The sequence below is a fragment of the Pseudomonas sp. FG29 genome (assembly GCF_057809355.1).
The window spans coordinates 115,344-162,460 of record NZ_JBMDJU010000011.1; the positions used below are offsets into that span (position 1 = coordinate 115,344).

General features: G+C 56.8%; 38 protein-coding genes and 1 tRNA gene (1 of these 39 only partly in view). 33 read left to right on the top strand and 6 right to left on the bottom strand.

Annotated features, from left to right (window positions below; genetic code table 11):
• A protein-coding gene (locus tag ACODS1_RS13610) for a TRZ/ATZ family hydrolase (RefSeq protein ID WP_489086069.1) crosses the window boundary here: on the bottom strand, positions 1–272 show its 5' portion. Its footprint begins 1,072 nt before the window's first position; the window shows 272 of its 1,344 coding nt (coding positions 1–272); the start codon lies at positions 270–272; its stop codon lies off the left edge, out of view.
• A 159-nt stretch (positions 273–431) separates the two neighbouring features.
• Between ACODS1_RS13610 and mtnA the strand changes: the two genes are divergently transcribed.
• From mtnA to rpsA, 9 genes are all read left to right on the top strand, one after another.
• Positions 432–1,508 (top strand): S-methyl-5-thioribose-1-phosphate isomerase, encoded by a 1,077-nt coding sequence (mtnA, locus tag ACODS1_RS13615; protein WP_489086070.1) that lies wholly within the window; start codon positions 432–434, stop codon positions 1,506–1,508.
• Positions 1,509–1,779: 271 nt separating this feature from the next.
• Complete coding sequence (gyrA, locus tag ACODS1_RS13620) at positions 1,780–4,548, top strand: DNA gyrase subunit A (RefSeq protein ID WP_489086071.1); 2,769 nt, start codon at positions 1,780–1,782, stop codon at positions 4,546–4,548.
• A 124-nt stretch (positions 4,549–4,672) separates the two neighbouring features.
• On the top strand, positions 4,673–5,758 hold the full coding sequence (gene serC / locus ACODS1_RS13625) for a 3-phosphoserine/phosphohydroxythreonine transaminase (RefSeq protein WP_489086072.1): 1,086 nt from the start codon (positions 4,673–4,675) through the stop codon (positions 5,756–5,758).
• A 1-nt stretch (position 5,759) separates the two neighbouring features.
• Positions 5,760–6,854 carry a prephenate dehydratase gene (gene pheA / locus ACODS1_RS13630; protein ID WP_489086073.1) on the top strand — a complete coding sequence of 365 codons (1,095 nt, stop codon included), beginning with the start codon at positions 5,760–5,762 and terminating at the stop codon, positions 6,852–6,854.
• An 18-nt stretch (positions 6,855–6,872) separates the two neighbouring features.
• Positions 6,873–7,451 carry an adenylyl-sulfate kinase gene (cysC, locus tag ACODS1_RS13635; protein WP_489086074.1) on the top strand — a complete coding sequence of 193 codons (579 nt, stop codon included), beginning with the start codon at positions 6,873–6,875 and terminating at the stop codon, positions 7,449–7,451.
• A gap of 72 nt (positions 7,452–7,523) precedes the next feature.
• Positions 7,524–8,633: a histidinol-phosphate transaminase gene (gene hisC / locus ACODS1_RS13640; protein ID WP_489086075.1), complete on the top strand. Its 1,110-nt coding sequence runs from the start codon at positions 7,524–7,526 to the stop codon at positions 8,631–8,633.
• The gene (locus tag ACODS1_RS13645; RefSeq protein WP_489086076.1) at positions 8,630–10,876 is read left to right on the top strand and encodes a bifunctional prephenate dehydrogenase/3-phosphoshikimate 1-carboxyvinyltransferase; all 2,247 of its coding nucleotides are present in this window, start codon (positions 8,630–8,632) and stop codon (positions 10,874–10,876) included. The genes hisC and ACODS1_RS13645 overlap by 4 nt, the downstream gene beginning before the upstream one ends.
• Complete coding sequence (gene cmk / locus ACODS1_RS13650; RefSeq protein WP_489086077.1) at positions 10,873–11,538, top strand: (d)CMP kinase; 666 nt, start codon at positions 10,873–10,875, stop codon at positions 11,536–11,538. The genes ACODS1_RS13645 and cmk overlap by 4 nt, the downstream gene beginning before the upstream one ends.
• Positions 11,539–11,687: 149 nt before the next feature.
• Positions 11,688–13,370 carry a 30S ribosomal protein S1 gene (rpsA, locus tag ACODS1_RS13655; protein WP_322981966.1) on the top strand — a complete coding sequence of 561 codons (1,683 nt, stop codon included), beginning with the start codon at positions 11,688–11,690 and terminating at the stop codon, positions 13,368–13,370.
• Between the two features lie 152 nt (positions 13,371–13,522).
• On the opposite strand, the gene ACODS1_RS13660 is transcribed toward rpsA, so the two are convergent.
• On the bottom strand, positions 13,523–13,966 hold the full coding sequence (locus ACODS1_RS13660; protein ID WP_489086078.1) for an REP-associated tyrosine transposase: 444 nt from the start codon (positions 13,964–13,966) through the stop codon (positions 13,523–13,525).
• A 448-nt stretch (positions 13,967–14,414) separates the two neighbouring features.
• Here ACODS1_RS13660 and ihfB point away from each other — a divergent pair, with 448 nt between their 5' ends.
• The 21 genes from ihfB to ACODS1_RS13765 all read left to right on the top strand — a co-directional run bounded on the left by ihfB (position 14,415) and on the right by ACODS1_RS13765 (position 37,166).
• Positions 14,415–14,699, top strand: a complete 285-nt coding sequence (gene ihfB / locus ACODS1_RS13665) for an integration host factor subunit beta (protein WP_003243558.1) — start codon at positions 14,415–14,417, stop codon at positions 14,697–14,699.
• A gap of 180 nt (positions 14,700–14,879) precedes the next feature.
• The gene (locus ACODS1_RS13670) at positions 14,880–16,331 is read left to right on the top strand and encodes an MBL fold metallo-hydrolase RNA specificity domain-containing protein (protein WP_489086079.1); all 1,452 of its coding nucleotides are present in this window, start codon (positions 14,880–14,882) and stop codon (positions 16,329–16,331) included.
• A gap of 87 nt (positions 16,332–16,418) precedes the next feature.
• Positions 16,419–17,690 (top strand): Wzz/FepE/Etk N-terminal domain-containing protein, encoded by a 1,272-nt coding sequence (locus ACODS1_RS13675; RefSeq protein WP_489086080.1) that lies wholly within the window; start codon positions 16,419–16,421, stop codon positions 17,688–17,690.
• A 70-nt stretch (positions 17,691–17,760) separates the two neighbouring features.
• Positions 17,761–18,657 carry a phytanoyl-CoA dioxygenase family protein gene (locus tag ACODS1_RS13680; RefSeq protein ID WP_159972146.1) on the top strand — a complete coding sequence of 299 codons (897 nt, stop codon included), beginning with the start codon at positions 17,761–17,763 and terminating at the stop codon, positions 18,655–18,657.
• On the top strand, positions 18,650–19,813 hold the full coding sequence (locus ACODS1_RS13685; protein WP_489086081.1) for a hypothetical protein: 1,164 nt from the start codon (positions 18,650–18,652) through the stop codon (positions 19,811–19,813). Before ACODS1_RS13680 ends, ACODS1_RS13685 begins: the two co-directional genes overlap by 8 nt.
• Before the next feature lie 94 nt (positions 19,814–19,907).
• Positions 19,908–20,438, top strand: coding sequence for an acyltransferase (locus ACODS1_RS13690; protein ID WP_489086082.1), 531 nt, complete (start codon positions 19,908–19,910; stop codon positions 20,436–20,438).
• On the top strand, positions 20,428–21,426 hold the full coding sequence (gene pseB, locus ACODS1_RS13695) for a UDP-N-acetylglucosamine 4,6-dehydratase (inverting) (protein WP_159972143.1): 999 nt from the start codon (positions 20,428–20,430) through the stop codon (positions 21,424–21,426). The genes ACODS1_RS13690 and pseB overlap by 11 nt, the downstream gene beginning before the upstream one ends.
• Before the next feature lie 3 nt (positions 21,427–21,429).
• Positions 21,430–22,587, top strand: coding sequence for a UDP-4-amino-4,6-dideoxy-N-acetyl-beta-L-altrosamine transaminase (gene pseC / locus ACODS1_RS13700; protein WP_159972142.1), 1,158 nt, complete (start codon positions 21,430–21,432; stop codon positions 22,585–22,587).
• Entirely contained in the window at positions 22,584–24,212 is a 1,629-nt protein-coding gene (locus ACODS1_RS13705) for an aldo/keto reductase (RefSeq protein WP_159972141.1), read from the top strand. The genes pseC and ACODS1_RS13705 overlap by 4 nt, the downstream gene beginning before the upstream one ends.
• The gene (locus tag ACODS1_RS13710) at positions 24,209–25,009 is read left to right on the top strand and encodes an SDR family NAD(P)-dependent oxidoreductase (RefSeq protein WP_489086083.1); all 801 of its coding nucleotides are present in this window, start codon (positions 24,209–24,211) and stop codon (positions 25,007–25,009) included. Before ACODS1_RS13705 ends, ACODS1_RS13710 begins: the two co-directional genes overlap by 4 nt.
• Positions 25,006–26,097, top strand: coding sequence for a UDP-2,4-diacetamido-2,4,6-trideoxy-beta-L-altropyranose hydrolase (gene pseG, locus ACODS1_RS13715; RefSeq protein WP_489086084.1), 1,092 nt, complete (start codon positions 25,006–25,008; stop codon positions 26,095–26,097). Before ACODS1_RS13710 ends, pseG begins: the two co-directional genes overlap by 4 nt.
• Positions 26,094–26,603 carry a UDP-4-amino-4,6-dideoxy-N-acetyl-beta-L-altrosamine N-acetyltransferase gene (gene pseH, locus ACODS1_RS13720; RefSeq protein ID WP_489086085.1) on the top strand — a complete coding sequence of 170 codons (510 nt, stop codon included), beginning with the start codon at positions 26,094–26,096 and terminating at the stop codon, positions 26,601–26,603. Before pseG ends, pseH begins: the two co-directional genes overlap by 4 nt.
• A gap of 4 nt (positions 26,604–26,607) precedes the next feature.
• On the top strand, positions 26,608–27,669 hold the full coding sequence (gene pseI / locus ACODS1_RS13725; RefSeq protein WP_489086086.1) for a pseudaminic acid synthase: 1,062 nt from the start codon (positions 26,608–26,610) through the stop codon (positions 27,667–27,669).
• Positions 27,656–28,972 carry a hypothetical protein gene (locus ACODS1_RS13730; RefSeq protein ID WP_159972137.1) on the top strand — a complete coding sequence of 439 codons (1,317 nt, stop codon included), beginning with the start codon at positions 27,656–27,658 and terminating at the stop codon, positions 28,970–28,972. The genes pseI and ACODS1_RS13730 overlap by 14 nt, the downstream gene beginning before the upstream one ends.
• Entirely contained in the window at positions 28,969–30,525 is a 1,557-nt protein-coding gene (locus tag ACODS1_RS13735; RefSeq protein ID WP_489086087.1) for a capsule biosynthesis protein, read from the top strand. Before ACODS1_RS13730 ends, ACODS1_RS13735 begins: the two co-directional genes overlap by 4 nt.
• The gene (locus ACODS1_RS13740; RefSeq protein WP_489086088.1) at positions 30,522–31,316 is read left to right on the top strand and encodes a glycosyltransferase family 2 protein; all 795 of its coding nucleotides are present in this window, start codon (positions 30,522–30,524) and stop codon (positions 31,314–31,316) included. The genes ACODS1_RS13735 and ACODS1_RS13740 overlap by 4 nt, the downstream gene beginning before the upstream one ends.
• Positions 31,313–32,263, top strand: a complete 951-nt coding sequence (locus ACODS1_RS13745) for a UDP-glucuronic acid decarboxylase family protein (RefSeq protein ID WP_159972134.1) — start codon at positions 31,313–31,315, stop codon at positions 32,261–32,263. Before ACODS1_RS13740 ends, ACODS1_RS13745 begins: the two co-directional genes overlap by 4 nt.
• An 8-nt stretch (positions 32,264–32,271) precedes the next feature.
• The gene (locus ACODS1_RS13750) at positions 32,272–33,603 is read left to right on the top strand and encodes a UDP-glucose dehydrogenase family protein (RefSeq protein ID WP_489086100.1); all 1,332 of its coding nucleotides are present in this window, start codon (positions 32,272–32,274) and stop codon (positions 33,601–33,603) included.
• Complete coding sequence (locus tag ACODS1_RS13755) at positions 33,600–34,535, top strand: UDP-glucose 4-epimerase family protein (protein WP_489086089.1); 936 nt, start codon at positions 33,600–33,602, stop codon at positions 34,533–34,535. The genes ACODS1_RS13750 and ACODS1_RS13755 overlap by 4 nt, the downstream gene beginning before the upstream one ends.
• Positions 34,519–35,076 (top strand): sugar transferase, encoded by a 558-nt coding sequence (locus tag ACODS1_RS13760; protein WP_489086090.1) that lies wholly within the window; start codon positions 34,519–34,521, stop codon positions 35,074–35,076. Before ACODS1_RS13755 ends, ACODS1_RS13760 begins: the two co-directional genes overlap by 17 nt.
• Before the next feature lie 83 nt (positions 35,077–35,159).
• Positions 35,160–37,166, top strand: coding sequence for a polysaccharide biosynthesis protein (locus ACODS1_RS13765; protein ID WP_489086091.1), 2,007 nt, complete (start codon positions 35,160–35,162; stop codon positions 37,164–37,166).
• Positions 37,167–37,647: 481 nt separating this feature from the next.
• Here ACODS1_RS13765 and ACODS1_RS13770 read toward each other — a convergent pair.
• A tRNA-Asn gene (locus ACODS1_RS13770) sits at positions 37,648–37,723 on the bottom strand.
• Positions 37,724–38,035: 312 nt separating this feature from the next.
• A complete protein-coding gene (locus ACODS1_RS13775; protein WP_489086092.1) occupies positions 38,036–39,232 on the bottom strand; it encodes an amino acid aminotransferase in 1,197 nt (398 codons plus the stop codon).
• Between the two features lie 246 nt (positions 39,233–39,478).
• Between ACODS1_RS13775 and uvrB the strand changes: the two genes are divergently transcribed.
• Positions 39,479–41,494, top strand: a complete 2,016-nt coding sequence (gene uvrB / locus ACODS1_RS13780; protein ID WP_489086093.1) for an excinuclease ABC subunit UvrB — start codon at positions 39,479–39,481, stop codon at positions 41,492–41,494.
• A gap of 288 nt (positions 41,495–41,782) precedes the next feature.
• Here the strand turns inward: uvrB and ACODS1_RS13785 are convergent, their stop codons facing one another.
• Positions 41,783–43,336: an MDR family MFS transporter gene (locus ACODS1_RS13785; protein WP_489086094.1), complete on the bottom strand. Its 1,554-nt coding sequence runs from the start codon at positions 43,334–43,336 to the stop codon at positions 41,783–41,785.
• Positions 43,326–44,375 carry an HlyD family secretion protein gene (locus tag ACODS1_RS13790; protein ID WP_489086095.1) on the bottom strand — a complete coding sequence of 350 codons (1,050 nt, stop codon included), beginning with the start codon at positions 44,373–44,375 and terminating at the stop codon, positions 43,326–43,328. The genes ACODS1_RS13785 and ACODS1_RS13790 overlap by 11 nt, the downstream gene beginning before the upstream one ends.
• A gap of 107 nt (positions 44,376–44,482) precedes the next feature.
• Here ACODS1_RS13790 and ACODS1_RS13795 point away from each other — a divergent pair, with 107 nt between their 5' ends.
• The gene (locus tag ACODS1_RS13795) at positions 44,483–45,403 is read left to right on the top strand and encodes a LysR family transcriptional regulator (RefSeq protein WP_489086096.1); all 921 of its coding nucleotides are present in this window, start codon (positions 44,483–44,485) and stop codon (positions 45,401–45,403) included.
• A gap of 34 nt (positions 45,404–45,437) precedes the next feature.
• Positions 45,438–46,919 carry a glutamate--tRNA ligase gene (gene gltX / locus ACODS1_RS13800; protein WP_489086097.1) on the top strand — a complete coding sequence of 494 codons (1,482 nt, stop codon included), beginning with the start codon at positions 45,438–45,440 and terminating at the stop codon, positions 46,917–46,919.
• Positions 46,920–47,117 lie beyond the last annotated feature (198 nt).

The following is a 47,117-nucleotide window of genomic DNA, read 5'->3' on the forward strand; positions in this document are numbered from 1 at the left end:
AGCCAGGTCATCAGCGGCAGGTCGTCGGCGATGCCGCGCAGCAGCGTCATGGCGGCATGGCCGTGAGCATTGACCAGGCCGGGCGCCAGCAGGCAATCCGCCAGTTCGCGGACTTCTCGCGCCTTGTGGCGCAGTGCTTCGGCGCGTGGCGTGATCAGCACGATCTGGCCGTCACGGATGCCCAGGCCGTGGTCGCGCAGCACCACACCTGCCGGCTCCACGGGAACCAGCCAGGTGGGCAGAAGCAGCAGATCGAGTTCGGTGGTGGGCATGTAGTGAGACGTCCGTGGGCGATTAGGGCATGGCAGCGGGCCGTCAGTTTATAGAGGAACGACCGGTGCTTGAAGCGCGGCCTGGATACCGGCGCTGCCAGAGTCGCGGTCAGGCTGGGTATACTCGGCGGTTTTCGGTTGCCAAGAGTGAGGTAGGGCATGCGCGAGCAATTGCTGGCGGCAGAGAAGATTCAGGCAATCGATTGGCGTGAGGGCGCGCTCTATCTGCTGGATCAGCGCCTGTTGCCTCATGAGCAGGTGTGGTTGCGGATGGAGTCGGCAGATGCAGTCGCTGCGGCGATTCGCGACATGGTGGTGCGCGGTGCGCCTGCCATTGGGATCGCTGCCGCTTTTGGCGTGGTGTTGGGGGCGCGGCAGCGCCTGGCTGCCGGCGGTGACTGGCGCGCGGCACTGGAAGCGGACTTCGAGCAACTGGCGGCTTCGCGGCCGACGGCGGTCAATCTGTTCTGGGCGCTGCAGCGCATGCGTGAGCGCCTGCAACGCCTGAAAAGCGACGCTACGGTGTTGGTGCAGCTGGAGGCTGAGGCCGTTGGCATTCATGCCAGTGACCGCGAAGCCAATCTGACCATGGCGCAGTTGGGCATGGAGCTGATTCGCAAGCACCAGGGCAATGAGCAGGTGCTGATGACTCATTGCAATGCCGGGGCGCTGGCGACCGGCGGCTTTGGTACCGCGCTTGGGGTGATCCGTGCGGCGCATCTTGAGGGGTTGGTCGAACAGGTCTATGTCGACGAAACGCGGCCCTGGCTGCAGGGCGCGCGGCTGACGGCCTGGGAGCTGGCGGCCGACGGCGTGCCGGTGAGCCTCAATGTGGATTCTGCTGCGGCGCACCTGATGAAGGTCAAGGGCATTTCCTGGGTGATAGTCGGCGCTGATCGCATTACTGCCAATGGTGACGTGGCCAACAAGATCGGCACCTACCAGCTCGCCGTCAACGCCATGCATCATGGCGTGCGCTTCATGGTGGTGGCGCCCAGCTCGACCATCGACATGGCCCTGGAAAGCGGTGAGGACATTCTGCTCGAGGAGCGTGGTGGCGATGAGCTGCGTGTCGTGGCCGGGCAGCGTGTCGCTGCGGATGTGCCGGTGACCAACCCGGTATTCGACGTGACGCCTGCGGATCTGATCGACTACATCGTCACCGAAAAGGGCGTGGTCGAGCGGCCGGACATGGAAAAGATGGCGCAACTGATGTGTCGCAAGCGTTTGCATTGATTCACAGGGGCGTCAGCGGTTGCGCATTCGGCCATCACCGGGCCTTCCTGCGCTGGCGCACAGCTGGCTGCGGGGTAGGTGTGTAGCACGCTTTGTGGTAATCTCCGGCAGTTTTCACGGGGCCTGCCTGCAGTGGCCTTCGGCGCCTCCTGATGTGGCATAACCCGTTGATTTATCGTGAGTCGTCATGGCCAGTCGCCAGGGCGACGAACTCCGTAGCGTTCAGGAAGAATAGCGCGGAGTTTCACCAGAAAAAGGAACCAGGCTTCTCATGGGCGAACTGGCCAAAGAAATCCTCCCGGTCAATATCGAAGACGAGCTGAAACAGTCCTACCTCGACTACGCAATGAGCGTGATCGTCGGGCGTGCGCTGCCGGATGCGCGCGATGGCTTGAAGCCGGTCCACCGTCGTGTGCTCTACGCCATGAGCGAGCTGGGCAACGACTGGAACAAGCCCTACAAGAAATCCGCCCGTGTGGTCGGTGACGTGATCGGTAAATATCACCCGCACGGCGACACGGCGGTGTACGACACCATCGTACGTATGGCGCAGGACTTCTCCCTGCGCTACCTGCTGGTCGACGGCCAGGGCAACTTCGGTTCGGTGGACGGCGACAACGCCGCAGCCATGCGATACACCGAAGTGCGCATGACCAAGCTGGCCCACGAGCTGCTGGCCGACCTGGAAAAGGAAACCGTCGACTGGGTGCCCAACTACGACGGCACCGAGCAGATCCCGGCGGTCATGCCGACCAAGGTGCCGAACCTGTTGGTCAACGGTTCTTCCGGTATCGCCGTGGGCATGGCGACCAACATTCCGCCGCACAACCTCACCGAAGTGATCGATGGCTGTCTGGCGCTGATGGACAACGCCGAGCTGACCGTCGATGAGCTGATGCAGTACATCCCTGGTCCGGACTTCCCCACTGCGGGCATCATCAATGGCCGTGCCGGCATCATCGAGGCCTATCGCACCGGCCGTGGGCGCATCTATGTGCGCGCCCGGGTCGAGGTCGAGGACATCGACAAGGTTGGCGGTCGCCAGCAACTGGTGGTGACCGAGCTGCCGTACCAGCTGAACAAGGCGCGTCTGATCGAGAAGATCGCCGAGCTGGTCAAAGAGAAGAAGATCGAGGGCATCACCGAGCTGCGTGACGAATCCGACAAGGACGGCATGCGCGTGGTGATCGAGCTGCGCCGTGGCGAGGTGCCGGAGGTCGTGCTCAACAACCTCTACGCCCAGACCCAGATGCAGAGCGTGTTCGGCATCAACGTCGTGGCGCTGGTCGACGGTCAGCCGAAGACCATGAACCTCAAGGACATGCTCGAGGTGTTCATCCGTCACCGCCGCGAAGTGGTGACCCGCCGTACCGTCTACGAGCTGCGCAAGGCGCGCGAGCGTGGTCACATCCTCGAAGGCCAGGCGGTTGCGCTGTCCAACATCGACCCGGTGATCGAGCTGATCAAGGCTTCGCCGACCCCGGCCGAGGCCAAGGAGCGTCTGCTCGCCACTGCCTGGGAATCCAGCGCGGTGGAAGCCATGGTCGAGCGCGCCGGTGCCGACTCCTGCCGTCCGGACGGGCTGGATGAGCAATACGGCCTGCGCGACGGCAAGTACTACCTGTCGCCGGAACAGGCTCAGGCCATCCTCGAGTTGCGCCTGCACCGCCTGACCGGCCTGGAGCACGAGAAACTGCTGGCCGAATACCAGGAAATTCTCACGCTGATCGGCGAGCTGATCCGCATCCTGACCAACCCCGAGCGCCTGATGGAAGTCATCCGTGAGGAGCTGGAGAAGGTCAAGGCCGAGTTCGGTGACAAGCGCCGTACCGAGATCATCGCCTCGCGTCAGGATCTGACCATCGCCGACCTGATTACCGAGGAAGAGCGTGTCGTCACCATCTCCCATGGTGGCTATGCCAAGAGCCAGCCGCTGGCCGCCTATGAGGCGCAGCGTCGCGGCGGCAAGGGCAAGTCCGCCACCGGTGTGAAGGACGAGGACTACGTCGAGCACCTGCTGGTGGCCAACAGCCATGCGACCCTGCTGCTGTTCTCCAGCAAGGGCAAGGTGTACTGGCTGCGTACGTTCGAAATTCCCGAGGCTTCGCGTGCTGCCCGTGGTCGCCCACTGGTCAACCTGTTGCCGCTGGACGAAGGCGAGCGCATCACCGCGATGCTGCAGATCGACCTCGAAGCGCTGCAGCAGAGCGCTGGTGCCGACGAAGACCTGGATGACGAAGGCGTGGTGATCGAGGGCGAAGCCGTCGAAGTGGTCGAAGCCGAGGAAGTCGAAGAAGTCGAGGGTGAAACCCCCGAGTTGGTCGCCGAGCCGACCGGTGCCTTCATCTTCATGGCCACCGCTTTCGGTACCGTGAAGAAAACCCCGCTGGTGCAGTTCAGCCGTCCGCGTAGCGCCGGTCTGATCGCCCTGAAGCTGGAAGAGGGTGACACCTTGATTGCCGCCGCCATCACCGATGGCGCCAAGGAAGTCATGTTGTTCTCCGACGCCGGCAAGGTGCTGCGCTTCGCCGAGAGCAAGGTGCGCACCATGGGCCGTACCGCGCGCGGTGTGCGTGGCATGCGTCTGGGCAAGGATCAGCAGCTGATCTCCATGCTGATCCCGGAGTCCGGCGCGCAGATCCTCACGGCTTCCGAGCGCGGCTTCGGCAAGCGCACCGGTCTGGGCAAGTTCCCGCGTCGCGGTCGTGGCGGCCAGGGCGTGATCGCCATGGTCACCAGCGAGCGTAACGGCAAGCTGGTCGGTGCCATCCAGGTGCAGGACGGTGAGGAGATCATGCTGATTTCCGATCAGGGCACCCTGGTGCGTACTCGTGTCGATGAAGTCTCCAGCTCCGGCCGTAACACCCAGGGCGTGACCCTGATCAAGCTGGCCAAGGACGAGACCCTGGTCGGCCTGGAGCGTGTGCAGGAGCCGACCCCGGTGGAAGAGGACGAGCTGGTCGAAGGCGAAGAGGGCGCTGAAGTCGCCGAAAGCGCCGACGCACCGATCGCCGACGCCGAGGAAGGCAGCGAGGAATAAAGTCGGGCTTTGTGGGGCGCTTTAGCGGCGACAGTCGCCGCTAAAGCCTCTCCCACGGCACGGCAGACAGTTTGGACATGCCATCGCCTGGTGGTGGCGTTCTGTGAATCTGAGAGAGACAGACGTGAGCAAGCGAGCTTTTAACTTCTGCGCCGGCCCGGCCGCGCTGCCGACCGCTGTACTGCAACGTGCCCAGGCCGAGATGCTCGACTGGCAAGGCAAGGGCCTCTCGGTGATGGAGATGAGCCATCGCAGCGATGAGTACGTGGCCATCGCCAGCCAGGCCGAGCAGGATCTGCGCGATCTGCTCGCTGTGCCCAATGACTACAAGGTGCTGTTCCTGCAGGGCGGTGCCAGCCAGCAGTTCGCCGAGATTCCGCTGAACCTGCTGCCGGATGACGGCGTCGCCGACTATGTCGAGACCGGCATCTGGTCGAAGAAAGCCATCGAAGAAGCGCGTCGCTATGGCGCCATCAATGTGGCTGCCAGTGCCAAGGCGCACGACTACTTCGCCATTCCCGGGCAGAACGACTGGCAGCTGTCGAAGAACGCCGCTTACGTGCACTACTGCAGCAACGAGACCATCGGCGGTCTGCAGTTCGACTGGGTGCCGCAGACCGGCGATACCCCGCTGGTGGTGGACATGTCCTCGGACATCCTCTCGCGCCCCATCGACGTGTCGCAGTTCGGCCTGATCTACGCCGGCGCGCAGAAGAACATCGGCCCCAGCGGCCTGGTGGTGGTGATCGTCCGCGAAGATCTGCTCGGTCGCGCCCGCAGCGCCTGCCCGACCATGCTCGACTACAAGATCTCCGCCGATAACGGCTCGATGTACAACACCCCGGCGACCTATTCCTGGTACCTCTCCGGCCTGGTCTTCCAGTGGCTGAAGGAGCAGGGCGGCGTCGAGGCGATGGAGCGTATCAACCGCGCCAAGAAGGATCTGCTGTACAAGGCCATCGACGACAGCGACTTTTACAGCAACCCCATTGCTCACAATGCGCGCTCCTGGATGAACGTGCCGTTCCGCCTGGCCGACGAGAAGCTGGACAAGGCTTTCCTGGCCGGTGCCGACGAGCGCGGCCTGCTCAATCTTAAGGGCCATCGCTCGGTAGGTGGCATGCGTGCTTCCATCTACAACGCCGTTGGCCTGGATGCCGTCGAGGCGCTGGTGGCCTATATGGCCGAGTTCGAGAAGGAGCACGCCTGATATGTCCGAGCAGGAACTGCAAGCGCTGCGCGTACGTATCGACAACCTCGACGAGCGCATTCTCGAGCTGATCAGCGACCGCGCGCGCTGCGCCGAAGAAGTCGCCCGCGTGAAGATGAAGGAGCTGAAGGAAGGCGAGTCGCCGGTCTTCTATCGCCCCGAACGCGAGGCTCAGGTGCTCAAGCGCGTGATGGAGCGTAATCAGGGCCCGCTGGACAACGAGGAAATGGCGCGGCTGTTCCGTGAAATCATGTCCTCTTGCCTGGCCCTGGAAAATCCGCTCAAGGTGGCCTATCTCGGCCCTGAAGGCACCTTCAGTCAGGCGGCGGCGATGAAGCACTTTGGTCACGCCGTGATCAGCGTGCCGATGGCCGCCATCGACGAAGTGTTCCGTGAAGTGGCAGCTGGTGCGGTGAATTTCGGCGTGGTGCCGGTGGAGAACTCCACCGAAGGCGCGATCAACCACACGCTGGACAGCTTCCTCGAGCACGACATGGTCATCTGTGGTGAGGTGGAGCTGCGTATTCACCACCATCTGCTGGTCGGCGAGACCACTCAGACCGACAAGATCACCCGCATCTACTCCCATGCCCAGTCGCTGGCCCAGTGCCGCAAGTGGCTGGATGCGCACTACCCGAACGTCGAGCGCGTAGCGGTCTCCAGTAACGCCGATGCGGCCAAGCGGGTGAAGAGCGAGTGGAACAGTGCGGCCATCGCCGGCGACATGGCAGCCAACCTTTACGGCCTGACCAAGCTGGCCGAGAAGATCGAGGATCGCCCGGACAACTCCACGCGCTTTCTCATCATCGGCAACCAGGAAGTGCCGCCGACCGGCGACGACAAGACCTCGATCATCGTCTCCATGCGCAACAAGCCGGGGGCGTTGCACGAGTTGCTGGTGCCGTTCCACAACAACGGTATCGACCTGACCCGTATCGAAACCCGTCCGTCACGCAGTGGCAAATGGACTTACGTGTTCTTCATCGACTTCGTCGGCCATCATCGCGATCCGCTTATCAAGGACGTGCTGGAGAAGCTGGCGCAGGAAGCCGTGGCGCTTAAGGTGCTGGGCTCCTATCCCAAGGCGGTGCTTTGAGTGGAGCCTGATCGGCAGATGGCGCCTGGCGAAGGTCGCGTCGATCGCGGCCAGCGTGCCTCGATCAAGTGCCAGGAGCCTTGTGTCATTTGGTTCACCGGGCTCAGTGGCGCTGGCAAGTCGACTCTGGCTGAAGCGCTGGAGCGCAGTCTGCTTGCTGCTGGCCGGCATACCTATCTGCTCGACGGCGATTGCCTGCGCCAGGGGCTCAACCGCGATCTGGGTTTTTCCGGGGCGGCTCGGCAGGAAAATATCCGTCGCGCGGGCGAGGTCGCTGCGCTGATGCTCGATGCCGGCCTGATCGTCATCGCCGCTTTCATTTCCCCGTTTCGTACCGACCGTGATGCCGTACGTGCGCGGGTGCCTGGGCGATTCATCGAGGTGTTCGTCGACACGCCCCTGGCGGTCTGCGAACAGCGCGACCCTAAGGGCCTTTATCGTCGTGCACGCGCCGGGCTGATTCCTGATTTCACCGGGATCGATTCGCCATTCGAGGCGCCGCAGGCTGCAGAGCTGCGTATCGACACCAGTCAGTGTGCGGTCGAGGCGGCCGTGCTGCAGATTCTCGATTACCTCAGGAGCCACCATGCCTTGTAGAGTGGCGCCTGCATCACCGGTTGCCGCCGGTGCTTTCGTCAACCGAGTTGCTTCAGAGATGAGTCTCCGTTCATGAGTTGCGATTTCCTTGCCCTGGCTCAGCCGGGCGTGCAGAAACTGTCCCCTTACGTACCCGGCAAACCGGTCGACGAGCTGGCTCGTGAACTCGGGCTCGATCCAGCCGGTATCGTCAAGCTGGCCAGTAACGAGAACCCTCTGGGCCCGGGCGACAAGGCGCTGGCCGCCGTTCGTGCCGAGCTGGATGAGCTGACCCGCTATCCCGATGGCAACGGCTTCGTGCTCAAGGCGGCGCTGGCCGAGCGCTATGGTGTGAATACCGCGCAAGTGACTCTGGGTAACGGTTCCAACGATATCCTCGATCTGGTTGCGCGCGCCTATCTGGCGCCGGGTCTCAACGCGGTATTCAGCGAATACGCATTCGCCGTCTATCCCATCGCTACCCAGGCTGTCGGGGCTCGCGGCAAGGTCGTGCCGGCCAAGGAATATGGCCATGATCTGCCGGCCATGCTGGCGGCCATCGATGACGACACGCGTGTCGTGTTCATCGCCAACCCCAACAACCCGACCGGTACCTGGTTCGGCCCGGATGCACTGGAGGCCTTCCTCGCCAAGGTTCCTGAGCGCGTGCTGGTGGTGCTCGACGAGGCCTATATCGAATACGCCGAGGGTGACGAGCTACCCGATGGCATGGACTACCTGGCGCGCTTCCCCAATCTGCTGGTCTCGCGCACCTTCTCCAAGGCCTATGGCCTGGCAGCGTTGCGCGTCGGCTATGCGATCAGCTCGCCGGCCATCGCTGACGTTCTCAACCGTGTCCGCCAGCCCTTCAACGTCAATAGCCTGGCCCTGGCTGCTGCCTGCGCAGCGCTGGGCGATGCCGACTACCTGGCCGAAAGTCGTCGCCTGAACGATGCCGGCATGCAGCAGTTGCAGGATGGTTTGCGTACGCTGGGCTTAAGTTGGATTGCCTCCAAGGGCAACTTCATTGCCGTGGACTTTGGTCGTGATACCGCTGCGATCAACCAGGCGCTGCTGCGTGAGGGCGTCATCGTTCGTCCGGTAGCGGGCTATGGCATGCCCAACTTCCTGCGTGTGTCGATTGGCTTGCCGCGTGAGAATGCGCGCTTCCTCGAGGCGCTGGCCAAGGTGCTGTCGGCGTGACGGCGACTGTAACGGCAGTGCAATCGAATGCCCCTAAGATCGGCCGCCTGGTGGTGGTCGGCCTGGGTTTGATCGGTGGCTCCTTTGCCAAGGGGCTGCGCGAGCGAGGGCTGTTCGAGGAGGTGGTTGGGGTCGATCTGGATCCACAGTCGTGTCATCTGGCTGTCGAGCTGGGCGTCGTCGATCGCTGTGAGAGCGATCTGGCGCTTGCCTGTCAGGGCGCTGACGTGATTCAGCTGGCGGTGCCGATTCTGGCGATGGAGAAGCTGCTGGCCGAGCTGGCCAAGCTGGAACTGGGGCAAGCGATTCTCACCGATGTCGGCAGCGCCAAGGGCAATGTCGTGCGGGCGGCACGCAAGGCCTTCTTCGGGCGGCCTGTGCGCTTCGTACCGGGACATCCGATTGCCGGCTCCGAGCAAAGTGGGGTTGAGGCCGCCAATGCCGAGCTGTTCCGCCGCCACAAGGTCATCCTCACTCCTTGCGAGCACAGCGATGAAGCCGCCGTGGCGCGGGTGGAAGGCCTGTGGCGTGAGCTCGGTGCGGATGTCGAGTCGATGGAGGTGGAGCATCATGACCAGGTGCTTGCAGCCACCAGTCACTTGCCGCATCTGCTGGCCTTCACCCTGGTCGACTCGCTGGCCAAACGCAGCGAGAATCTGGAGATATTCCGTTATGCCGCTGGCGGCTTCCGTGATTTCACACGGATCGCCGGCAGCGATCCGGTGATGTGGCACGATATCTTCCTTGCCAACCGCGAGGCCGTGCTGCGCACGCTCGACGTTTTTCGCGATGACCTCGACGCCCTGCGCGACGCGGTCGACGCTGGGGATGGGCACCAATTGCTCGGGGTATTCACCCGAGCGAGGGTAGCTCGCGAACATTTCAGCAAAATTCTGGCCCGCAGGGCCTATGTGGACGCTATGCATTCGACCGATCTGATTTTCCTGGCCAATCCCGGTGGTAGCCTGAGCGGGCGTATTCGCGTACCGGGCGACAAGTCCATTTCGCACCGTTCGATCATGCTGGGCTCGCTGGCCAACGGCACCACCGAAGTCGAAGGTTTCCTCGAAGGCGAAGACGCGCTGGCGACCATTCAGGCGTTCCGTGACATGGGTGTGGTCATCGAAGGCCCGCACCATGGCCGCGTAACCGTGCATGGTGTCGGCCTGCACGGCCTCAAGGCGCCGGCTGGCCCGCTGTACATGGGTAATTCGGGCACCTCCATGCGCCTGTTGTCCGGCCTGCTGGCTGCGCAGCCGTTCGACACCACGCTGACCGGCGATGCCTCGCTGTCAAAGCGCCCGATGAATCGCGTGGCCAAGCCGCTGCGTGAAATGGGTGCGGTGATCGAGACCGGCCCTGAAGGTCGTCCGCCGCTGAACATCAAAGGCGGCCAGCGCCTGACCGGCATGAGCTATGAAATGCCCATGGCCAGCGCCCAGGTCAAATCCTGCCTGCTGCTGGCTGGTCTGTACGCTGCTGGCAAAACCTCGGTGACCGAGCCTGCGCCGACCCGCGACCACACCGAGCGCATGCTGCGCGGCTTCGGCTACCCGGTAAACGTCGAAGGCAGCACCGCCAGCGTCGAATCCGGTCATGCGCTCAGCGCCACGCGCATCGAGGTGCCGGCCGACATCTCCTCGGCGGCTTTCTTCCTCGTCGCCGCCAGCATCGCCGAAGGCTCCGAGCTGGTGCTGGAGCATGTAGGCATCAACCCGACCCGTACGGGTGTGATCGACATCCTCAAGCTGATGGGGGGCGATATCACCCTGGAAAACCAGCGCGAAGTGGGTGGCGAGCCGGTGGCTGACATTCGCGTGCGTGCAGCCAAGCTCAAGGGCATCGAAATCCCCGAGAATCTGGTGCCGCTGGCCATCGACGAGTTCCCGGTGCTGTTCGTCGCCGCTGCCTGTGCAGAGGGGCGTACCGTGCTGCGTGGCGCCGAGGAGCTGCGAGTCAAGGAGTCCGATCGTATCCAGGTCATGGCCGATGGCCTGCAGACGCTCGGCGTCAAGGCCGAGCCGACTCCCGACGGTATCGTCATCGAAGGCGGTGCGATGGGCGGGGGCGAGGTCTGGGCCCATGGTGATCACCGTATCGCCATGTCCTTCAGTGTCGCCTCGCTGCGTGCCGGCGCGCCGATCCGCATCCATGATTGCGCCAATGTCGCCACCTCCTTCCCCAACTTCCTCGGCCTGGCTGCTCAGGTGGGCATCCGCGTGGCGGAAGAGGGCAAGGCATGAGTGCGCCAGTCATCACCGTCGACGGGCCGAGCGGATCCGGCAAGGGCACCATTTGTGCGTTGCTGGCCAAGCAGTTGGGCTGGAACCTGCTCGACTCCGGTGCCCTGTATCGTCTGCTGGCGTTCGCCGCCGGCAATCACGGCATCGACCTGACCAACGAAGAAGCGCTCAAGCAACTGGCGGCCCATCTGGACGTACAGTTCGTCGACAAGCGCATCATCCTCGAAGGTGAAGAGGTGACCGACGCCATTCGCAATGAGCAGGTGGGGGCGGGCGCGTCGATGGTGGCTTCGCTGCCGGCGGTGCGTGAGGCGCTGCTGCAGCGCCAGCGCGCTTTTCAGGAAATGCCCGGCCTGGTGGCCGATGGCCGGGACATGGGTACCGTGGTGTTCGTCGATGCGCCGCTCAAGGTATTCCTTACCGCCAGCGCCGACGAACGAGCTCGTCGGCGTTACCTGCAGTTGAAGGCCAAGGGCGATGATGTTAATCTCGCGAGTCTTCTCGACGAGATACGGGCGCGCGACGAGCGCGATACCCAGCGCGCGGTGGCTCCGCTGAAGCCGGCAGCCGACGCAATCGTGCTGGATTCCACCGAGCTTTCCATCGAGCAGGTGCTTGAACGAATTCTGAGCGAGGTCGCTGATCGCGATCTCGCCGGCTAAGGACTTTCGGTTGCTCTAAATCGAAAAGTCCGCAAGGAGGCATGCGGGAGACCAGTCCTTGTCCCGTAGGCCTCTTTTTACATGAACGAACCCACATGGTCTGGAATGTGGTTTGGGCGAATCCCCGCCCTTGATCAACAGGAATCAACATGAGCGAAAGCTTTGCAGAACTTTTTGAAGAAAGCCTGAAATCCCTCGACATGCAGCCGGGCGCCATCATCACCGGTATCGTGGTCGACATCGACGGTGACTGGGTTACCGTACACGCCGGCCTGAAGTCCGAGGGCGTCATCCCGCTCGACCAGTTCTTCAACGAACAAGGCGAGCTGACCATCAAGGTCGGTGACGAAGTCCACGTCGCGCTGGACGCGGTTGAAGATGGCTTCGGTGAAACCAAGCTGTCCCGCGAGAAAGCCAAGCGCGCTGAATCCTGGCTGGTTCTGGAAGCTGCGTTCAACGCTGAAGAAGTGGTCAAGGGCGTTATCAACGGTAAGGTCAAAGGCGGCTTCACCGTTGACGTCAACGGCATCCGCGCGTTCCTGCCGGGTTCCCTGGTTGACGTCCGTCCGGTGCGTGATACCACTCACCTGGAAGGCAAAGAGCTGGAATTCAAGGTCATCAAGCTCGATCAGAAGCGCAACAACGTTGTCGTTTCCCGTCGCAGCGTCCTGGAAGCCGAGAACAGCGCCGAGCGCGAAGCTCTGCTGGAATCCCTGCAGGAAGGCCAGCAAGTCAAAGGTATCGTCAAGAACCTCACCGACTACGGTGCGTTCGTTGACCTGGGCGGCGTAGATGGCCTGCTGCACATCACCGACATGGCTTGGAAGCGCATCAAGCACCCGTCCGAGATCGTCAACGTTGGCGACGAGATCGACGTCAAGGTTCTGAAGTACGATCGCGAGCGTAACCGCGTATCGCTGGGCCTGAAGCAACTGGGCGAAGATCCGTGGGTTGCCATCAAGGCTCGTTACCCGGAAAACACCCGCGTCATGGCGCGCGTCACCAACCTGACCGACTACGGCTGCTTCGCTGAGCTGGAAGAAGGCGTTGAAGGTCTGGTGCACGTTTCCGAAATGGACTGGACCAACAAGAACATCCACCCGTCGAAAGTCGTTAACGTCGGCGACGAAGTGGAAGTCATGGTTCTGGACATCGACGAAGAGCGTCGTCGTATCTCCCTGGGTATCAAGCAGTGCAAGACCAACCCGTGGGAAGACTTCTCCGGTCAGTTCAACAAGGGTGACAAGATCTCCGGCACCATCAAGTCGATCACCGATTTCGGTATCTTCATTGGTCTGGACGGCGGCATCGACGGTCTGGTTCACCTGTCCGACATCTCCTGGAACGAAGCCGGCGAAGAAGCCGTGCGTCGCTTCAAGAAGGGCGACGAGCTGGAAACCGTCATCCTGTCGGTTGACCCGGAGCGCGAGCGCATCTCCCTGGGCATCAAGCAACTGGAAGATGATCCGTTCAGCAACTACGTGTCCCTGAACGACAAAGGCAGCATCGTGCGCGGCACCGTTAAGGAAGTCGACGCCAAAGGCGCCATTATCGACCTGGGCAACGATATCGAAGCGACTCTGAAAGCCTCCGAAATCAGCCGTGACCGCGTTGAAGACGCGCGCAACGTGCTGAAAGAAGGCGACGAAGTAGAAGCCAAGATCATCAGCGTCGACCGCAAGTCCCGCGTTATCAGCCTGTCCATCAAGTCGAAAGACGTCGAGGACGAGAAAGACGCGATGAAGGAACTGCGTAACAAGCAAGACGTTGAAAGCACCGGCCCGACCACCATTGGTGATCTGATCCGTGCTCAGATGGAAAACCAGAACTAAGTTCGGGGAATTCATCAAAAAAGGCGACCTTCGGGTCGCCTTTTTTATTTCCGCATCCCCCCATGACACCGTCCTTGTAGGAGCGGCGCCCCGCCGCGAACGGCAGTCATCTCGCAATGCCATCTTGACCCATGCCGCGATGCTCGTTGTGCTTAAATCCACAGCGCATCCCAGTGCGAATAATCGCCGACCCGCTCCACAAGTCCGGCTCTTATGGGATTTGCCACCACATAACGGGCTACATTTCGAACTTCCTCTTCCCGACGCAGTGCATGGTCATGAAATCCTTTCTGCCATATCGGCTGTCCCAGATGTTTGGCGGATATTGATTTAACTCTGCCCACCAGTCGGGGCAAGGTTTCATCCTGTAATTGCAGCAGCCAATGCAAGTGATCTGGCATTACGACAAAGCACAGGGTTTGGTGGGAGCCTAGCAATTCATCTTTGCGGATGACTTGTATGAGCGAACGCGCCGCTGAGAAATCAGCAAAGACCGGTATGCGGTTCTTGGTTACGGCAGTGACAAGATAGATTTGCCCGCTGCATGACCAGCGTCCTTTTCGAAGCCTGTCTGAGGCATAGCGCTTCTCTGTCATCGGATTCCCTTCCGCAAGAGCGTGTCAGCCCAGCATAGACGAGTCTGGGCCTGGCAAAAGCTTCGCCCCGAGGCGGAGCTCCTACACGAATGCACCAAGCGAAGCAGTCCTATGTAGGAGCGGCGCCCCGCCGCGAATGGCAGCCATCCTGCAATACCAAACACAGCCCCAAAAGCTTCGCCCCGAGGCGGGGCTCCTACACGAATGCACCAAGCGAAGCAGTTCTATGTAGGAGCGGCGCCCCGCCGCGAAAAGCGGTCATCCCTTAACCCCGTGCTTGAGTCCTGAAAAGCCTTGTCTCAGGGCTAGCCTCCCATTCAAAGCTCCCGTCGTCACAACTAACCTCAAAACTCGCTAACACCTTGTTTTTTAGGCTGTTCAAAACCTGATCAGCGTGCTAAAACCAATCCGTCGAGTCTTCTAGCCGCTTGAAAAAGAAGGGAAAACCATGACCAAGTCGGAGTTGATCGAAAGAATCGTCACTCACCAGGGTCAGCTCTCCTCAAAGGATGTCGAGCTGGCCATCAAGACCATGCTGGAGCAAATGTCCCAGGCATTAGCCACTGGGGATCGTATCGAGATTCGCGGCTTCGGCAGCTTCTCGCTGCACTACCGCGCCCCTCGCGTAGGGCGTAACCCAAAAACCGGTCAGTCGGTACGTCTGGATGGCAAGTTCGTGCCGCATTTCAAACCGGGCAAGGAGTTGCGCGATCGGGTCAATGAGGACGAGTAATATCCCCGAATCGCTGGCGCCACCCAACTGACGGGCTTGCCTCTCAAGGCCTATGGCATGCAAAATGTGCGGCCTATCTAATTTTTGTATCGCAACTGTCGATGAGTTCGCTGTGCGATAACGTTGTAATTTATTCTCAGGGCTGAGCCCCTTAGGTTTGTAGCGCAAAGGGACTAGCTCGTGCCATACCCCGATATCCTTCATCACGGCGCCATATCGGGCGTAACCGGCTCATGCCATCAACTGCTGGTGGCGCCGGAGCTGAGCTTTCTCATCGACTGTGGCCTCTTTCAGGGTGCCGAGACCTCTGCAGATGGTCGTGTAGGGGCAGGACGCCTGGCCATCGATTTTCCTCTGGCGGGCATTAAGGCACTGATCGCCACTCACGTGCACATTGATCACATTGGGCGTATTCCCTATCTACTCGCAGCTGGCTTCCAGGGGCCGATCCTCTGTAGCGAGCCTTCGGCAAAACTGTTGCCCATTGTCCTCGAAGATGCCTTCAAGCTGGGCGTAAGTCGGGATCAGAAGCAGGTCGAGCGCTACCTCAAGCTGGTCGAGCAGCGTATCGTCGCGTTGCCATACAAGACCTGGTTTACCCTGGCCGAGACACCCCAGGTGCAGGTCAGGGTTCGTTTGCAGCGTGCCGGCCATATCTTGGGCTCTGCCTATGTAGAGTTCGACGTGAAATACCGTGCGGGCGAGAACAAGCGCATTATCTTCTCTGGGGATCTAGGGGCGCCCCATGCGCCTATCCTCCCCGCGCCACGCTCGCCTTACAAAGCTGATGTTCTGGTCATCGAGAGCACCTACGGTGATCGACTGCATGAAGACCGTCGTACTCGAAGACAGCGTCTCGAGCGGGTCTTACAGCATGCCCTGAGTAACCAAGGCAGCGTATTGATACCTGCCTTCAGCATCGGGCGTACCCAGGAGCTGCTCTACGAGCTGGAGGACATCATCCATCGTCGAGTCGCCGCAGCCCTTAAACCTACTCGCGCCGGCAAGGTTAAGAATGCGGCGCTTGACTGGTCGAACCTGCCCATCATTCTGGATTCACCTCTTGCCAGTCGCTTTACCCAGGTTTATCGCGAGCTGGATCGATTTTGGGATGCAGAGGCTCAGGCGCGGCTGAAAAACGGGCGTAACCCCCTGAGCTTCCGCAATCTGCTCACGGTCGACTCGCACAAGGCGCATCTGGCCATGGTCAACCGCCTCGCTCAGACCGCTCAGCCGGCAATTGTCATTGCGGGTAACGGTATGTGTTCCAGTGGGCGTATCGTCAACTACCTCAAGGCGATGCTCGCCGATCCAAGGCACGACATTCTGTTTGTCGGTTACCAGGCCGAAGGTACTCCGGGTCGCCAGATTCAGCGCTTCGGCCCGCGGGGCGGTTACGTGGAATTTGATGGTCAGCGTTATGACATGCGTGCTCAGGTACATAGCATGGGCGGCTATTCGGCTCATGCAGACCAGGCTGGCCTGCTTAGTTTTATAAAGGGGATGCGTCGGTTGCCTGAAGAAATACGCATCGTGCATGGAGAGGCCGAGGCCAAGCGTGAGCTATGTCTCACCCTCAAGGCCCAATGTGCTGCATTAGGGCATGAAGTAGATGTGAAAATTCCCTCGTGATCACCCGGCTTGGTCATGGAAAGCGTCACGCAGCGATAATGTCGCGCGTGGTCAAGATTTAGAGCAGAAAAAGACTTTGGAGTATTTGTGAGCGCCTTTCCCGTAGTCCCCCAAGAGGCTAGGTCGGACGAAATCGATCTGGTGGAACTCTTCCAGAAGCTGTGGCAGCAGAAGTGGTTGATTGTCTGCTGTACCCTTGCCGTCACAATCTGTGCTGCGACCTATGCCTTTATTGCCACGCCTTACTACCAGGTGCAGAGCGTCCTGCGGCCAGCGCCGTTGAAGGAGCTCGATGAGCTCAACAGCACGGGGGTGTATGAGCTGAGCCCTGAGGACGCTCTGAAGCGGGTTGGCGCAGCGCTGGATTCCTACAGCACGCGAGCCGAGTTCTTTCGCGGCAATCCCGAGCTGTTCGCCAATCTGAAGGGCATCAACAAAAGTCTGGAACAACGTTTCGAGACCTTCAATGCGGAAAGCTTCACCTTGTTGCAGCCGGATCCTAAGCGGGCGGACAACCTGAGTGCTTACGTTGGGTTGAAACTGGTCTATCCCGAAACCCTGGATGGTGTTGAAATTCTCAATGGTATGGTGCAGCAAGCCATCATCGATGAGCGCCAGCGCGTGGCACTGGATATGGAAGGTGTGATTCAGAACCGTCTGAACAAGATCGAGCGACAAATGGCGGCAGCGCGTGCGAGCTATGAGGCGCAGAAAGAGGCCGCAATCGCCAAGCTCAAGGAAGATGACAAACTGCAGCGTGCCATCCTGCAGGATGAACTCAAGGCACTGAGAACCGAGCTGCGGACTCGTCGGCAGAATCGTATAGCCCAGCTGGATGAAGCCATCACCATTGCCAAGGCGTTGGGTATCACCAAGCCAACTAACCCGACATCGCTAGGTGATGCTGATAATGCAGCAGGGCAGGGCAACGTATTTCGTACCGAGGTGATCAATCAGCAATTCCCTCTGCATTTCATGGGCACGGAAGCACTCGAGGCCGAACGTGCCGCGCTGCTCAAGCGCAAGTCGGATGACTACACCGAGCCGAAGATTGCCCTGATTCAAAACAAGCTGCAGATGCTTGAGCACAACCGGCAGGTCGAGATGATGCAGAGCCGGGATAACGAGGATCTATTTCTGGCTAAACTCTCCGAAATGCGAGAGGAGGCCGCGCGTTTACGCAGTATCAATCTGAACCTCAATCAATTGAATCTGGTGAGAATTGATCGGCCGGCGGTTAAGCCTCTAAATCCAATCAAACCTAAAAAGCTACTCATCGTAGGCTTGTCTATGGTGATGGGTTTTATGTTGGGTGTGTGTGTTGCTTTCTTACGAGTTGTTTTTCAGCGTAAAAATTGACTTGTAGCATCTCTGTATTTTGAGAGAGGGGTATCATCTCCTCGTGGCTTCACATCTTTGAGGGCGGGGTATGATTTCAAAATATCGAATGATGCGAGGGCTCCTGAAGCGCAAGGTCGTTAGGGACTTTCTGTGGCGTTTAATATGGTTAAAAAATCTTGGTAAAGTTCAAGCTTACCGAAAATCTCTTAAACCATCTCAGACTGTGTTGAGCGGGGCGCTTGAGAGTGAGTATTATCTGAGTCGTCTTCGCTCTGATGGTGCGACGCTGGGCCCCTCTCTTTCTGTTGATAAAGTTGCTTATTTAAGACGGCTTGCTGATCGCTTGCCGTGTTTTGCAGATAGAAACCCAGAGCTGGGGTTTTATTTGAAGGACTTGTGTGCGATGGAGGCGCATTTGGGTAAGCGCCTTTTGTTGGCTCAGTATTTGAATATTCAGGATGATCCGGTGGTGAAGCAGTTGTCTCGCGATGACTTTATTCTGGATCTTGCGGCGGCCTACTTGGGGGCTACTCCGAAATTGATGAGTGCTAATATGTGGTGGACATTTCCTGTGGATGCAAGTCCTGAGGATCGGTCAAAGCACGCTCATGTATTTCATTATGATTTGGACGATATCAAGTTCGTGAAGTTCTTTTTTTATCTTACGGACGTGGATAGTGAAAGTGGGCCTCATGTGTATGTAAGGACATCTAATCACGATATACGCTATAAAAATAGCGTGTTCAAGGCTAAGCGCTTTACTGATGAAGAGGTCCTTGCGGCCTACGGTGAAAATAATATTGTCGAGGTGTGCGGGGGGGCGGGATCCTGCTTGATTGAAGACACCATAACATTGCATAAAGGCGTGACACCATTGCGTCGCCCGCGATTGCTGCTGCAGTTTGAGTTTTCGATTAATACCTATCCAGAAATGAGTTGCGTTGTGGATCCTTCTCGCCAGCGTATTGTGCTTCAAAATGCGTGAGTGGTCTTATCTAATTTTTGCCGCTGCAGGTGTCGGGGTTGCTGCGCTGAAAGGATTTTTATATGCACATGTGCTTGGTGAGATAGAGTATGCGGCGATTGGATATTATTTACTGGCTTTGGGAGTTGGCGGGCTGCTTGTCGGCAGTGGCGTAATTCTGAGGGCTCATTCTGAGCTTCCCTCAATGGAGCTAGCGCAGCGCTTTTTATTCGTTGCGCAGGGGCGAACGGTTGGGTTCGCTTTTTGGTTGTTATTAAGTCTCCCAAGTGTAATTGCGGGATCTTTGCTTTGGGACTTTAGCCTGACTTTGCTCACGCAGGTCCAGGTTTTGGTCATGTTTTTGTTTACCTTGGATGTTGTGGCGCGGAAAAGCGACGGGGACTTTTTTGGTTATGCGCGCGCGGTGTTCTTGCGTAACTTGTTATTGTTGTTTGGTGGGCTGGCTGCCGCTTACTTGACGGGGTCTGCTTGGTTTTCAATTTTGGCTGAGGTTGTTCTTGGTTTTTTTGCTTGTGGCACCACGGTCGTTAACTGGGTCTTGAACTTTAGGCTTCCTGATGTTGACTATGTGCGACGTTGCTTTAGTTTTATTCCCGTTAGTCTCCTAGGTGGGCTAGGTCAGTATGTTGATCGTCTGTGTGCTTCGTTTTTTTTACCGGCGGTGGTTTTTTCGGCATACTCTTACCTTTCTCTGCTGATGGTCGGTGCTCTGGCAATTCAGCAAATAGTAAACACTAAAGTGATAACCTTGCTTGCAGTACGTTGTAAAGAATCGCCGCGTGATGCGTTTGCTTATTTGCTGAAGGTCTCAGGTGGCGTGTTTTTAATTGCCTTGCTGCTAATGGCGTGCGCAGCGTATGTTCTGTTTTTTAGTTGGTTCTCTGCCTCTTGGGTTAGCGTGGATATTATAGTGGTTGTCTTGTTTGTTTTAGGCGTGTCCTGTAGGGCGGCGGAGTTTTTTTCTAGTTTTCTTATCGTGATGCACAAGAAAAAGTTATTGGCTGGGATTCAGTTCGTTGGCCTGTTTGTATATGCAATTCTTTCTGTTGTTTCGTATTCTTCGGGTTTTGTACCTTTCGTTGTTTCAATGGTGAGTGGAATGATATTTTTCACAGCGGTGTTGGCGCTTGCTTCTTGGAGGGTGTCCTATGCTTAGGCGTCTTTGGGATGTGATATGGATGCGGCTTTACGCTGTCTGGGTATGTGGAGTCGGCCTCTTTCGAGGCTATCGTTGCCATCCATTTTCTCGAATGAAAGGACATGCGCTTACCATTGAACCAGGTTGTTCTGTTCGACGGGGGGGGTTGGATAGTAGCTTTGGTAATATCCGCTTGAGCTCAGGCTGTTGGCTCAATGATGGTGTGGAAATTTCAGCAATTAGCGAAGTTCGTATTGGGCGCGGTACGACATTGCAGCGGAATGTGACCATCAATGGGCAGGTGGGTCTAGGAGAGGGGTGTTTATTGGCGCCTAATGTGTTTATTTCTTCTACCTCTCATGTTCATGATCGGTTTCCAGGGATGCCAATTCGAGAGCAAGAGGGCGCGTTGCCTCGGGATGAGTTTCTGCGGCTCTATAATCGGCCTATTTTGATTGGGGATGATGTTTGGATTGGTGTTAATGCCGTGTTGATGCCAGGCGTGCAAATTGGTGCTCATGCCATTATTGGTGCTAATGCCGTGGTAACAAAAAATGTGCCTGAAGGGGCTATTGTTGCAGGTGTGCCTGCAAAAATATTGGATTATCGTTTAGGCTTTGAGGAAAAAAATTGTGCTGAGTAATAAAACTATCCTTATTACTGGTGGGACTGGTTCGTTCGGCAATACTTTTGTCCCTATGACGCTCGCCAAGTACAACCCCAAAAAAATCATCATCTTCTCCCGAGATGAGATGAAACAGTGGGATATGGCCAAGAAGTTCGAGGGTGATCCACGCGTTCGTTTCTTCATCGGTGACGTACGTGACAAGGATCGCCTATACCGTGCTCTCGATGGCGTGGATTACGTGGTACATGCCGCCGCCACCAAGATTGTACCGACCGCTGAATACAACCCGTTCGAGTGCATCAAAACCAACATCAACGGCGCCATGAACCTGATTGATGCTTGCATCGATAAGGGCGTCAAGCGCGTTGTTGCACTGTCCACCGATAAGGCCAGTAGCCCGATCAACCTCTACGGCGCTACCAAACTCGCCTCCGACAAACTCTTCGTCTCCGGTAACTCCTATGCCGGTGGGCATGACACCCGCATGGCTGTCGTGCGTTACGGCAATGTCATGGGGTCACGTGGCTCAGTGATTCCGTTCTTCATGTCGATCAAGGACAAAGGCGAACTACCAATTACTGACGAGCGCATGACGCGCTTCATGATCTCCTTGGAAGAGGGCGTCGAGTTGGTTTGGCACGCGTTCGATGATATGGAAGGCGGTGAGATCTATGTGAAAAAGATCCCCTCCATGAAAGTGACTGACCTGGCCCGTGTCGTTGCTCCCGAAGCATCGCAGAAGATCGTTGGCATTCGTCCGGGTGAAAAACTGCACGAGCAGATGATCAGTGCTGAAGATTCCTATACGACCTACGAGTATCCTGAACACTTCAAAATTCTTCCGGTGATTCATGACTGGGCGAACTGCCCCAAGCGCATAAAGGATGGGAAGAAAGTGCCAGAAGGCTTCGTGTACTCCAGTGACAACAATGCAGAATGGATGAGTGACGAGGCGCTTTGCGCCTGGATCGAACAAAACCGCGAAAAAATCGGGAGTATCTGAGTCGTGATCCCCTATGGTCGCCAGGACATTACGCAAGCTGACATTGATGCGGTTGTCGAGGTTCTGCAGTCTGATTTTCTCACCCAAGGCCCGATGGTGCCTCGCTTCGAGCAAAGTGTTGCGCGCCATGTCGGAGCAGCGCATGCGTTGGCGGTCAACAGCGCCACTTCGGCGCTGCATATCGCATGCCTAGCTTTGGGTTTGGGAGAAGGCGACCGCCTGTGGACATCACCTATCACTTTCGTGGCTTCTGCCAACTGCGCGCTGTACTGTGGGGCGCAGGTGGATTTCGTCGATATTGACCCGCGTACCTATAACCTTTGTCCCGAAGCTCTTGAGCGCAAGTTGCAGGTGGCCGAGCGCGAGGGAACCTTGCCCAAGGTGCTCGTTGCCGTGCATCTCTGTGGCCAGCCTTGTGACATGCAAGCTATTTCGGTACTGGCCAAGCGCTATGGATTTAAGGTCATCGAAGATGCCTCCCATGCTATTGGTGGCAAGTACCAGGGTGAATTCATCGGCAACTGTCGTCACAGCGATATCACTGTGTTCAGCTTTCATCCAGTGAAGATCATTACCACCGCAGAGGGGGGGATGGCTCTTACCAATAGCGCCGAGCTGGCAGAAAAAATGGCTTTGCTACGCAGTCACGGTATCACCCGTGACCTGAAGCAAATGACCCACGCTGCCGATGGTCCCTGGTATTACCAGCAGATCGACCTGGGCTTCAACTACCGCATGACCGAATTGCAGGCCGCGCTCGGATTCAGTCAGTTGCAGCGTCTCGATCAATTCGTGGCGCGTCGCCATGAGTTGGCCGCCCGCTATGACCAACTATTGGCGGCATTGCCAGTGACAACGCCCTGGCAGCATCCCGACAGCTACTCCGGCCTGCACCTATACGTCGTGCGCCTGAAGCTGGTGCAGATCGGTAAAAGCCATCGTCAGGTCTTTGAGTCGATGCGTGAGCAGGGTATTGGCGTGAACCTGCACTACATCCCTGTACACACCCAGCCTTACTATCAGCGCATGGGTTTCATGCTTGGGGATTTCCCCGAGGCTGAGCGTTATTACGCCGAAGCCATCAGTTTGCCGATGTTTCAGACCATGACTTATGCCCAGCAGGATCGAGTTATTGAGGTGTTGCGCGAGGTGCTTTGTTGAAAAGTGTAGCTGTTCTTCAGGCGAGAACATCTTCGTCTCGGCTTCCTGGAAAGGCTCTACTCCCTATCAACGGGATTCCAGTTGCCATACTTGCAGCTAAAAGAGCGGCGAACACTGGTCGTGATGTCGTCATTGCTACATCTGATGAATGGAGCGACGACAAGCTGGCTGATGTCGCCTTGGCTTATGGCGTAAAATGTTTTAGGGGGAGTTTGAATAATACGCTTAGTCGCGTCGTTGAAGCCCTGACTGTATACACTGACGACACCGTTGTTTTTCGTTTGACTGGGGATAATGTATTTCCAGATGGTGCACTATTGGATGAGATAGAAGAAGATTTTCTGTCCACGGGTGCAGCATATATGTCCTGTAATGGCGTTTTGTCAGGGCTTCCTTATGGCGTCAGTGCTGAGGTGACTTATCTGAAGCACTTGCGAGAGGCTTGGGCTAATACTGATGCCCCTTACGATATTGAGCATGTTACGCCGTATGTTGCAAGAACCTATGGTCGTAGGGTTTTCGAAAAGTATTCATCAATGTTGAAGGGCAACTACCGTTGTACCATTGACTGTTTAGATGATTACCTGGTCGTTCAAGACGTTTTTTCTGGGATTGAAGACCCTCTGTCGGTATCAGTGTTTGAGTTGATAGCGCGCCTTGATGGAAAGCGCTATCAGCCGATTGCAAAGAGCCCTGCTAGTAAATTCGTTCTGGGTACTGCGCAGCTAGGCTTAGATTATGGGATTGCCAACAATACAGGGCGCCCTAGTTCGGCGGTGAGCGGTGAAATTGTAAAGCTTGCGATCTCTAATGGAGTTTCTCTGATAGATACGGCTCGTGCATATGGCGAGTCGGAGAGGGTCGTTGCTCAGTCTTTGCAGAATGGTTGGCAAGGGCGTGCACAAGTTATTACGAAACTTTCGCCTTTGGATGATTGCCCGGCAGATGCTCTGGATCATGTTGTAAATGCTTTTGTTGATGCAAGCGTTCATTTATCACGTGCAAATTTAAGGCAGCAAAGAATTGATGTACTCATGCTGCATCGGGCTAGCCACCTTTATGCATGGGGTGGCGCTGTGTGGCGTCGATTGCTTGAGCTTAAAGCGCTTGGTTTTATTGGCGAATTGGGTGTCTCGGTTCAGTCGCCAAATGAGTTAATGGATGCTCTTGCGAGCGAGAGTGTGTCCCATATTCAGTTGCCAATGAATATTTTCGACTGGCGCTGGAAAGATGCTGTTCCTAAAATCCGAGAGACAAAATTATCGAGACGCTTGAATGTTCATGTTCGGAGCGCTTATTTGCAAGGGGTTCTTCTTAGTCAAGAAGTTGCGGTATGGCATGCTGCGAATGTAGACAAAGCACTCGACTGTATTGAATGGCTGAATGACACTGCCAGCAAATTAGGGCGACGCAGTGTTGCAGATTTGTGTGTTGGATACCTCAGCTCTCTTGATTGGGTTGACGGAGTTGTTGTAGGTGTGGAGACGATTGAGCAACTGGAATCAAATATTGAACTGTTTGGTTTGCAAGGTTTGACGGCTGAACAAGTTCGAGTGATAGACAGGGAACGGCCCGTATTGTCTGAGAGCAGCTTAAACCCAGCCCGCTGGAGCAGTCACAGATGAGTCTGGGTGTCGATATATTTTCTCTTCGTGGTAAAACCGCATTGGTAACTGGTGCTACGGGCTATCTTGGCTCGGCGATGGCTTTTGCTTTGGCTGAAGCAGGGGCGATGGTGCTGGTCAATTCTCGTTCTCGCTCTCGTAGTGAGGCACTGGTAGAAAGTATTCGTCGCTCTGGCTTTTCAGCGTCTCCGGCAGTTTTTGATGTTGCCGATGAAGAGGCCGTTAAAAGCTTTTTTGAGCAAAATGCTGGGCTCGAACTGAATGTGTTGGTCAACAATGCTTATGCCGGGGGTGGGGGCACGATCGAAATTTCCGATTCGCGCTCTTATATCAAAAGCTACGAAGTTACATTGGTTGCAGCGCACAATATGTTGCGTCACGCGTTACCTTGTTTACGTCAAGCTGTAGAAGTATCTGGTTATGCAAGTGTTATTAATATTGCATCAATGTATGGATTGGTGAGCCCGGATCATGCTGTATACAGCTCTCCGCAATCTGTAAACCCGCCGTTCTATGGTGCTGCAAAGGCCGGTTTGATTCAGTGGTCACGTTATGCTGCCTGTGAATTTGGCCGTGAGAACATTCGTGTAAATAGTATTTCTCCTGGGCCATTTCCTTCTAAGTCTGTGCAGATAGACAATCCTTCGTTCGTTGAGTCGCTGTCTAAAAAGGTGCCGCTTGGTCGCATAGGGGACTCAGATGAAATCAAAGGGCCTGTACTATTTCTGGCTTCTTCTGCTTCTTCGTTCGTCAATGGCGCCAACATTAGCGTCGATGGCGGCTGGACGTCGTGGTGAGTAGCAAAATGCGGATTGCTATACGCGCAGACGCTTCACTGCAAATAGGCACAGGGCACATCATGCGTTGCTTGACGCTTGCTCGTGCGCTGCGTGAGCGCGGGCACGATTGCCTATTCATCTCGCGCGAGCATCCGGGCAATCTTCTCAAGCTGATCAGCGAAGATGGTTTTGCAGTGCATGCTCTGCCTGTCGGCAATGAGCTTGATAGCGAACTGGCGCACGCACAGTGGCTGGGTGCGTCTCAGGCCGAAGATGCATTGTCTTGCAAGGGACTACTGGCATCCTGGTCTCCTGACTGGCTAGTGGTCGACCACTATGCGCTGGATTATCGATGGGAAGTCAGCGTGCGCCCTGTGGGTTGCCGTGTGTTGGTAATCGATGATCTTGCAGATAGGCAACATAGTTGTGAGCTGCTGTTGGATCAGAACCTGGGGCGCTCTCACCTCGATTATCAGGACTTGTTACCGCAAGATTGCACAGTCCTGGCGGGCCCTCATTACGCTCTTCTGCGCGCGGAGTTTGCTGCAGTACGAGCTGATTCGCTGGCACGTCGTGAAGAGGGACTATTGAGTAGGGTGCTTATCGCGCTAGGCGGTGTGGACCAGCATAATTACACCAGCAAAATATTGAAGGCTTTGCAGGGTTGCAAATTAGCTGATGGCATTCGGTTTACTGTCGTTTTAGGGGCTACAGCACCTCATTTTCAAAGCGTTCGCGAGTTAGCTAAGCAATGTCCTTGGCCTGTAGAAGTACTATCCGGCATCAACAACATGGCACAGCGCATGGCTGATGCTGACCTCGCGATTGGTGCGGCGGGCGGTAGCTCATGGGAGAGGTGCTGCCTTGGGGTGCCTACGTTGTTAGTAATATTGGCCGATAATCAAAAAGATGGTGGGCTTGTGTTGGCAGAGCGAGGTGCGGCCCTGCTCATTGATACTTCCGTATCATTGAAGCTTCAACTTCAGGCTGCATTGGTCATGATGAGTGAGCCCCAGGCGTTGCAGCAGTTCAGCACTGCGGCCGGTCATATTACCGATGGGCTGGGATGTGCGCGTGTGCTGGAAACCATGGAGGCGCGGCGATGAGTGACATGGTAAGGAATATGCGGGAAGAAGACCTTGCGCGTGTCCTTGAATGGCGCAACCATCCAGATGTACGCAAGTTTATGTATACCCAGCATGAGATAACGACTCAGGAACACCGTAGCTGGTTTGAAAACAGCCAGCGTAATCCTGCCCGCCATTTGTTGATTTTTGAAAGCGAGTCAGTACCCCTAGGGTTCATAAATATTAACCAGACGGTACCAGGTCATGTAGCCGATTGGGGGTTTTATCTCGCCCCGTTGGCACCACGCGGAATGGGGTATCGACTGGGCGTCGCGTCATTGGCGTTTGCGTTTACAATACTCGGCCTGCATAAAGTCTGTGGTCAGGCCCTGGCTTTCAATGAGCGATCAATCAGGTTTCACTTGCGGTTGGGTTTTAAGTGTGAAGGTGAACTGCGCGACCAGCATTACGATGGTGAAAATTATCACGCAGTCATGCATTTCGGTTTGCTGAGCAGCGAATGGCAATCCCATTATGAGAGTTAAAGTTATGAATAATCCCTATATCAGCATCGCGGGTCGCCGTATTGGCATGGGTGAATTGCCCTACATTATTGCTGAGCTTTCCGCGAATCATAATGGTAGGCTCGAAACTGCGCTCAGAATTATTGAGGAAGCAAAGAGCGCTGGTGCTGATGCTATTAAGCTGCAGACTTATACGGCAGATACTATTACGCTCAATAGCGATGCTGACGAGTTTCAGATTCGTGGCGGGCTATGGGATGGTAAATCGCTCTATCAGTTATACCAAGAAGCACACATGCCTTGGGAGTGGCATAAGCCGCTGTTCGAGCATGCGCGCAAGTTGGGTATCACTATTTTCAGCTCGCCATTTGATTCGACGGCTGTTGATCTTTTGGAGAGCCTTAATGCGCCAGCCTACAAGATTGCCTCTTTCGAGGCTGTAGACTTGCCGTTGATCAAATACGTTGCCAGTACCGGGAAACCGATGATCATTTCCACCGGTATGGCCGACGCTGAGGAAATTGCTGAGGCCATTGAAGCTGCTCGTGAAGGTGGGTGCAAGGAGCTGGCCATATTGCATTGCGTTAGCGGTTACCCGGCGCCGGCTGAAGATTACAATTTGCGTACAATCCCGGACATGATCGCTCGGCACGGCTTAGTAACTGGATTGTCCGATCATACGTTGGATAACACTACGGCAATCACGAGCGTCGCTTTGGGTGCTTCCATTATCGAAAAGCACTTCACTCTAGACCGATCCGGTGGCGGCCCTGATGACAGTTTTTCTCTTGAACCCCACGAGCTCGTTGCGCTTTGCCGTGATACCAAGACAGCTTGGCAGGCGTTGGGGCAAGTGGACTATGGACGCAAATCAAGCGAACAGGGTAATGTCAAATTTAGGCGGTCACTGTATTTTGTAAAGAATTTGAACGCGGGAGATGTTGTAACGCCAGACGCGATTCGTAGCGTACGGCCAGGGTTTGGAGTTCCGCCTAAGTTTGCAAATAACATTGTCGGATGTCGTGTAAATGCCGATGTTGCTGCCGCCTCAGCAGTCACGTGGGGAGTATTAAGTGACAAGGCTTAGTTTTGTCGTTTCAAAAAAAGATTTGCGGGCAACAATCGGTAGTGCTGCTATTGTTATTGTTGGAGCTGTTTTTTTGCTTGTTTTAGATGTTCTGATGCCGTTCACGTCTGCCTACGCAGATGTGATTCCGGCATATTTTATTTACACCTCTTTTTTTTGTGTGTTTGTTTTATTTTATTCATTGTTCTCGCTGTGTTTTATGAGCGTGCCGGTCTCAGGTGGGGGGCAGAGAAGGCTGCCGGTCGGTCTGTCGCAGGCAATGAATCTCTCGTTATTTCTGTCTGTGTTGGCTATTTTTTCTCTGTTTGTAGATAGGGCTTTCTATAGAGGGGTCGACTTTGCCAGTAATAATTTTGTTGAAATGCGTGCGGCTTTAAACTCTAGCGCTACGGGTTCGATATCTTCTGTGTTTAGTTTTTTTGGTAATCTTTTTCAGTTTTCATATTTTTTTACGTTGCTTGCTGCCGTTTTTTATAGGGAGTTTATATCTGCTCAAAGATTTTTGGTCTATGTGTTTTTTATTTGTGCGTGTGTTTTATTAGGCTCTTATTTGCTTGGGGGGCGGGCGATTATTGCTGTTGTGTTTTTGAGTGTTTTGGCGGGGTTTGTTGCGCGGGTTGTCGTAGGGGCTTCGTCTTTTGGTGCTTTTTTTAAAGGTAAGAATTTACTTTTGTTTTTTTTCATGTCGATCATGTTTTTGTTTGTAGTTATTTATGTTTTTTATATGCGGTCTTCTGTTGGGGGGACAAGTTCGGTTGAATATTTGAATAATTTTTTATTTCATTTGCATGGTGTTTCCCTGTTGCCGTTAGGGCAGTGTGGGGTGGATTTTATTTGTGATATAAAGAATTACTTTTATCTTTCTCTTTTGTACTTTACTCACGTTTTCTGGGTCCTTGCTGAAAATGTCGACTCTCCATTTATGAGTTCGGGAGGGGATCCTTTGTTTGGTGCTGTGCTGAGTGTTTTTTCTCGTTGGCTGCAGTTTGATTCTGGTAGTTATGAGTTTGCAGGTTTGTTTAACTCCATGCCGGGGTCTCTCTATTACAAATGGGGGGGGTGGGGGGTTGCAGTTGGTGCTGGCCTTGTCGGTTTTCTCTTGGCGCTGGCTATGTTTTGTTTGCGTTTCTATAAGGGGGTGTTGTCGCTGGTGTTTTTTTATCTGCTCTATATGTTGCTGTTGGTTTCTCCAGTGTTATCTATTTTTAATGTAATATCCTTTGTTTTTGTGATATTTTGCTTGTTCTTTTATTTCCTTGTGTTCCATTTTTTTGGTTTTGTTTTGAGAAGGATGCGGCTGTGAGAATTGGGTTTGCTAATATTTTTTCATTTCGGCCTCATGTTGAGCAACTCCATTACTTAGCAACGCTGTTAGAGCAGGCTGGGCATGAAACATTCTTTTTGACCTGCGATTCTGCCGTTAGCAACTGCTACCCACGCGCAATCAAAGGCACTGGCAAGCTCAAAGAGTGTGCTAAATGCATGGTTGGCGGTGTCCGAAGCTATACAGGGGAGGACGTTACTGCGATTCGACGGGGTTCTGTGAGTGAGTTGCCTGAGTCCATTCTGGACGAGCTCGCATTATCCAGCTCATGCACATTGACGCGCACCGAGTCAGAAGCAGAATGGATGGAGCCGGAAGTGGTGCGTGTACGGCAGTCGCTCTACGAGCCCATTGCCAGCACTTATTCGAGTACGCGGCGCTGGATTGAAGACAACGATATTGAAGGTGTCATCTGTTTCAATGGGCGGATGGACTTGACGCGTGCAGTGACGTTCGCGTGCGAACAAGCAGGAGTTCCTTTTATTACCCACGAGCGTCCCTGGTTCAGCCAAGGACTCAACTTGACGCCGAATGCGAATTGCCTGTCGCTCAAGGCAGTGAGTGATATGGTGGCCGAATTTGATGAGCGGCCACTGACTTTGGCGCAGGCTAGAATTGCAGGTAGGCATATCGGCGAGCGCTTCCTCCAGCGCAATTCCCTGGAGTGGCGCCTTTACAATACGAATCCGGAGCCAGCACCTTGGCCTCTCCAGTCAGATGGCTTGCGTGTCTTGATACTGCCCAGTAGCAAAAATGAGTTTGCCGGTCATGCTGAGTGGAAAACGCCTTGGATTGACAATACTCAGGCCCTTGACGATTTTTTCGAGGCATTTTCCATAAAGCCAGAGCAGGTTGTGCTGCGTTGCCATCCAAACTGGGCCGAGAAAATCGGACAAGTGGGTGGTGATCGGTCACTGACACTCTATAAGAAGTGGGCTCACCTGCGTGGTGTTCATTGTGTGTCCAGTGAACAAAAGGCCAATACATACGACCTTATCCAGCAGGCTGACATTGTCGTGCTCAATGGGGGGAGTTCCGCCGTCGAAGCGGGGGCCTGCGGTAAGCAAGTCATTTGCCTCGGCCCCTCAAGCTACGCGCGGGCAGGCTTTGTGAGAGCCTTTCCTAATAAGGCAAGTCTGTATGAGCCTCATGCACGTAGAGATCTCGACCCCGACCAAGTAATGCGCAAAACGCTGCGGTTTATCTATGTGCGCTCCCACCGTCATCCTCAGTTCGTTGATTACGTTCGCCCCATTGAAACCACGCGTTATCAATATTTTCAAGGGGCGGATGCCGGTCGGATAATCGATATGTTTAAAACAGGTGTTCTGTCCGCGGACGATCCTGTCTATGGCGCATCTGATAGCGAAGAAAATCCCATCCTTGAGTTGCTCAAGGCGAAAAAATGGGGAGAGCTTGCGGATTACGACGTGCCGAGTCGCATGCTGCCGATAATGGAAATCAAGCGTCGCCTAGCTTTGCGTTGGGTCGATGACTTCAGGGCTATGTTGCCCAGGGGAGATAGAGGTTGAATCAAGTAGTTATCCCAGCGGTTACTATCGTTACGCCGTCTTACAATGCGGAAAAGCTGATTGGGCGAACTATAGAGTCCGTTCTCGCGCAAACTTTCCAACATTGGGAATTGCTCGTTATTGACGATTGTTCCAAAGACTCTACGCGGGAAGTCGTTGCTGCCTATGCCGCGCGCGATGAAAGGATTCGCCTGATCGCTCTTGAGAAAAACAATGGTGCTCCAGCCGCGCCCCGTAATATTGGGGTGCGTGAGGCGAGGGGGCATTGGATTGCATTCCTTGATGCTGATGATATTTGGCATCCGGCTAAGCTCAGCATGCAGTTGGAAGCGGCCGTGGCGAAGTCTGCGGTGTTCGTTAGCTCACAGATGAAAGATTTCTGGGATGAGTCTGAATTGACTTTTCCTGCCGTGACGGGGGCTGAACTGGAAGCGGTAACCTTCACTCGGCAGCGCCTTAAAGGACGGATTCCTACTTCAAGTGTGCTTGTCACGCGTGAGCTGATGATCGCATTCCCGTTCAATGAGGATATTCGTTACAAGGCTGTGGAGGACTACCACTGCTGGTTAAGGATCCTTAACAGTGGAGTTGTGAATTGGAAAGTCAAGTATCCGCTGCTTAGTTATCGTCGTATCGCAGGTCAGATTTCCGGTTCCAAGCGTTACATGCTGGAACGAATGTATATGCTGCATCGGGAGTTTCCTAATACTCGAATTTCAGCGGCGGCGCTATTTACGCTTACCCATGCGCTGGGTGGTTTTTATTACCGTATTTTAAGGAAAGGTCTATGAAACGGATCATGGTGACCGGCGGGGCCGGCTTTCTTGGCTCGCATCTGTGTGAGCGGTTATTGTCCGAAGGTAACGAAGTATTGTGCGTGGACAACTTCTTTACAGGAGCCAAGCGCAATATTGCCCATTTGCTGAGCAATCCTTACTTTGAGTTGATCCGCCATGATGTGACCTTTCCGCTGTATGTAGAGGTCGATGAAATCTATAACCTCGCTTGTCCGGCATCGCCTGTGCATTATCAGTTTGACCCTGTGCAGACGCTCAAGACCAGTGTGCATGGTGCTATCAACGTACTGGGGCTTGCCAAACGCACCAAGGCGAAGATTTTTCAGGCATCGACTAGTGAGGTGTATGGCGATCCAGAGATTCATCCTCAACCTGAATCCTATTGGGGGCGTGTGAATCCTATTGGTATTCGTTCATGTTATGACGAGGGCAAGCGTTGTGCTGAAACACTTTTCTCCGATTACCACAGGCAGCACGGTGTAAGAATCAAGATTGCCCGGATCTTCAACACCTATGGCCCACGGATGCACCCCAATGATGGGCGCGTCGTGAGTAACTTCATCGTTCAGGCTTTGCGTGGCGAGGACATCACTATCTACGGAGAGGGCCAGCAAACCCGTAGCTTCTGTTACGTTGATGACTTGGTCGAGGGCTTTGTGCGCCTGATGGGGACGTCCGATGAAGTGACCGGGCCGATCAACTTAGGCAACCCTGGCGAGTTCACCATGCTGCAGTTAGCTGAGCGTGTGTTGGCGCTTACTGGGTCGTCTTCGAAGCTGGTGTTCCGCCCTTTACCTCAAGATGATCCGAAGCAACGCCAGCCCGATATTACTCAGGCAAAAGCCGTTCTCGATTGGCAACCGACCATCGTGCTTGATCAGGGTTTAGCAAAGACCATTAGCTATTTTGATGCTTTGCTAAAAGAGGAGCCTCTGGTTTGAGTTCGCTGATGAAAATTACGGTTTTTGGTAGCGGCTACGTCGGTTTAGTCACTGGGGCTTGTTTGGCGGACGTTGGGCATTCGGTCATGTGCATCGATGTCGACCAAGGCAAGATTGACGGCCTTAATCGCGGGGTCATTCCTATTTACGAGCCAGGCCTTGAGGAAATGATCCTCAAGAACTGCAAAGCAGGTCGTTTGAGTTTTTCGACAGACGCGGTTGCTGGCGTCGATCATGGCTATTTGCAGTTTATTGCTGTTGGGACTCCGCCTGATGAGGATGGCAAGGCTGATCTGAAATACGTTCTGGCTGTGGCGGCTACTATCGGCCGTCACATGACGAACAAGAAAGTTGTTATCGATAAGTCAACTGTGCCAGTGGGTACGGCAGACAAGGTTCGTGACCGTATCGATTCGATATTGGTCGAGCGCGGTGTACAGGTCGAGTTCGAGGTGTGTTCGAATCCGGAGTTCTTGAAAGAGGGCGCTGCAATCGAGGACTTCACCAAAGGTGCACGTATTGTTGTTGGAACAGATTCGCTTGAGGTGCGTGATGCTATGCGTCACTGCTATGCGCCTTACAATCGTAATCACGATAAATTGATGTTTATGGATGTGCGCTCGGCAGAACTGACTAAGTATGCAGCTAACGCAATTTTAGCAACTAAGATCAGTTTCATGAACGAGATGGCCACATTAGCTGAGCGCTTGGGTGCAGATATTGAGCAAGTGCGTCTTGGTATCGGTTCTGATCCTCGGATTGGCTATCACTTCATTTATCCCGGCTGTGGTTACGGTGGCTCATGTTTCCCCAAGGATGTGCAAGCGCTTGCGCGCACAGCCATGGAGGTCGGAGTCGAGCCTGATTTGCTAATGGCTGTTGAGCGGGTTAACCATCGTCAGAAACAGGTGTTGTTTGACAAGCTCTCGCGTGCTTTCGATGGCCAGCTCGCTGGAAAGAAAGTTGCCTTGTGGGGGCTTGCCTTCAAGCCAAATACCGATGACATGCGTGATGCCCCTAGTCGGGTGTTGATGGAAGCTCTTTGGCAGGCAGGCGTCTGCGTGCAGGCATTCGATCCTGAGGCGATGCAAGAGTGTCGTCGTATCTATGGCGAGCGCTCTGATCTGGTGTTATGCGAGTCTCGTGAGGCCGCTCTTAAAGGCGCCGATGCGCTCGTCATTTGTACGGAGTGGAAGGCTTTTCGCACGATTGATCCATCTTTGCTCAAAGCGAGTCTGCGTTTTCCAGTTGTAGTAGATGGGAGAAACCTATTCGATCCGGTTGAGATGGCCAACGCAGGTTTGCTGTATCACGCTATTGGTCGTGGGTTGAGTCAATGACGATCCTTATTACAGGGGCTTCTGGTTTTGTGGGTGGAGCCCTTGCTAAGTGTCTATTTGAGCAGGGGCGCACTATTCGCACTTTAGGTCGTACGCGACCTAAAGTGGCTGTTGAGTTTGTCCAAGGCTCTATAGATGATCGACTGGTTTCAAGGGGGGCTCTCGAAGGTGTCGACTGTGTTGTGCATTTGGCTGGAAGAGCGCACCAACTCAAGGACGCCAGCGAGGATCCGCTAGAAAGCTTCAGGGTTGCCAACTGCAAGCTTTCCGAGGCGCTGGCAGCTCAAGCAATTGATGCTGGTGTTAGACGTTTCGTTTTTATTAGTTCAATTGGTGTGAACGGTGCCGTCACAAAAGATGGCCAGGCTTTTACCGCGCTCAGTGAGCCGGAGCCCCACTCACCTTATGCGCGCTCCAAGTATGAGGCTGAAGTGGCGCTCCAGGCGTTGTGTCGTGAGAGCAGTATGGAGCTCGTTGTCATACGCCCGCCGTTGGTTTACGGCCCAGGTGCGCCAGGCAATTTCGCTAGCCTGATGCGTTGGGTCGGTCGTGGCGTTCCATTGCCACTTGGCGCGATTCACAACAAGCGCTCGCTGGTTGGTGTCGATAATCTCGTTGATCTAATCATTCGTTGCATCGACCATCCTGCAGCCGCTAACCAGGTGTTCTTGGCGGGCGATGGCGAAGATTTGTCTACGACGGAGTTGCTACGAGAGGTAGCTGAAGCGATGTCGTGCTCAGGGCTTATGGTGCCAGTGCCTGCAGCTTTATTGCGACTGGCTGCAAATATTTTGGGTAAGAAGACGCTCGCGCAAAGTTTATTGGATTCACTGCAGGTGGATATCAGCAAGGCGCGAGAGTTGCTGGGCTGGGAACCTCCCATTTCCGTCAAAGAAGGTTTGAGAAGGTGTGTTCGTGATTCGTCTGTTTGATGTTCTGTTTGCTTCGCTAGGGTTGGTGTTCGGTTTTCCCGTACTGCTGTTGATCTATGTGCTGGGGCTTTTCGATACCGGATCGCCGCTGTTCCGTCAGGAGCGTGTAGGGCGCCATCAGAGGCCTTTCATTCTGGTCAAGTTTCGTACCATGACGGTCGATACCGCCTCGGTGGCGAGTCATTTAGCTTCCAGTTCTTCCATCACGCGTCTTGGTGCGTTTCTTCGCAGAACCAAGCTCGATGAGCTGCCGCAGTTGTGGAATGTGCTCAGGGGGGAGATGAGTCTTGTTGGGCCCCGTCCAGGGTTGTTCAATCAGCAGGAGTTGACGGTAGAGCGCGCCAATCGTGGTGTATTCGATGTGCGACCGGGTATCACAGGTTTGGCGCAGGTCAGCGATATCGATATGTCTACGCCGCAGTTGCTGGCGGAAACTGACCAGCGGATGATCCGTGAGCTTACGCTGGTGCATTATTTCAAGTACATCTTGATGACGGTGCTCGGCAAGGGGGCTGGTGATCGAGTGCGTTCTTCGTCTTGAATGTGACTGTCAGTTCTGAGATGTGGTGGGGCAATTGCACGTGATGTGCGTGTTCAAGGGATATGAAAAGTTGAGAGGTTTTGATGTTAAGGGCAGCTGATCGCCTGCGTGAGCGCTTGATTGGGTTGTCGAGACGCTCCAAGCGCATGCTCCAAGTCATGACGGATGTCGTGCTGGTCTGGTGTGCGCTCTGGCTGGCTTTCGTGGTGCGCTTGGGTGAGCTGGATGCCGCCCATCCTTTTGGTCATCACGCGTGGCTTTTTGTTCTGGCACCTTTGATCTCTGTGCCCATTTTCATCCGTATGGGGATGTATCGGGCGGTGATGCGTTACTTTGGCAATGATGCGCTGAAGAGTATTTTCAAAGCCGTTTCACTTTCTGCCTTGTTACTGGCTTTGGCGGTTTACTGGTACCGCGATGCGCCGGCCGTGATACCTCGTTCAATGGTGCTCAATTATTGGTGGTTGAGTCTGATGATGATCGGCGGGCTGCGATTGCTGATGCGTCAGTACTTCATGGGTGACTGGTTTTCTGCTGATCACCCCAATCGACTGCAGATACGTGATCAGGGCTTACCGCGAGTGGCCATCTACGGTGCTGGCGCAGCCGGTAACCAGTTGCTGGCGGCGCTGCGCATGGGGCGTACGCTTACGCCTGTGGCTTTCATCGATGATGATTCGTCGATCGCCAAGCGCGTGATTGCAGGACTAAGGGTTTACAAGCCCAAGCATATCCAGCAGATGATCGAGGAAACCGGAGCCCAGGAAATTCTGCTTGCGGTGCCTTCTGCCTCGCGGGCGCGCCGGCGAGAAATTCTCGAGTTGCTTGGGCAATACACTCTGCATGTGCGCAGTGTGCCTGGGTTCATGGATCTGGCCAGTGGGCGGGTCAAAGTGGATGACGTACAGGAGGTCGATATTGCTGACTTACTGGGGCGTGATGCAGTACCGCCACAGAAAGCGCTATTCGAGCGCTGCATTCGTAGTCAGGTGGTTCTGGTCACGGGGGCAGGTGGGTCAATTGGTTCGGAGCTTTGCCGGCAGATTCTTTCGAGCGCTCCGAAGACTCTGCTGTTGTTCGAGCACAGCGAGTTCAATCTCTACAGTATCCACTCTGAGTTGCTGCGTCGTATCAAGCGTGAATCGTTAGCCGTTCAGTTGATTCCAATCCTTGGCTCCATTCGTAATTCGGAGCGGCTGGAGGAGGTGATGTCGAGTTGGGCGGTGGACACGGTTTATCACGCGGCAGCTTACAAGCATGTACCGATGGTGGAGCACAATATCGCCGAGGGTGTGCTGAACAACGTATTTGGCACTCTTTTTACTGCTCAGGCTGCTATCAAGGCGGGTGTTGCCCATTTCGTCTTGATCTCCACGGACAAGGCCGTACGGCCTACCAATGTGATGGGGAGTACCAAGCGCTTGGCCGAGATGGTGCTGCAGGCGCTGAGTGACGAGCAGGCACCAGTGTTCTGGGGGCGCGATGAAAAAGTACATCGCGTGAACAAGACTCGGTTCACTATGGTGCGCTTCGGTAATGTGCTCGGTTCTTCTGGTTCGGTAATCCCTTTATTTCATGCACAGATTCGCCGTGGTGGTCCGGTAACGGTGACTCATCCGAATATCACTCGCTACTTCATGACCATCCCCGAGGCGGCGCAGTTGGTGATTCAAGCTGGATCGATGGGCGAGGGAGGGGATGTCTTCGTTCTCGATATGGGGCGGCCGGTGAAGATTGCTGACTTGGCCGAGAAGATGATCCAGCTGAGTGGATTGAGCGTGCGTTCAGCCGAGAACCCGCACGGTGATATTGCCATCGAGTTTTCAGGGTTGCGCCCAGGCGAAAAGCTCTATGAAGAGTTGTTGATTGGTGACAATGTCAGCCCCACTGAGCACTCGATGATCATGCGGGCTAATGAAGAAATGTTGCCTTGGAATGAGTATCGACAAGTACTTCAGGCACTTCATGAGGCTGTGACACATGAGGACTACGAGCGAGTGCGGCAACTTTTGCGTGAGGTGGTTTCAGGTTATCGCCCCGAGGGGGAGATAGTCGACTGGCTTTACTTGCAAAAGCGTACGGAGAGTTGATAGGCCTTCATCTGTGTCTTTGTTTATATTGTGCGAGGCTGGGTGCCCGCTCATCGATGAACGTGTGTAAGGGTGCCTACCATGAAGAGGGTTGGCCGCAGTTCAAGGGCGCTGTAATTTCGCTTCGATCGATGAGTCGCTGAAGGTGCAGGGAGTACCCGGTATTGGAGAGGAATTGGGCCAATTAAAGCCTTTAGGTGTTTCTATTGGGGCCGGTCTTTGACCGGCCTTTTTCGTGCGGAGGGGCTTCGCGAAGGAGATAATCTGGGGCGCAGTCCTTGCTGAGAGTCCGCCGAAAACGAAAAAGCCCCGGTATGTACCGAGGCTTTGAATTTGGCTACGCGACCTGGACTCGACAGCGTAGCTGAACGCGCTTCAGCGCGGCCCCGGAGGGGTGAGCGAAGCGAATAACCTGGGACGTAGTCCCTGGTGAGAGTCCGTAGGCAATAAAAAACCCAGCACTGGGCTGGGTTCTTGAATTTGGCTCCGCGACCTGGACTCGAACCAGGGACCCAATGATTAACAGTCATTTGCTCTACCGACTGAGCTATCGCGGAACAACGGCGCGTATGTTACTGATTAAAAAAGAGAAGTCAACACTTTGTGGTGATTTTGCAATGGCAGTGATTCAGCATGTCCAGCGTCTAAGTTGTGGTAGGGGCTTTAGTCGTGACAGCGGCAGTTCGCGGCGGGGGCCGCTCCTACAATGCTGGGGGCGCAGTATTGGTGTAGTAGCCCCGCTTCGGGGCGAGGCTGTTGGTTTTGCGGTGTTCTGGAGGATGCTTCGCGGCGCGGCCCCGCTCCTACAGCTATTTGATGCATACAAAAACGCCGGCTCATGAGCCGGCGTTTTTGTTTATCACCAAGGCTTACAGTACGGCGTGGATGGCGCGGGTGACGCTGTCCAGGTTGCCGTTGTTCAGCGCAGCCACACAGATGCGGCCGGTGCCGACGGCGTAGATGCCGAATTCTTCCTTGAGGCGCTCGACCTGCTCCACGGTGAGCCCGGAGTAGGAGAACATGCCGCGCTGCTCGGCGACGAAGCCGAAGTCACGCTTGGCACCCAGTGCCGCCAGTTGCTCGACCATGGCCAGGCGCATGCTGCGAATGCGGTCGCGCATTTCACCCAGTTCGGCTTCCCACATGGCGCGCAGCTCAGGGCTGTTGAGTACGCTGGCGACCACGGTGGCGCCGTGGGTCGGCGGGTTGGAGTAGTTGGTGCGGATCACGCGCTTGAGTTGCGACAGCACGCGAGTCGATTCTTCGCGGCTGCTGGTGACCAGCGACAGAGCGCCGACGCGCTCGCCGTACAGCGAGAACGACTTGGAGAAGGAGCTGGAGACGAAGAACTCCAGGCCCGACTCGGCGAACAGGCGCACGGCTTCGGCGTCCTGTTCGATGCCGTCACCGAAGCCCTGGTAGGCGATGTCGAGGAAGGGCACGTGCTCGCGCTCGCGCAGTACGTCCAGCACGGCTTTCCAGTCTTCCAGTTGCAGGTCGACGCCAGTCGGGTTGTGGCAGCAGGCGTGCAACACAACGACGGAACGGGCTGGCAGGTTGCGCAGGTCTTCGAGCATGCCGCCACGGTTCACGCCGTTGCTGAACGGGTCGTAGTAGCGGTAGTTCTGCACCGGGAAACCGGCGGCCTCGAACAGGGCGCGGTGGTTTTCCCAGCTCGGGTCGCTGATGGCGACGGTGGCGTCCGGCAGCAGGCGTTTGATGAAGTCGGCACCGATCTTCAGGGCGCCAGTACCGCCCAGGGCTTGAGTGGTGATCACACGGCCTTCTTCGATCAGGGCTGCGCCCTTGCCGAACAGCAGTTCCTGTACGGCTTTGTCATAGGCGGCGATACCCTCGATTGGCAGGTAGCCACGTGGCGCGTGCGCCTCGATGCGTGCCTTTTCGGCGGCTGCTACGGCGCGCAGCAGCGGAATTCGCCCTTCCTCGTTGTAGTAGACGCCCACGCCAAGATTGACCTTGGTGGTGCGGGTGTCGGCGTTGAATGCTTCGTTGAGGCCCAGGATGGGATCGCGCGGAGCCATTTCGACGGCAGAGAAGAGACTCATGATGGGTGCGGCAGCTCGAGGTGAGGGGTGGGAGGCCAGGCGTCCCCGACAAAAGCGCTAGGGGGCGCGTAAACGGGGCGTTAGTATAACGACCCTGAATCCAGGGGGCGACAGCGCAAAGCCCTGAATTAAGGCCTTTTGCCAGGTAATTCGACTCTACTTGGCGTGATCGCCAGATCGCCCCGCAATTCATGGCTTTTGACGCAGTCCGAAGGGATGCGTCACAGCCATTTGTCGAGGTGCTGCATGTCCGAGTTTCAGTTGGTGACCCGCTTCAAACCTGCCGGCGATCAGCCCGAGGCGATCCGGCAGATGATCGAGGGGTTGGAGGCGGGGCTTTCGCACCAGACCCTGCTCGGCGTGACGGGCTCGGGCAAGACCTTTTCCATCGCCAACGTGATCGCTCAGGTGCAGCGTCCGACGTTGGTGCTGGCACCGAACAAGACCCTGGCGGCGCAGCTTTACGGCGAGTTCAAGTCGTTCTTCCCGAACAATGCGGTGGAGTATTTCGTCTCCTACTACGACTACTACCAGCCGGAAGCCTATGTGCCGTCGTCCGACACCTTCATCGAGAAGGACGCCTCGATCAACGATCACATCGAGCAGATGCGTCTGTCGGCGACCAAGGCGCTGATCGAGCGCAAGGATGTCATCGTGGTCTGTACCGTGTCCTCGATCTACGGTTTGGGGAGCCCCGAGGAGTACCTGAAAATGGTGCTGCACCTCGACAGGGGCGACAAGATGGATCAGCGCGCGCTGCTGCGCCGCCTGGCCGAGTTGCAGTACACGCGCAATGACATGGATTTCGCCCGTGCCACCTTCCGCGTGCGTGGTGATGTGATCGACGTTTTTCCGGCGGAATCGGATCTCGAAGCCATCCGTGTCGAGCTGTTCGACGACGAGGTGGAGAGCATCAGCGCCTTCGACCCGCTGACCGGCGAGGTGATCCAGAAGCTGCCGCGCTTCACCTTCTATCCTAAGAGCCACTACGTCACGCCGCGTGAAACCTTGCTGGAGGCGGTCGAGCACATCAAGGTCGAGCTGCAGCAGCGCCTGGAATACCTGCGCGGCGCCAACAAGCTGGTGGAAGCACAGCGCCTGGAGCAGCGTACGCGCTTCGATCTGGAGATGATCCTCGAGCTGGGCTACTGCAACGGCATCGAGAACTACTCGCGCTACCTGTCGGGCCGCCCGGCTGGCGCGCCGCCGCCCACCCTGTACGACTATCTGCCGGACGAAGCGCTGCTGGTGATCGACGAGTCCCACGTCTCGGTGCCGCAGGTCGGCGCCATGTACAAGGGCGATCGTTCGCGCAAGGAAACCCTGGTGGAATATGGCTTCCGCCTGCCGTCGGCGCTGGACAACCGACCGATGCGTTTCGAGGAGTGGGAGTCAGCCTGCCCGCAGACCATTTTCGTTTCCGCCACGCCCGGGCCTTACGAGGGTGAGCACGCCGGGCGCGTGGTGGAGCAGGTGGTGCGGCCCACCGGTCTGGTCGATCCGGAAATCGAGGTGCGCCCGGCGCGCACGCAGGTCGACGATCTGCTCTCGGAGATCCGCTTGCGCGTGGCCACGGGCGATCGGGTGCTGGTCACCACGCTGACCAAGCGCATGGCCGAGGATTTGACCGATTATCTGGGCGACCATGATGTCAAGGTGCGCTACCTGCACTCGGATATCGATACCGTGGAGCGGGTAGAGATCATCCGTGATCTGCGCCTCGGCGCCTTCGACGTGCTGGTGGGCATCAACCTGCTGCGTGAGGGGCTGGACATGCCCGAGGTGTCGCTGGTGGCGATTCTCGATGCAGACAAGGAGGGCTTCCTGCGCAGCGAGCGCTCGCTGATCCAGACCATCGGCCGGGCGGCGCGTAACCTCAATGGCAAGGCAATCCTTTACGCCGACAACATGACCGGCTCGATGCAGCGTGCCATTGGCGAGACCGAGCGACGCCGTGACAAGCAGATCGCTTTCAACGAGGCCAACGGCATCGTGCCCAAGGGCGTGCAGAAGGACGTCAAGGACATCCTCGAAGGCGCCGTGGTGCCGGGGGCGCGCAGCAACAAGCGGAAGGGCATGGCCAAGGCGGCGGAGGAGAGCGCGCGTTACGAGAACGAGCTGCGCTCGCCGAGCGAGATCACCAAGCGTATTCGTCAGTTGGAAGAGAAGATGTACGCCCTGGCGCGCGATCTGGAGTTCGAGGCTGCGGCGCAGTTGCGTGACGAGATCCAGAAGCTGAGGGATAGGTTGTTGCAGGTGTGATGCGTCAAGGAATGTGGTCGTAGCGGCGACAGTCGCGGCTGAAGCCCCTCCCACAGCTCTGGTGGCGCCTGTTGCATCTGTGTAGGAGCCCCGCCTCGGGGCGAAGCCTTTGGCTTTGCGGTGTTCTGGTGAATGCTTCGCGGCGGGGCGCCGCTCCTACAGGGTGGTGGAGCCTGCGGGGTTTGTGTAGGAGCCCCGCCTCGGGGCGAAGCTTTTGGCTTTGTGGTGTTCTGGCGAATGCTTCGTGGCGGGGCGCCGCTTCTACAGGGTGGGCGGGGTTGGCGGACATTAATGCGCCGCGCCACCGCCGGCCATGTTCTGCGGCAATGTCCGCGTCAGCAGAATCGCCAGCATGCTCACGCCCAGGGCGATGCCAATGAAATGGAAGGCATCGTTGTAGGCCATGATGATCGCCTGCTGGTGGACGATTTCGCTGAGCTTGGCCAGCGCCGCCTGTTCGCTACCCAGAGTCTGGGTAAGCAACTGCAGGCGTTCATCGACCTGCGGATTGGTCGGCACGATGGATTCGCGCAGGTAGTCGAAATAGACCTTGGCGCGGGCATCCAGCAGGGTGGCGAGCAGGGCGATACCGATGGCGCCACCCAGGTTGCGCAGGATGTTGAACAGGCTGGAGGCCGAGCCGGCATCCTGCGGCAGGATGTAGGCCGTGGCGATCAGCGACAAGGTGACCATCACCAGTGGCTGGCCGAGCGCGCGGACGATCTGGATATGGTTGAACTGCGGGCCGGCGAAGTCCGGGTTGAGCACGCCGGAGAAGAAGCTCGCCGCACCGAACAGCGCGAAGCCCAGGGCGCACAGCCATTTCGGCGAAATGATCTTCATCAGCTTGGGCACCAGTGGAATCAGGAACAGCTGCGGCACGCCCATCCACATGATCACTTCGCCGATCTGCATGGCGTTGTAGCCCTGGATCTGTGCCAGGTACAGCGGCAGCACGTAGATCGAACCGTACAGGCCGACGCCAAGCCCCAGGCTGGAAATGCTGGCGAGGCCAAAGTTGCGTTCGCGCAGCACGCCCAGGTTGATCAGTGGATTGGGGCGGGAGATTTGCAGGATGACGAACAGGATTAGGCTCACCAGCGCAACGCTGCCCAGGCTGACGATCAGTTGCGACTCCAGCCAGTCCTTGCGGTGGCCTTCCTCGAGGAACACCTGCAGGCAGCCCAGGCCGAGGCCCAGGGTGACGATGCCGGCGTAGTCGGTGGTCTTCAGCAGTTCCCAGTGCGGCGCCTTTTTCTCCAGGCCGTAGAGCAGGCCGGCGATCATCAATAGGCCGGGCGGCACGTTGATGTAGAAGATGTACTCCCAGCCCCAGTTCTCGGTCAGCCAGCCGCCCAGCGTCGGCCCGATGGAAGGGGCGAAGGTGGCGGTGATGGCGAACAGGGCCATGCCCTTGGCGCGGTGATGCTCGGGTAGCTTGATCAGCGTCATGGTGAACGCCAGCGGGATCAGCGCGCCGCCGGTGAAGCCCTGCAGGGCGCGGAACACGATCATGCTCTCCAGGCTCCAGGCCATGGAGCACAGCAGCGAGGCGATCAGGAAACCCACCGAGACCCAAACCGCCAGGCGCCGCGCCGAGAGCAACTGCACCAGCCAGGCGGTCAGCGGGATCATGATGATCTCGGCCACCAGGTAGGACGTGGAAATCCACGAGCCTTCCTCCAGCGTGGCGGACAGCGCGCCCTGGATGTCCTTGAGCGAGGAGTTGGTGATCTGGATATCCAGCACTGCCATGAAGGCGCCGAGCATGGCGCTCATCACGGCGATCCAGTCGCGGCGGCTGGGTTCCGCCGTCGCGCGGATCAGCGCATCACCCGCCATGGCTGTCGTCGCCGCGCAGATCGACGGTGACTTCCACTGACATGCCGGGGCGGATCAGGCCGCGGAGCGGGTTGTCGGCGGCGAAGGTCAGTTTGACCGGAATGCGCTGCACCACCTTGGTGAAGTTGCCGGTGGCGTTGTCCGGCGGCAGCAGGCTGAACTGCGCGCCGGAAGCGGCGAACAGGCTGTCGATGCGGCCTTCGATGGGTGTATCGGGGTAGCTGTCGAACAGCAGTTCGGCCTTCTGCCCAGGACGCATGCGGCCGATCTGGGTTTCCTTGAAGTTGGCCTGAATCCAGATGTCCTGATCGGGCACCACTGACAAAAGGTATGCGCCGCTCTGTACCACCTGGCCTTCGCGGGCCGAGCGCTGGCCGACCATGCCGCTGATTGGCGCGTGGATCTGCGTGCGCGAGAGGTTGAGGTCGGCCTGATCCAGATCGGCCTGGGCCGAGAGGATCTGGGCGTCGAGGCGCTTGATTTCGGCTTCGAGACTGGCGACCTGTTGCCGCTGTGCCTGCAGATCGGCATGGGCCTTGGCCAATTGAGAGCGGGCGACGCGGTTATCGGCAGCCAGTGTCGTGACGCGCTCCTCGGAGACATACCCTGGCTTGCGTAGGGTCTGGGCGCGGCCCAGGTCTATCTGAGCGCGCTCCAGTGTGGCCTGGCTGGCGTTGACATCGGCCTGGCTGGCGGCAATCAGGCTGGCCTGTTGGTCGAGTTTGCTCTGCGCCTGGGTGCGTTCTGCCTGGTGGGTATCCAGGGCGGCGAGGGCGCGCTGGCGAGCCAGGCGGAAATCCGCATCTTCCAGCACAACCAGTACCTCGCCAGCCTCGACATGCTGGTTGTCGCGCACCAGCACCTTGGCGATACGTGCGTTCAACTGGCTGGAGATGCGCGTTATTTCCCCCTGTACATAAGCATTGTCGGTGCTCTCGTGATACCGGCCGACCAGCAGCCACTGGGCAAGCAGTGCGCCAGCGACCAGGGCCAGGATGACGATGAAAACAAGGAGTCGGCGTTGCAGTTTTGCAGGCATGCTGGGGGCTCAATACGCGTCGGAAAAATGTAAGCGAATCTAACAGTGTTCCCTTCCTGCTAGTAGAGGCTAGACTTCGCATGCTTTGTTGCTTATGAGGAACAATCATGGGGTTGGATGACGCGTTGATCTTCACCCGGGTGGTGGAGTGCCACAGCTTTACTCAGGCGGCGACCAATCTGGGGATGCAGAAATCCACGGTCAGCCGACGCATTGCCCTGCTCGAGGAGCGCCTTGGCGTGCGCCTGCTCAATCGCACCACGCGCAAGCTGCGCCTGACCGAGGTGGGCCAGGCCTACTACGAGCGTTGCCGGCAGATCATGCTCGACTTCGCCGAGGCCGAGCAGGCGGTCATGCAGTTGCAGCGCGAACCATCAGGGTTGCTGCGGATTACTGCGCCGATCGAGTTTGGTCAGTTGTTTCTCGGGCGCGTGCTGGGCGAGTTCATGCGCCAGTACCCGCAGATCAACGCGGAAGTGGAAATCACCTCGCGTCAGGTGGATCCGCTGGAGGAGGGCGTGGATATCGCCATTCTGGTCGGCCAGCCGCAGGATTCCACGCTGATCGCGCGCAAGCTGTTCGAGAGTGGTCGTCGCCTCTGTGCCAGCCCGGCTTACCTGGCCGCCCATGGAGCGCCGCGCAACGTGGCAGAGCTGGAAGGGCATCGGGCAATCCTGTTGCAGCACGATGCGCCGCGCTATTGGCCGTTGCTGGACGAGAGTGTGCCCTGCCAGCGGGTGCTGACCTGCAACAACATTACCTTTGCGCGCGAGGCGGCGGTCGCTGGAGCCGGTATTGCCGGTTTGCCGGTGATGATCAGCGAAGATGCCGTGCGCAGCGGGCGTCTGGTCGAGTTGCTGCCCGAGGCGCGTCTGCCGGTGGGCGAGGTGTATGCCATTTACCCGTCGCGGCGTTTCCAGGCGATGAAGGTCAAGGCCTTTCTCGACTTCCTCATCGCCAGCTTGCCGATCAACCGTGGCGGGTTGCTGGAGCCTGGGGCCGTCAGCCTGCTAACATCGCTCGCTTGATTCAATACCTCGTGTCTTCCATCCGAGAGCATTCATGACCACCGTTCGTACTCGTATCGCGCCATCGCCGACCGGCGACCCCCATGTCGGCACCGCCTACATCGCACTGTTCAACCTGTGCTTCGCTCGCCAGCATGGTGGCCAGTTCATCCTGCGTATCGAAGACACCGATCAGTTGCGTTCGACTCGCGAGTCCGAGCAGCAGATCTTCGACGCGCTGCGCTGGCTGGGGATCGAATGGGACGAGGGCCCGGACGTCGGCGGCCCGCATGGCCCGTACCGTCAGAGCGAGCGCGGCGAGATCTACAAGAAATACTCGGACGAGCTGGTCGCCAAGGGCCACGCCTTCCCGTGCTTCTGCTCTGCCGAGCGCCTCGATGAAGTGCGTGCGCAGCAGATGGCTAACAAGGAAACCCCGCGTTACGACGGCCACTGCATGCACCTTGATCCGGCCGAGGCGCAGCGCCGCATTGCCGCGGGTGAATCGCACGTGGTACGGATGAAGGTGCCGAGCGAAGGCGTCTGCGTGGTGCCGGACATGCTGCGTGGTGATGTCGAGATCCCGTGGGATCGCATGGACATGCAGGTGCTGATGAAGGCCGATGGCCTGCCCACCTATTTCCTGGCCAACGTGGTCGATGACCACCTGATGGGCATCACCCATGTGCTGCGCGGCGAGGAATGGCTGCCGTCGGCGCCCAAGCTGATCAAACTCTACGAATACTTCGGTTGGGAACAGCCGGCGCTGTGCTACATGCCGCTGCTGCGTAACCCGGACAAGAGCAAGCTGTCCAAGCGCAAGAACCCCACCAGCATCACCTTCTACGAGCGCATGGGCTATCTGCCGCAAGCCATGCTCAACTACCTGGGGCGCATGGGCTGGTCGATGCCGGACGAGCGCGAGAAGTTCTCCCTGGCCGAGATGATCGAGCACTTCGACATCAACCGGGTGTCGCTGGGCGGGCCGATCTTCGATCTGGAGAAGCTGTCCTGGCTCAACGGGCAATGGTTGCGTGAGCTGCCGGTGGAGACGTTTGCCGCCGAAGTGCAGAAATGGGCGCTCAACCCCGAGTACCTGATGAAGATCGCGCCGCACGTACAGGGCAGGGTGGAAACCTTCAGCCAGATCGCGCCGCTGGCCGGCTTCTTCTTCTCCGGCGGGCTGAACCTGGATGCCAAGCTGTTCGAGCACAAGAAGCTCTCGGCCGATCAGGTACGCCAGTTGATGCAACTGATCCTGTGGAAGCTCGAAGCGCTGCGCCAGTGGGAGAAAGACCGTATCACTGGCTGCATCCAGGCCGTGGTCGAGCATCTGGAGCTGAAGCTGCGTGACGCCATGCCGTTGATGTTCGCCGCCATCACTGGTCAGGCCAGCTCGGTGTCGGTGCTCGATGCCATGGAAATCCTCGGCCCGGATCTGACCCGCTTCCGCTTGCGCCAGGCGTTGGAGCTGCTTGGTGGTACCTCGAAGAAAGAGGCCAAGGAGTGGGAGAAGCTGCTGGCGGCCATCAACTGAGTTGAGGCGTGCCGCTGTGGGAGGGGCTTTTACCCCCTGTGGACTCTAAGTAATTGTTCTAGTGGCAAAAAATTTAGGCCTGCAGGAAAAATATTGTTGACAGGCAATCGGGGCGCTCTTAACATGCGCCCCGTCCTCGAGATGGGGCTATAGCTCAGCTGGGAGAGCGCTTGCATGGCATGCAAGAGGTCAACGGTT

What these genes read in the sequence shown, in the direction of transcription:
- gltX (WP_489086097.1), top strand. Translation starts at nt 45,438, where the DNA reads ATGACCACCGTTCGTACTCGTATCGCGCCATCGCCGACCGGCGACCCC.
- ACODS1_RS13745 (WP_159972134.1), top strand. Translation starts at nt 31,313, where the DNA reads ATGAAACGGATCATGGTGACCGGCGGGGCCGGCTTTCTTGGCTCGCAT.
- ACODS1_RS13785 (WP_489086094.1), bottom strand. Translation starts at nt 43,336, where the DNA reads ATGGCGGGTGATGCGCTGATCCGCGCGACGGCGGAACCCAGCCGCCGC.
- cysC (WP_489086074.1), top strand. Translation starts at nt 6,873, where the DNA reads ATGGCGCCTGGCGAAGGTCGCGTCGATCGCGGCCAGCGTGCCTCGATC.
- mtnA (WP_489086070.1), top strand. Translation starts at nt 432, where the DNA reads ATGCGCGAGCAATTGCTGGCGGCAGAGAAGATTCAGGCAATCGATTGG.
- ACODS1_RS13690 (WP_489086082.1), top strand. Translation starts at nt 19,908, where the DNA reads ATGAAAGGACATGCGCTTACCATTGAACCAGGTTGTTCTGTTCGACGG.
- ACODS1_RS13775 (WP_489086092.1), bottom strand. Translation starts at nt 39,232, where the DNA reads ATGAGTCTCTTCTCTGCCGTCGAAATGGCTCCGCGCGATCCCATCCTG.
- ACODS1_RS13685 (WP_489086081.1), top strand. Translation starts at nt 18,650, where the DNA reads ATGCGTGAGTGGTCTTATCTAATTTTTGCCGCTGCAGGTGTCGGGGTT.
- cmk (WP_489086077.1), top strand. Translation starts at nt 10,873, where the DNA reads ATGAGTGCGCCAGTCATCACCGTCGACGGGCCGAGCGGATCCGGCAAG.
- ihfB (WP_003243558.1), top strand. Translation starts at nt 14,415, where the DNA reads ATGACCAAGTCGGAGTTGATCGAAAGAATCGTCACTCACCAGGGTCAG.
- pseH (WP_489086085.1), top strand. Translation starts at nt 26,094, where the DNA reads ATGAGTGACATGGTAAGGAATATGCGGGAAGAAGACCTTGCGCGTGTC.
- gyrA (WP_489086071.1), top strand. Translation starts at nt 1,780, where the DNA reads ATGGGCGAACTGGCCAAAGAAATCCTCCCGGTCAATATCGAAGACGAG.
- pheA (WP_489086073.1), top strand. Translation starts at nt 5,760, where the DNA reads ATGTCCGAGCAGGAACTGCAAGCGCTGCGCGTACGTATCGACAACCTC.
- ACODS1_RS13765 (WP_489086091.1), top strand. Translation starts at nt 35,160, where the DNA reads ATGTTAAGGGCAGCTGATCGCCTGCGTGAGCGCTTGATTGGGTTGTCG.
- ACODS1_RS13790 (WP_489086095.1), bottom strand. Translation starts at nt 44,375, where the DNA reads ATGCCTGCAAAACTGCAACGCCGACTCCTTGTTTTCATCGTCATCCTG.
- ACODS1_RS13755 (WP_489086089.1), top strand. Translation starts at nt 33,600, where the DNA reads ATGACGATCCTTATTACAGGGGCTTCTGGTTTTGTGGGTGGAGCCCTT.
- ACODS1_RS13680 (WP_159972146.1), top strand. Translation starts at nt 17,761, where the DNA reads ATGATTTCAAAATATCGAATGATGCGAGGGCTCCTGAAGCGCAAGGTC.
- pseI (WP_489086086.1), top strand. Translation starts at nt 26,608, where the DNA reads ATGAATAATCCCTATATCAGCATCGCGGGTCGCCGTATTGGCATGGGT.
- ACODS1_RS13660 (WP_489086078.1), bottom strand. Translation starts at nt 13,966, where the DNA reads ATGACAGAGAAGCGCTATGCCTCAGACAGGCTTCGAAAAGGACGCTGG.
- ACODS1_RS13750 (WP_489086100.1), top strand. Translation starts at nt 32,272, where the DNA reads ATGAAAATTACGGTTTTTGGTAGCGGCTACGTCGGTTTAGTCACTGGG.
- hisC (WP_489086075.1), top strand. Translation starts at nt 7,524, where the DNA reads ATGAGTTGCGATTTCCTTGCCCTGGCTCAGCCGGGCGTGCAGAAACTG.
- ACODS1_RS13710 (WP_489086083.1), top strand. Translation starts at nt 24,209, where the DNA reads ATGAGTCTGGGTGTCGATATATTTTCTCTTCGTGGTAAAACCGCATTG.
- uvrB (WP_489086093.1), top strand. Translation starts at nt 39,479, where the DNA reads ATGTCCGAGTTTCAGTTGGTGACCCGCTTCAAACCTGCCGGCGATCAG.
- rpsA (WP_322981966.1), top strand. Translation starts at nt 11,688, where the DNA reads ATGAGCGAAAGCTTTGCAGAACTTTTTGAAGAAAGCCTGAAATCCCTC.
- ACODS1_RS13795 (WP_489086096.1), top strand. Translation starts at nt 44,483, where the DNA reads ATGGGGTTGGATGACGCGTTGATCTTCACCCGGGTGGTGGAGTGCCAC.